The 56,748-nt window shown below is 71.1% G+C and carries 49 protein-coding genes and 1 pseudogene; 24 read left to right on the top strand and 26 right to left on the bottom strand.

Annotated features, from left to right (window positions below):
* The first annotated feature begins 337 nt into the window (after positions 1-337).
* The gene (locus tag AB0I83_RS21195; protein ID WP_363305714.1) at positions 338-3,334 is read left to right on the top strand and encodes a bifunctional [glutamine synthetase] adenylyltransferase/[glutamine synthetase]-adenylyl-L-tyrosine phosphorylase; all 2,997 of its coding nucleotides are present in this window, start codon (positions 338-340) and stop codon (positions 3,332-3,334) included.
* 18 nt (positions 3,335-3,352) lie between these two features.
* Here the strand turns inward: AB0I83_RS21195 and AB0I83_RS21190 are convergent, their stop codons facing one another.
* Positions 3,353-4,312: a phosphatase PAP2 family protein gene (locus AB0I83_RS21190; protein ID WP_363305713.1), complete on the bottom strand. Its 960-nt coding sequence runs from the start codon at positions 4,310-4,312 to the stop codon at positions 3,353-3,355.
* A 76-nt stretch (positions 4,313-4,388) separates the two neighbouring features.
* Entirely contained in the window at positions 4,389-5,432 is a 1,044-nt protein-coding gene (locus AB0I83_RS21185) for a LacI family DNA-binding transcriptional regulator (RefSeq protein WP_356840255.1), read from the bottom strand.
* Between the two features lie 358 nt (positions 5,433-5,790).
* Between AB0I83_RS21185 and AB0I83_RS21180 the strand changes: the two genes are divergently transcribed.
* The 5 genes from AB0I83_RS21180 (at position 5,791) to AB0I83_RS21160 (ending at position 11,801) form a co-directional block, all read left to right on the top strand.
* Positions 5,791-7,062 (top strand): extracellular solute-binding protein, encoded by a 1,272-nt coding sequence (locus AB0I83_RS21180; protein WP_363305712.1) that lies wholly within the window; start codon positions 5,791-5,793, stop codon positions 7,060-7,062.
* Positions 7,063-7,083: 21 nt separating this feature from the next.
* Positions 7,084-8,103 (top strand): sugar ABC transporter permease, encoded by a 1,020-nt coding sequence (locus AB0I83_RS21175; protein ID WP_356533127.1) that lies wholly within the window; start codon positions 7,084-7,086, stop codon positions 8,101-8,103.
* Between the two features lie 47 nt (positions 8,104-8,150).
* Positions 8,151-8,978 carry a sugar ABC transporter permease gene (locus AB0I83_RS21170; protein ID WP_356533333.1) on the top strand — a complete coding sequence of 276 codons (828 nt, stop codon included), beginning with the start codon at positions 8,151-8,153 and terminating at the stop codon, positions 8,976-8,978.
* Between the two features lie 97 nt (positions 8,979-9,075).
* Positions 9,076-10,758: a glycoside hydrolase family 13 protein gene (locus AB0I83_RS21165; protein ID WP_363305711.1), complete on the top strand. Its 1,683-nt coding sequence runs from the start codon at positions 9,076-9,078 to the stop codon at positions 10,756-10,758.
* Positions 10,743-11,801: a LacI family DNA-binding transcriptional regulator gene (locus tag AB0I83_RS21160; RefSeq protein ID WP_363305710.1), complete on the top strand. Its 1,059-nt coding sequence runs from the start codon at positions 10,743-10,745 to the stop codon at positions 11,799-11,801. Before AB0I83_RS21165 ends, AB0I83_RS21160 begins: the two co-directional genes overlap by 16 nt.
* A 150-nt stretch (positions 11,802-11,951) precedes the next feature.
* On the opposite strand, the gene AB0I83_RS21155 is transcribed toward AB0I83_RS21160, so the two are convergent.
* The 3 genes from AB0I83_RS21155 to AB0I83_RS21145 all read right to left on the bottom strand — a co-directional run bounded on the left by AB0I83_RS21155 (position 11,952) and on the right by AB0I83_RS21145 (position 14,923).
* Positions 11,952-12,716, bottom strand: a complete 765-nt coding sequence (locus AB0I83_RS21155) for a MerR family transcriptional regulator (protein ID WP_356840427.1) — start codon at positions 12,714-12,716, stop codon at positions 11,952-11,954.
* A 372-nt stretch (positions 12,717-13,088) separates the two neighbouring features.
* Positions 13,089-13,982 (bottom strand): virginiamycin B lyase, encoded by an 894-nt coding sequence (locus tag AB0I83_RS21150; protein WP_363305806.1) that lies wholly within the window; start codon positions 13,980-13,982, stop codon positions 13,089-13,091.
* Between the two features lie 32 nt (positions 13,983-14,014).
* The gene (locus AB0I83_RS21145; protein WP_363305709.1) at positions 14,015-14,923 is read right to left on the bottom strand and encodes an alpha/beta hydrolase; all 909 of its coding nucleotides are present in this window, start codon (positions 14,921-14,923) and stop codon (positions 14,015-14,017) included.
* A 228-nt stretch (positions 14,924-15,151) separates the two neighbouring features.
* Here AB0I83_RS21145 and AB0I83_RS21140 point away from each other — a divergent pair, with 228 nt between their 5' ends.
* Positions 15,152-15,463 (top strand): hypothetical protein, encoded by a 312-nt coding sequence (locus AB0I83_RS21140; protein ID WP_363305708.1) that lies wholly within the window; start codon positions 15,152-15,154, stop codon positions 15,461-15,463.
* Positions 15,464-15,479: 16 nt separating this feature from the next.
* Here AB0I83_RS21140 and AB0I83_RS21135 read toward each other — a convergent pair whose 3' ends face one another.
* The 3 genes from AB0I83_RS21135 to AB0I83_RS21125 are packed head-to-tail and all read right to left on the bottom strand — an operon-like array spanning position 15,480 to position 16,983.
* Positions 15,480-15,890, bottom strand: coding sequence for a hypothetical protein (locus AB0I83_RS21135; protein WP_356533119.1), 411 nt, complete (start codon positions 15,888-15,890; stop codon positions 15,480-15,482).
* On the bottom strand, positions 15,887-16,108 hold the full coding sequence (locus tag AB0I83_RS21130) for a DUF397 domain-containing protein (RefSeq protein WP_356840247.1): 222 nt from the start codon (positions 16,106-16,108) through the stop codon (positions 15,887-15,889). The genes AB0I83_RS21135 and AB0I83_RS21130 overlap by 4 nt, the downstream gene beginning before the upstream one ends.
* Positions 16,105-16,983: a helix-turn-helix transcriptional regulator gene (locus AB0I83_RS21125; protein ID WP_363305707.1), complete on the bottom strand. Its 879-nt coding sequence runs from the start codon at positions 16,981-16,983 to the stop codon at positions 16,105-16,107. The genes AB0I83_RS21130 and AB0I83_RS21125 overlap by 4 nt, the downstream gene beginning before the upstream one ends.
* Positions 16,984-17,146: 163 nt before the next feature.
* On the opposite strand from AB0I83_RS21125, the gene AB0I83_RS21120 reads away from it, so the two are divergent.
* From AB0I83_RS21120 to AB0I83_RS21105, 4 genes and pseudogenes are all read left to right on the top strand, one after another.
* On the top strand, positions 17,147-17,584 hold the full coding sequence (locus AB0I83_RS21120) for an ATP-binding protein (protein WP_363305706.1): 438 nt from the start codon (positions 17,147-17,149) through the stop codon (positions 17,582-17,584).
* Positions 17,585-17,865: 281 nt separating this feature from the next.
* A pseudogene (locus AB0I83_RS21115) lies at positions 17,866-18,171 on the top strand (helix-turn-helix domain-containing protein); the annotation flags it as partial.
* Positions 18,172-18,294: 123 nt separating this feature from the next.
* Positions 18,295-19,182, top strand: a complete 888-nt coding sequence (locus AB0I83_RS21110; protein WP_363305705.1) for a hypothetical protein — start codon at positions 18,295-18,297, stop codon at positions 19,180-19,182.
* Positions 19,183-19,255: 73 nt separating this feature from the next.
* Positions 19,256-19,525 carry a hypothetical protein gene (locus AB0I83_RS21105; protein ID WP_363305704.1) on the top strand — a complete coding sequence of 90 codons (270 nt, stop codon included), beginning with the start codon at positions 19,256-19,258 and terminating at the stop codon, positions 19,523-19,525.
* 66 nt (positions 19,526-19,591) lie between these two features.
* Here AB0I83_RS21105 and AB0I83_RS21100 read toward each other — a convergent pair whose 3' ends face one another.
* Positions 19,592-20,182: a cysteine hydrolase family protein gene (locus AB0I83_RS21100; RefSeq protein ID WP_356533110.1), complete on the bottom strand. Its 591-nt coding sequence runs from the start codon at positions 20,180-20,182 to the stop codon at positions 19,592-19,594.
* A 144-nt stretch (positions 20,183-20,326) separates the two neighbouring features.
* Between AB0I83_RS21100 and AB0I83_RS21095 the strand changes: the two genes are divergently transcribed.
* The 4 genes from AB0I83_RS21095 (at position 20,327) to AB0I83_RS21080 (ending at position 29,513) form a co-directional block, all read left to right on the top strand.
* Complete coding sequence (locus AB0I83_RS21095; RefSeq protein WP_356533109.1) at positions 20,327-21,319, top strand: DJ-1/PfpI family protein; 993 nt, start codon at positions 20,327-20,329, stop codon at positions 21,317-21,319.
* A 466-nt stretch (positions 21,320-21,785) separates the two neighbouring features.
* Entirely contained in the window at positions 21,786-23,510 is a 1,725-nt protein-coding gene (locus tag AB0I83_RS21090; protein ID WP_363305703.1) for a carbohydrate-binding module family 20 domain-containing protein, read from the top strand.
* 95 nt (positions 23,511-23,605) lie between these two features.
* The gene (pulA, locus tag AB0I83_RS21085) at positions 23,606-28,912 is read left to right on the top strand and encodes a pullulanase-type alpha-1,6-glucosidase (protein WP_363305702.1); all 5,307 of its coding nucleotides are present in this window, start codon (positions 23,606-23,608) and stop codon (positions 28,910-28,912) included.
* 250 nt (positions 28,913-29,162) lie between these two features.
* Entirely contained in the window at positions 29,163-29,513 is a 351-nt protein-coding gene (locus tag AB0I83_RS21080; RefSeq protein WP_363305701.1) for a 5-carboxymethyl-2-hydroxymuconate Delta-isomerase, read from the top strand.
* Here the strand turns inward: AB0I83_RS21080 and AB0I83_RS21075 are convergent, their stop codons facing one another.
* Together AB0I83_RS21075 and AB0I83_RS21070 are read right to left on the bottom strand one after the other, a co-directional pair.
* The gene (locus AB0I83_RS21075) at positions 29,514-30,236 is read right to left on the bottom strand and encodes a TetR/AcrR family transcriptional regulator (RefSeq protein WP_356533105.1); all 723 of its coding nucleotides are present in this window, start codon (positions 30,234-30,236) and stop codon (positions 29,514-29,516) included.
* A 77-nt stretch (positions 30,237-30,313) separates the two neighbouring features.
* On the bottom strand, positions 30,314-32,239 hold the full coding sequence (locus AB0I83_RS21070) for a hypothetical protein (RefSeq protein WP_363305700.1): 1,926 nt from the start codon (positions 32,237-32,239) through the stop codon (positions 30,314-30,316).
* Between the two features lie 109 nt (positions 32,240-32,348).
* Between AB0I83_RS21070 and AB0I83_RS21065 the strand changes: the two genes are divergently transcribed.
* Positions 32,349-32,825: a hypothetical protein gene (locus AB0I83_RS21065; protein WP_363305699.1), complete on the top strand. Its 477-nt coding sequence runs from the start codon at positions 32,349-32,351 to the stop codon at positions 32,823-32,825.
* A 108-nt stretch (positions 32,826-32,933) separates the two neighbouring features.
* On the opposite strand, the gene AB0I83_RS21060 is transcribed toward AB0I83_RS21065, so the two are convergent.
* The 5 genes from AB0I83_RS21060 to glnII form a co-directional block, all read right to left on the bottom strand.
* Positions 32,934-34,454, bottom strand: coding sequence for a DUF1996 domain-containing protein (locus AB0I83_RS21060; RefSeq protein ID WP_363305698.1), 1,521 nt, complete (start codon positions 34,452-34,454; stop codon positions 32,934-32,936).
* A gap of 131 nt (positions 34,455-34,585) precedes the next feature.
* Entirely contained in the window at positions 34,586-35,233 is a 648-nt protein-coding gene (locus AB0I83_RS21055; RefSeq protein ID WP_363305697.1) for a response regulator transcription factor, read from the bottom strand.
* A complete protein-coding gene (locus AB0I83_RS21050) occupies positions 35,218-36,486 on the bottom strand; it encodes a sensor domain-containing protein (protein WP_363305696.1) in 1,269 nt (422 codons plus the stop codon). The genes AB0I83_RS21055 and AB0I83_RS21050 overlap by 16 nt, the downstream gene beginning before the upstream one ends.
* 216 nt (positions 36,487-36,702) lie before the next feature.
* Positions 36,703-37,326, bottom strand: coding sequence for a winged helix-turn-helix domain-containing protein (locus tag AB0I83_RS21045; protein ID WP_363305695.1), 624 nt, complete (start codon positions 37,324-37,326; stop codon positions 36,703-36,705).
* Positions 37,327-37,707: 381 nt separating this feature from the next.
* Entirely contained in the window at positions 37,708-38,742 is a 1,035-nt protein-coding gene (gene glnII, locus AB0I83_RS21040) for a glutamine synthetase (RefSeq protein WP_356840225.1), read from the bottom strand.
* A 218-nt stretch (positions 38,743-38,960) separates the two neighbouring features.
* Here glnII and AB0I83_RS21035 point away from each other — a divergent pair, with 218 nt between their 5' ends.
* Positions 38,961-39,890, top strand: a complete 930-nt coding sequence (locus AB0I83_RS21035; protein WP_363305694.1) for a Gfo/Idh/MocA family oxidoreductase — start codon at positions 38,961-38,963, stop codon at positions 39,888-39,890.
* A gap of 51 nt (positions 39,891-39,941) precedes the next feature.
* On the opposite strand, the gene AB0I83_RS21030 is transcribed toward AB0I83_RS21035, so the two are convergent.
* Entirely contained in the window at positions 39,942-40,301 is a 360-nt protein-coding gene (locus AB0I83_RS21030) for an arsenate reductase family protein (RefSeq protein ID WP_356840222.1), read from the bottom strand.
* A 119-nt stretch (positions 40,302-40,420) separates the two neighbouring features.
* Here AB0I83_RS21030 and AB0I83_RS21025 point away from each other — a divergent pair, with 119 nt between their 5' ends.
* The 4 genes from AB0I83_RS21025 (at position 40,421) to AB0I83_RS21010 (ending at position 44,541) form a co-directional block, all read left to right on the top strand.
* A complete protein-coding gene (locus tag AB0I83_RS21025) occupies positions 40,421-40,690 on the top strand; it encodes a hypothetical protein (protein WP_356533089.1) in 270 nt (89 codons plus the stop codon).
* A 211-nt stretch (positions 40,691-40,901) separates the two neighbouring features.
* A complete protein-coding gene (locus AB0I83_RS21020; RefSeq protein ID WP_356533088.1) occupies positions 40,902-41,771 on the top strand; it encodes an arpA protein in 870 nt (289 codons plus the stop codon).
* Between the two features lie 92 nt (positions 41,772-41,863).
* Complete coding sequence (locus tag AB0I83_RS21015) at positions 41,864-42,670, top strand: class I SAM-dependent methyltransferase (protein WP_356533087.1); 807 nt, start codon at positions 41,864-41,866, stop codon at positions 42,668-42,670.
* A 59-nt stretch (positions 42,671-42,729) separates the two neighbouring features.
* A complete protein-coding gene (locus AB0I83_RS21010; RefSeq protein WP_363305693.1) occupies positions 42,730-44,541 on the top strand; it encodes a choline/carnitine O-acyltransferase in 1,812 nt (603 codons plus the stop codon).
* A gap of 97 nt (positions 44,542-44,638) precedes the next feature.
* Here AB0I83_RS21010 and glnA read toward each other — a convergent pair whose 3' ends face one another.
* Positions 44,639-46,048, bottom strand: coding sequence for a type I glutamate--ammonia ligase (gene glnA / locus AB0I83_RS21005; RefSeq protein ID WP_356844378.1), 1,410 nt, complete (start codon positions 46,046-46,048; stop codon positions 44,639-44,641).
* Between the two features lie 222 nt (positions 46,049-46,270).
* Here glnA and AB0I83_RS21000 point away from each other — a divergent pair, with 222 nt between their 5' ends.
* Complete coding sequence (locus AB0I83_RS21000) at positions 46,271-46,738, top strand: RDD family protein (protein ID WP_363305692.1); 468 nt, start codon at positions 46,271-46,273, stop codon at positions 46,736-46,738.
* A gap of 174 nt (positions 46,739-46,912) precedes the next feature.
* Here AB0I83_RS21000 and AB0I83_RS20995 read toward each other — a convergent pair whose 3' ends face one another.
* The 4 genes from AB0I83_RS20995 to lipB form a co-directional block, all read right to left on the bottom strand.
* Positions 46,913-47,620 carry a DUF4191 domain-containing protein gene (locus tag AB0I83_RS20995; protein WP_356538165.1) on the bottom strand — a complete coding sequence of 236 codons (708 nt, stop codon included), beginning with the start codon at positions 47,618-47,620 and terminating at the stop codon, positions 46,913-46,915.
* A 30-nt stretch (positions 47,621-47,650) separates the two neighbouring features.
* The gene (locus AB0I83_RS20990) at positions 47,651-47,851 is read right to left on the bottom strand and encodes a hypothetical protein (protein ID WP_363305691.1); all 201 of its coding nucleotides are present in this window, start codon (positions 47,849-47,851) and stop codon (positions 47,651-47,653) included.
* A gap of 270 nt (positions 47,852-48,121) precedes the next feature.
* Positions 48,122-49,090, bottom strand: coding sequence for a lipoyl synthase (gene lipA, locus AB0I83_RS20985; protein ID WP_356538161.1), 969 nt, complete (start codon positions 49,088-49,090; stop codon positions 48,122-48,124).
* A gap of 134 nt (positions 49,091-49,224) precedes the next feature.
* Entirely contained in the window at positions 49,225-50,037 is an 813-nt protein-coding gene (gene lipB / locus AB0I83_RS20980; RefSeq protein WP_363305690.1) for a lipoyl(octanoyl) transferase LipB, read from the bottom strand.
* Positions 50,038-50,351: 314 nt separating this feature from the next.
* Between lipB and AB0I83_RS20975 the strand changes: the two genes are divergently transcribed.
* Positions 50,352-51,920 carry a regulator gene (locus tag AB0I83_RS20975; RefSeq protein WP_363305689.1) on the top strand — a complete coding sequence of 523 codons (1,569 nt, stop codon included), beginning with the start codon at positions 50,352-50,354 and terminating at the stop codon, positions 51,918-51,920.
* 7 nt (positions 51,921-51,927) lie between these two features.
* Here the strand turns inward: AB0I83_RS20975 and AB0I83_RS20970 are convergent, their stop codons facing one another.
* Both AB0I83_RS20970 and AB0I83_RS20965 read right to left on the bottom strand, forming a co-directional pair.
* Positions 51,928-53,241: an FAD-dependent oxidoreductase gene (locus AB0I83_RS20970; RefSeq protein ID WP_363305688.1), complete on the bottom strand. Its 1,314-nt coding sequence runs from the start codon at positions 53,239-53,241 to the stop codon at positions 51,928-51,930.
* Positions 53,242-53,433: 192 nt separating this feature from the next.
* Entirely contained in the window at positions 53,434-54,333 is a 900-nt protein-coding gene (locus AB0I83_RS20965; RefSeq protein WP_356538154.1) for a TIGR01777 family oxidoreductase, read from the bottom strand.
* Between the two features lie 76 nt (positions 54,334-54,409).
* On the opposite strand from AB0I83_RS20965, the gene AB0I83_RS20960 reads away from it, so the two are divergent.
* Positions 54,410-54,934 (top strand): GNAT family N-acetyltransferase, encoded by a 525-nt coding sequence (locus tag AB0I83_RS20960; RefSeq protein WP_356844325.1) that lies wholly within the window; start codon positions 54,410-54,412, stop codon positions 54,932-54,934.
* A gap of 72 nt (positions 54,935-55,006) precedes the next feature.
* Here AB0I83_RS20960 and AB0I83_RS20955 read toward each other — a convergent pair whose 3' ends face one another.
* Both AB0I83_RS20955 and AB0I83_RS20950 read right to left on the bottom strand, forming a co-directional pair.
* Positions 55,007-55,528, bottom strand: coding sequence for a DUF4240 domain-containing protein (locus AB0I83_RS20955; RefSeq protein WP_363305805.1), 522 nt, complete (start codon positions 55,526-55,528; stop codon positions 55,007-55,009).
* Between the two features lie 83 nt (positions 55,529-55,611).
* Complete coding sequence (locus AB0I83_RS20950; RefSeq protein ID WP_356538151.1) at positions 55,612-56,580, bottom strand: WYL domain-containing protein; 969 nt, start codon at positions 56,578-56,580, stop codon at positions 55,612-55,614.
* Between the last annotated feature and the right edge of the window lie 168 nt (positions 56,581-56,748).

Here is a 56,748-nt window from a genome sequence, read left to right as displayed (position 1 = left end):
GCCCGGGTCCGTCCCGCCGAACCCGCCCGCTCACGGTGCGGTGCGAGGCGTCACGGGAAAGGCCCGGGGGTGTACGGCTGCCGAAAGCTCCCTCCCGATCGGCCGGGACACCTTCCGAATCGGCTTCCTGGACGGCTCCGGGGCACCTTCCGGATCGGCCTCCTGGGCGGCTCCGGGACGGCTTCCGAGGCGGCTTTCCGGGCCGTGCGCGCCCGGCCCCGGCATACCCGACGCCCGGGCCGGGTAAGCGCGGACTCCGCCCCCTCTCCGGATCCACCGGCACAGGGCTAGGCTCGAAGGGCGGACAAGTGTGTGGGCGGCTGGCAGGAGAACACGGATGACGACGGTGCCGGGACGCAGGAGCAGTACGTTCACCAGACTGCTGCGGCACGGTTTCACCGATCCGTCCGCCGCAGAGCGGCTGCTGGATCTGCCCGAGCTCTCGTCCGTGCGGTCCGATCCGGTCCTCTTCGAAGCCCTCGGGGCGACCGCCGACCCCGACCTGGCCCTGAACAGCCTGGTACGGCTCGTGGAGGCCGAGGAGACCGACGAGCGGCAGATCCTCCTGGACACTCTCGTCACCGCCAAGCCGCTGCGGGACAGGCTGCTGGGCGCGCTCGGCGCGTCCGAGGCGCTGGGCGACCACCTGGCACGGCATCCGCGCGACTGGCAGGCGCTCGTCACCTACGAGGCCACCGACCTGCACCCCGGTGTCCCCGAGTTCGAGGACATGCTCGTCGACGCCGTCGATCCGGATTCCCTGCGGATCGCGTACCGGAGGTCGCTGCTCTCGATAGCCGCCCGGGACGTGTGCGGAACCACCGACGTCGCCCAGGTCGCCGCCGAGCTGGCGGACCTCGCCACGGCCACCCTGCGGGCGGCGCTCGCCATCGCCCGCGCCGCCGCCCCCGCCGACGCGGCGCAGTGCCGGCTGGCGGTCATCGCGATGGGCAAGTGCGGCGGACACGAGCTGAACTACGTGTCCGACGTCGACGTGATCTTCGTGGGCGAACCCGTCGACTCCGCCGGGGAGAACGGCGCCATGCAGGCCGCCACAAGGCTCGCCGCCCACATGATGCGGATCTGCTCCGACACCACCGTCGAGGGCACCATCTGGCCCGTGGACGCCAACCTCCGCCCCGAGGGCCGCAACGGCCCCCTGGTGCGGACCCTGTCCTCGCACCTCGCCTACTACCAGCGCTGGGCCAAGACCTGGGAGTTCCAGGCCCTGCTGAAGGCCCGGCCGGTGGCCGGTGACCCCGAGCTGGGCGCGGAGTACGTCGACGCGGTGTCGCCGCTCGTGTGGCACGCCGCGGACCGGGAGAACTTCGTCGCCGACGTGCAGAAGATGCGCCGCCGCGTCATCGACAACATCCCCGTCGACCGAGTCGACCGTGAGCTCAAGCTCGGCCCCGGCGGCCTCCGGGACGTCGAGTTCGCCGTGCAGCTGCTCCAGCTCGTCCACGGCCGCAGCGACAGCACCCTGCACTCGGGATCCACCCTGGAGGCCCTGCGTGCCCTCGCCGACGGCGGGTACGTCGGCAGGGCCGACGCCGCTCAGCTCGACGAGGCCTACCGGTTCCTGCGGGCCATGGAGCACCGGATCCAGCTCTACCGCCTGCGCCGCACGCACCTCGTCCCCGAGGACCAGGCCGACCTGCGCAGGCTCGGACGCTCCCTCGGGCTGCGCACGGACCCGGTCGCCGAGCTCAACAGGGCGTGGCGCAGGCACGCGTCCGTGGTCCGCCGGCTGCACGAGAAGCTCTTCTACCGGCCCCTCCTGGACGCGGTCGCCCAGCTCGCACCCGGCGAGAGCAGGCTCAGCCCGAAGGCCGCCCGCGTACGGCTCGAAGCCCTCGGGTACGCCGACCCGGCCGCGGCACTGCGGCACCTGGAGGCGCTGTCCTCCGGGGTGTCCCGCAAGGCCGCGATCCAGCGCACCCTGCTGCCCGTGCTGCTCGGCTGGTTCGCGGACTCCGCCGACCCGGACGCGGGACTCCTGGGCTTCCGGCAGGTCTCCGACGCGCTCGGCAAGACGCCCTGGTACCTCCGCCTGCTCCGGGACGAGGGCGCCGCGGCCGAGAACCTCGCCCGGGTCCTGTCCGCCGGCCGGCTCGCCCCCGACCTGCTGATGCGCGCCCCCGAGGCCGTCGCCATCCTCGGCGCCCCCGAAGGTCTCCGGCCGCGGAGCCGGGAACACCTGGAGCAGGAGGTGCTGGCAGCCGTCGGCCGCGCGCCCGGCGCCGAGGCCGCGGTCGCCGTGGCACGCGGGGTGCGGCGGCGGGAGCTGTTCCGCACGACGGCCGCCGACCTCATCAGCTCGTACGGCACCGAGGACAACCCGGCCGAACCCGATCCCGGCGCCCTGGTCGACCGGGTCGGTGCCGCCGTCACCGGCCTGAACGCCGCCACGCTCTCCGGCGCCCTGCGCGCCGCGGTCCGCGCCCGGTGGGGGGACACCCTGCCGACCAGGTTCGCCGTCATCGGCATGGGCCGCTTCGGCGGCCACGAGCTGGGCTACGGCTCCGACGCGGACGTCCTCTTCGTGCACCGGCCGCGGGAGGGCGTCAGTGACGAGGAGGCCACCCGGGCCGCCAACACCGTGATCACGGAGATGCGCAGGCTGCTGGAGCTGCCGACCGCCGATCCGCCGCTGCTCATCGACGCCGACCTGCGCCCGGAGGGCAAGACGGGCCCCCTGGTGCGCACCCTGAAGTCGTACGAGGCGTACTACCGGCGCTGGTCGCTGGTCTGGGAGAGCCAGGCGCTGCTCCGCGCCGAGCCCATGGCCGGAGACGAGGAGCTCGGCCGTGCCTTCGTCGAGCTGATCGACCCGCTCCGCTACCCGGTCGAGGGGCTGGGGGACGACGCCGTACGCGAGATCCGCCGGCTCAAGGCGCGGATGGAGTCCGAACGGATGCCGCGCGGGGCCGATCCGACGCTCCACACCAAGCTGGGGCGCGGCGGGCTGAGCGACGTCGAGTGGACGGTGCAGCTCATGCAGATGCAGCACGGCTGGGCGGAACCGGGCCTGCGGACCACGCGCACGCGGCAGGCGCTGGCCGCGGCGTGCGCGGCGGGTCTGATCCCGGCGGAGGAGGCGCAGACGCTGGACGAGGCGTGGGTCCTGGCCACGCGGGTGCGCAACGCGGTGATGCTGGTGCGGGGGCGTCCGGGCGACACCTTCCCCTCGAACCCGCGCGAACTGTCCGCGATGGGCCGTTACCTGGGGTACGAGACCGGGCACGTCGGGGACATGCTGGACGACTACCGGCGGATCACCAGGCGGGCCAGGGCCGTGGTGGAGGAGCGGTTCTACGGAGCCGCGGTCTGAGCCCGGGTAGGTGTTCGCTCAGGCCCGCTCGGCGGCCTTCGTGGGACGGGCCACGGGGCGCTTGCCCGGGGGCTCGGGATTCCGGCGCAGGGCGCGCAGGCGTCCGACGCGGGCCGCCACCCGTTTCGGGAGGCGGTGCGGGAGCGTGCCGTACCAGGCGTACGAGACGGCCACGCCGAACGTCAGGCACACCATGCCGCCGACGGCGTCCATCCAGAAGTGGTTCGCCGTCGCCACGATCACGACCAGTGTGGCCACGGGGTAGAGCAGTCCCAGGATCCTGGCCCACGGCGCGGACGCCAGGGCGCAGATGGTCAGGCCGCACCACAGGGACCAGCCGATGTGCATGGACGGCATCGCCGCGTACTGGTTCGACATGTGCTTGAAGTTGCCCGAGGCCATCGAGCCCCAGGTCTGGTGCAGCATCACGGTGTCGATGAACCCCCCGCCGTTCATCAGCCTGGGAGGGGCCAGCGGGAAGAGGTAGTAGCCGAGCAGCGCCACCGCCGTCGTCGCGAAGAGGACGAGGCGGGTGGCCGCGTAACGGCCCGGATGGCGGCGGAACAGCCAGACGAGCACACCGATGGTCACGACGAAGTGCAGCGTCGCGTAGTAGTAGTTCATCGAGACGATGAGCCATGTCACCGAGTTGACGGCCTGGTTGACCGTCTCCTCGAAGGCGAGCCCCACGCCGTGTTCGAGGGACCAGATCCAGTCGGCGTTGCGCAGGGCCGCGGCCTTCTGCTCGGGCACGGCGTTGCGCACCAGCGAGTACACCCAGTAACTGACCGCGATGAGCAGGATTTCGAACCAGAGGCGCGGGCGGCGCGGGGAGCGCAGTGCCCGGAGCGAGGGACGGGTACGCGTGCGCGACAGGCTGATCGCCCTCGTGGAACCGGACTCCGCCACTCCGTCCGTGACGGGTGACGGGGGTGCCGCCGTGCGGTCTTCCTGTGTGGTCACGTGCCAATCACCCATAGGTGCAGAGTCTGCCAGATACGTCCCCCTCCGCCCGATGATCCTCCGATCGGGTTCCGGCCGCACATCCAGTGCGTCACGTGCGGGGCCGGCCCGCCGGTGAGGGGCCGGGGCCCGATGCCGTTGAACCGCGTACGACCAGTTCGGGCATGAACACGAACTCGCTGTGCGGAGCGGGCGTGCCGCCGATCTCCTCCAGCAGCGTGCGCACGGCGGCCTGACCCATCGCTGTCACCGGCTGACGGATCGTGGTCAGCGGCGGATCGGTGAACGCTATGAGGGGGGAGTCGTCGTAGCCGACCACCGAGAGGTCCCGGGGGACCTCCTTCGAGAGCCGCCGGGCCGCCCGGATCGCGCCGAGGGCCATCATGTCGCTCGCGCACACCACCGCGGTGCAGCCGCGCTCCATCAGCGCCGAGGCAGCCGCCTGGCCGCCCTCCAGCGTGTACAGGGAGTGCTGGACCAGCTCCTCCACGGCGTCGGCCGTGAGGTCCAGTTGCTCCCGCATCGTGGCGTGGAAACCCTCCATCTTGCGCAGCACCGGCACGAAGCGCCTGGGCCCGACCGCCAGACCGATGCGCTGATGTCCCAGGGCCACCAGGTGCGTCACCGCGAGCCGCATCGCGGCCCGGTCGTCGGGGGAGATGAACGGCGCCTGCACCTTGGGGGAGAAGCCGTTGACCAGGACGAAAGGCACGCCCTGGGCCCGCAGTTGCTCGTAGCGCTGCATGTCGGCCGAGGTGTCGGCGTGCAGTCCGGAGACGAAGATGATGCCCGAGACCCCCCGGTCGACGAGCATCTCGGTGAGCTCGTCCTCGGTGGAGCCGCCGGGGGTCTGGGTCGCCAGCACCGGGGTGTAGCCCTGCCTGGTCAGCGCCTGGCCGATCACCTGGGCCAGCGCCGGGAAGATCGGGTTCTCCAGCTCGGGCGTGATCAGGCCGACCAGGCCCGCGCTGCGCCGGCGCAGTCGCACGGGGCGTTCGTAGCCGAGGACGTCGAGCGCCGCGAGGACGGATTCGCGGGTGGTCGCCGCTACACCGGGCTTGCCGTTCAGAACGCGGCTGACCGTCGCTTCGCTGACCCCCGCCTGAGTTGCGATATCGGCAAGCCTTGCGGTCATGAGGGGACTGTACCGGGCGCGTGTCGGATTGCCCACCATGCGCTGAATTCAGGCAGTCCGACCCGGTGGGCCTCGCTCGGCGGGTTCCCCGCAGCAACATCTTGCAAGACTTTGCGGACGGCGATCCCGGGTCGCGATGTGATCGTCGTACCGCCTGGCACAAGGGCCTGGCCAGGCATGAACAGGGGTAAGCGGGTTCCGTCAAGAGGCTTGACGGCAACCTTGAGGACACGCCAATGTAACGATCACCGGTGCTTGCAGAAATCTTCCGCAAAGTCTTTCGGACGTCTTTCATCCTTGTTACGTTCACGTCGACCCGGCGCCGCGACGGAGCGGTACGGCAGTTGAAGGAGTTCAGATGCGACGTGGCATAACGGCCACCGCCCTGGTCGCGGCCCTGGCGCTCGCGGCGACCGCCTGCGGCAGCGACGACGAGTCCGGCGGCGGCAAGAGCTCGGGCGAGCTCTCCGGCACGGTGACGTGGTGGGACACCTCGACCGTCGGCAGTGAGGACAAGGTCTTCAAGAAGATCGCCGAGGGTTTCGAGAAGAAGCACCCGAAGGTCGACGTCAAGTACGTCAACGTCCCCTTCGGTGAGGCGCAGAACAAGTTCAAGAACGCCGCTCAGGCCGGCGCCGGCGCACCCGACGTCATCCGCTCCGAAGTCGCCTGGACCCCCGAGTTCGCCGACCTCGGCTACCTCGCCCCGCTCGACGGCACCACCGCGCTGAAGGACCAGGACGACTTCCTCGACCAGGCGGCCGCGTCCACGAAGTACAAGGACAAGACCTACGCCGTTCCGCAGGTCATCGACTCCATGGGCATCTTCTACAACAAGAAGATCTTCGCGGACGCCGGTGTCGAGGTCCCGAAGAACATCGCGGACCTCAAGACCGTGTCGAAGACGATCAAGGCGAAGACCGGCAAGACCGGTCTCTACCTCCGCGGCGACGACGCGTATTGGTTCCTCTCCTTCCTCTACGGCGAGGGCGGCGACCTGGTCGACGCCTCCTCCAAGTCCGTCACGGTGGACAAGCCCGAGGGCGTCAAGGCCTTCGCGACCGTCAAGGACCTCGTCGACTCCGGCGCCGCGAAGACCGACGCCACCGACGGCTGGGAGAACATGCAGTCGTCGTTCAAGGACGGCAAGGTCGCGATGATGATCAACGGCCCGTGGGCCGTCGCCGACACCCTGACCGGCAAGGAGTTCACCGACAAGGCGAACCTCGGCATCTCCCCGGTGCCCGCCGGCACGGCCGGACAGGGCGCCCCGCAGGGCGGCCACAACCTCGCCGTCTACGCGGGCTCCAAGAACCTCGACGCCTCCTACGCCTTCGTCGAGTACATGACCTCGGTGGAGTCCCAGGCGAAGACCGCCGGTGAGCTGAACCTGCTCCCGACCCGCACCTCCGTGTACTCCGAGCAGGAGGCCGTGGACAGCGAGATCGTGCAGTTCTTCAAGCCCGTCGTCGAGACCGCAGTCGAGCGCCCCTGGATCCCGGAGACCGGCAGCCTCTTCGCGCCGCTCGTCACCGAGTACACCAAGGTGCTCACCGGTCAGACCACGCCGGAGAAGGCCGCCTCGACGACCGGCGACTCCTACCGCAAGCTCCTCAAGGGCTGGAAGTAACCCAGGAAGGCAGGCCGGCTGATGGCTGTCCACACCAGCCAGTCGGTGGCGAAGGCCGCGGGCGACGACGTCGCCCGCGGCCGGAGCCGCGGTACTGGTCGTAACCCCGCCCCGCCGAGCAGGTTCCGGCGGGCCATGTCGGTCCACTGGTACGCCTGGACCATGGTCGCCCCGGTGGTGGTCGTGATCGGCGTCATCATCGGATACCCGCTGGTCCGCGGTATCTACCTGTCGCTGACCGACGCCAACGAGCGCAACGTCGCACGGTCCATCGGCGTCAACGAACTGCCCGCCACCTACGAGTTCGTGGGCGTCGACAACTACGTCGACGCGCTGACGGGTACCCAGTTCCTCGGCACACTCGGCTGGACGCTGGTGTGGACGGTCTCCTGCGTGGGCATCACGTTCTGCCTCGGCATGGGCCTCGCCAACATCCTCAACCGCCGTATCGCCGGACGCTCCGCCTACCGCATGGCCCTGATCCTGCCCTGGGCCATCCCCGGCTTCGTCTCGGTGTTCGCCTGGCGCTTCCTCTACAACGAGGACCGCGGCCTGCTCAACAAGGTCCTCGGCGGCGCCGGGATCGACGGCATACCCTGGCTCAACGACCCCACCTGGGCCAAGCTCTCGGTCATCGCCGTCAACGTCTGGCTCGGCGTGCCGTTCATGATGGTCGCCCTGCTCGGCGGGCTGCAGTCGATCCCCTCGGAGCACTACGAGGCCGCGGAGATGGACGGCGCCACCGCCTGGCAGCGCTTCCGGCACATCACGCTTCCCGGACTGCGCCCGGTGTCCACCACGGTGATCCTGCTCTCCACCATCTGGACCTTCAACATGTTCCCGGTGATCTTCCTGCTGACCCGCGGCGGACCCGGTGAGGCCACGCAGATCCTGGTCACCCAGGCGTACAAATTCTCCTTCGAGATCAGCCCGCGCGACTTCGCGCAGTCCTCCACCTGGGGCGTGCTGATCCTCGTACTCCTGATGCTCTTCGCCATGGTGTACCGGCGAGTGCTCCGCACGCAGGGAGACAACTGGTGACCACCGTCACGGCACACTCCGGCCGGCCCACGGCCCGCAAGACCCGGATGCGCGGCGACCGTTCGCCCGCCGCCTCCGTGGTCCTGCACCTCACCCTGATCATCGCCTCGGTGATCGCGGTCTTCCCGGTCCTGTGGGTCCTGCTGACCTCGCTGAAGCCCGCCAAGTTCGCGACGACGACGGACTTCTTCAAGGAGACGACGTATCAGAACTACACGAACCTGCTCAGGGACACCGAGTTCCTCAGCTGGTTCGGCAACTCGGTGATCGTCGCCGGACTCTCCACCGTCATCGGCGTCTTCGTCTCCGCCACCACCGGATACGCCGTCAGCCGCTTCCGCTTCCCCGGCAAGCGCGGTCTGATGTGGACGCTGCTGATCACCCAGATGTTCCCGGTCGCCGTGCTGATCGTGCCGATCTACAACATCATGTCGACCATCGGCCTGCTCAACCAGCCCGCCGGACTCGTCATCACCTACCTCACCATCTCGGTGCCGTTCTGCGCCTGGATGATGAAGGGGTTCTTCGACACGATCCCGCACGAGATCGACGAGTCGGGCCAGGTCGACGGACTCACCCCGTTCGGCACGTTCTGGCGGCTCATACTCCCGCTCGCCAAGCCCGGCCTCGCCGTCACCGCCTTCTACTCCTTCATCACCGCCTGGGGCGAGGTGGCGTACGCCTCCGCCTTCATGGTCGGCGACGAGAACCTCACGCTCGCCGGCGGACTCCAGAAGTTCGTCAACCAGTACGGCGCCCAGTGGGGCCCGATGACCGCGGCGTCCGTGCTCATCGCCATCCCGGCCGCGCTGGTCTTCCTCTTCGCGCAGAAGCACCTCGTCACCGGCATGTCCGCCGGAGCCGTCAAGGGCTGACGCACCCAGTCCGCACGACCGCACGCAACGTCACGGCGGCGCCGGATCCCCGACCCGGTCCCGGCGCCGCCCCCCACCCAGACACCCCAGGGACGACATGACCCAGCACCTCGCTGCCCCCTCCACCGGCACGTCCGACGACGCCCCGGGCCACCGCACCGGCTGGTGGCAGGACGCGGTGATCTACCAGGTCTACCCACGGAGCTTCGCCGACGGCGACGGCGACGGCATGGGCGACCTCGCGGGCGTCACCGCACGGCTCCCGTACCTCAGGGACCTCGGTGTCGACGCCGTCTGGCTCAGCCCCTTCTACGCCTCGCCGCAGGCCGACGCCGGCTACGACGTCGCCGACTACCGGGCGATCGACCCGATGTTCGGCACGCTCCTCGACGCCGACGAGCTGATCCGCGAGGCCCACGGCGTGGGCCTGCGCATCATCGTCGACCTGGTGCCCAACCACTCCTCCGACCAGCACGAGTGGTTCAAGCGCGCCCTCGCCGAGGGGCCCGGGTCCGCGCTGCGGGAGCGCTACCACTTCCGTCCCGGCAAGGGCACCGACGGCGAACTCCCGCCCAACGACTGGGAGTCCATCTTCGGCGGTCCCGCCTGGACCCGGACCACCGACCCGGACGGCACGCCCGGCGAGTGGTACCTCCACCTGTTCGCGCCCGAGCAGCCCGACTTCAACTGGGAACACCCCGCCGTCGCGGACGAGTTCCGCTCGATCCTGCGCTTCTGGCTCGACATGGGCGTCGACGGTTTCCGCGTCGACGTCGCCCACGGCCTCGTCAAGGCGGAGGGCCTGCCCGATCTCGGCTCGCACGACAAGCTGAAGCTGCTGGGCAGCGCCGACGACGGCCTGCCCTTCTTCGACCAGGACGGTGTGCACGAGATCTACCGCAGCTGGCGCACCATCCTCGACGAGTACCCGGGCGACCGCATCGCCGTCGCCGAGGCGTGGACCCCGACCGTCGAGCGCACCGCCAACTACGTGCGCCCCGACGAGATGCACCAGGCCTTCAACTTCCAGTACCTCTCGACCGCCTGGGACGCCGCCGAGCTCCGCAAGGTCATCGACTCCTCGCTCGACGCGATGCGCCCGGTGGGCGCCCCCACCACCTGGGTGCTGTCCAACCACGACGTCACCCGGCACACCACCCGCTTCGCCAACCCGCCGGGCCTGGGCACCCAGATCCGCACCCCCGGAGACCGCGAGCTCGGTCTGCGCAGGGCCCGCGCGGCCACCCTGCTGATGCTGGCGCTGCCCGGCTCCGCCTACGTCTACCAGGGCGAGGAGCTCGGCCTCCCGGACGTCACCGACCTGCCCGACGAGGCCCGCCAGGACCCGTCCTACTTCCGCGCCGAGGGCCAGGACGGCTTCCGCGACGGATGCCGGGTGCCGATCCCGTGGACCCGCGAGGGCAGCTCCTACGGCTTCGGAAGCGGCGGCAGCTGGCTGCCCCAGCCCGAGAGTTGGGGCGCGCTCTCCGTCGAGGCGCAGAGCGGCAAGGAGGGCTCCACGCTGGAGCTGTACCGCGCCGCGATCGCCGCCCGCCGCGAGCACCCGGGCCTCGGCGCCGGCACGGACGTCGAGTGGCTGCACGCCCCCGAGGGTGTGCTCGCCCTGAGCCGTCCCGGCTTCGTCTGCACCGTCAACACCACGGGCGCACCGGTGCGGATCGCCGCCCCCGGCGCCCTGCTGCTGGCCAGCGGCCCGCTGTCCGTGGACGGCGACACCGTCGACCTGCCCGCCGACACCACGGTGTGGTGGACGGTGTGACCGTCCCCGCACCCAGGACCGGACCGGCGCTGCGGCTCTCCGACATCGCCGGCCAGGCCGCCGTCAGCGAGGCCACTGTCAGCCGGGTCCTGAACGGGAAGCCGGGCGTCGCGGACACCACGCGTCAGCGGGTGCTCGCGGCGCTCGACATCCTCGGCTACGAACGCCCCGTGCGGCTGCGGCAGCGCAGCGCCGGACTGATCGGGCTGGTGACGCCCGAGCTCACCAACCCGATCTTCCCGGCCTTCGCGCAGTCCGTGGAGCAGGTGCTCGCGGGGCACGGCTACACGCCCGTGCTCTGCACCCAGCTCCCCGGCGGCGCCACCGAGGACGAGCTGGTCGAACAGCTCGTCGAGCGTGGCGTCGGCGGGATCGTCTTCCTGTCAGGACTGCACGCCGACACCTCGGCCGACCCGGCGAGGTACGCCGCGCTGACCGACCGGGGCGTGCCCTTCGTCCTGATCAACGGCTACAACGAGCGCATCAGCGCTCCGTTCGTGTCCCCCGACGACCAGGCCGCCGTACGCATGGCCGTCGGCCACCTCGCCGAACTCGGGCACCGGCGGATCGGCCTGGCGATCGGGCCGCAGCGCTACGTACCGTCCCGGCGCAAGCGCGACGGCTTCGTCGACGCGGCCGTCACCGTGCTCGGCATGGACCGGGAGGAGGCCGAACTCCTGGTCTGCTCCACGCTGTTCGGTGTCGAGGGCGGCCAGGTCGCGGCCGGCGCCCTCCTCGACCAGGGCTGCACCGGCATCGTCTGCGGCAGCGACCTGATGGCACTCGGCGTGGTCCGGGCAGCACGGGGGAGGGGCCTCGACGTCCCGCGTGACGTCTCCGTCGTCGGCTTCGACGACTCGCAGCTGATCGCCTTCACCGACCCGCCGCTGACGACCGTGCGCCAGCCGGTCCAGGCGATGGCCTCGGCCGCGGTGGGGGCCCTGCTGGAGGAGATCGCCGGGAGCCCCGTACAGCGCACCGAGTACGTGTTCCAGCCGGAGCTGGTGGTGCGGGGCTCCACGGCGGCGGTGCCCGGCGCCTGAACGGGCCGGGGAGCACCTGGTGATGGGGGCGGGGAGGGAGCCCGGGCCCGCGCCGGACGGGCACCCCACGTGGAGTGCCTACCGGGAGGCGATGGGAGTGCCCTCCGGCCGTGCTCATGGCCCGCCGCACGGCCCTCAGGACGCGTGCAGTCAGCTCAGCCGTGCATCGGCGTACACGGTCATCGCGTCGCGCTGGTAGACGGCGAGGCCTTCGGCGATCCTGTCGAAGTTTGCCCGCATCCGAGGGTCGTCGACATAGGTCTGGCCCACTCCCTTGTACGCGGCGGCCGTCGGGGTCCAGAACCGGCGGATCTGCTGGTAGTTGGCGTCCACCTCGGCCTGTACCGCGGGGTCGGAGACCGGCGTGTCGGCCACCATGAACTCCGCCATGCGGATCATCTGCGCCGTCACCTCACGCTGCCAGCGCTCCGCTTCCTCGGAGGTCATCGCATCGGCTGCCTGCCGGGACTGCTCCCACGCCTGCGGCCACCGCTCCCGTACCTCGGCCTCGGCCTCGGAGGGGGCCTGGAACCCCTCGAACAGGTTCTCCGGCTTGTTGATCTTCGTCATCTTCCCGTTGTCCCTACCTTCTTCCAGTTCGGCGATGGTGCGGCCGACCGTACAGGCCAGCGTCTCGAGCCGGTCCCGTTCCGCGAGCAGCCGCTGGTGGTGCTCACGAAGCACGGCCACCTGGTCGAGCCGGCTGTCCAGGACCGCCTGGATCTCGCGCAGCCCCAGGCCCAGCTCCCGCATCAGCAGGATCTGCTGCAACCGCAGCAGATCGGCCTCCTCGTAGTAGCGGTGCCCGTTGCTCCCGATCCATGCGGGCCGCAGCAGGTCGATCTCGTCGTAGTGCCGCAGCGTCCGCGATGTCACCTTGGACATCCTCGCCACCTCCGCGATCGACCAGGCCATGACCGGTGCCTCCCTCGCCGGGCCGGTCTCTCCGGCCACACACATGACCGTAGAAGTTGCCGCAACGGAAAGCGCAAGCCCGAGGCCCCATCGGGCGGGCATCAGGGCCTGACCCGTCGGACAGGCCCTTGAAGTCCGTACTGAGCGCGCTCTCGGACCCGTAGGCGACGTTGCGCGCGATGGCTGAGACGGGCTGTGTTCCTTCGCGAAGGTCGCGTGAGGCCAGTTCGACCCGCCAGCGCGTCAAGTGGTCGAGAGGCGGCGTGGAGAAAGCATGAACCTGTGCAGGTGCAGCACGTCGATCGGGCCGCGCCAGCGTCTGGTGTGACGCGACACCGACACACGGCTGACCTGGGTGGTTCTCGTCCCGGGCTACGGTTCCAACCGCGCGACCCCTCCCGTCTCAAGGGCCACCCACAGAGCGCCGTCGGAACCTATGGTGATGCCGTGCGGCTCGGACGACGGTGACGGCAGGCTGTACTCGGCGATCTCGCCGCTATCGGTGATGTGGCCAATGCGGTTGGCTCCCCATTCGGTGAACCAGCAGTCCCCGGTGGACGCTGCGACGATGGCGTGGGGTTTGGCCGTGCGGTCGGGGAGCGGGAACTCCGCGATCCCGCCATCCACCGAGATCCTGCCGATCTGGCCCGCTGCGATCTCGACGAACCACAAGGCGGCGCCGTCACTGGTGATGCCCACGGGTGCGGCGCTGGGGGTGGGGAGTGGGTATATGGCGATATCCCCATGGACAGTGATGCGGCCGATTGCGTTCGCCTGGTTGAGGGTGAACCACAGGGCGCCATCAGGGCCTGCGGTGATTGCCGAGGGATAGGCGCCCGTACGGGGAAGGACGAACTCTGTGATCTCTCCCTTGCAGGTGATGCGGCCGATACGGTCGGTGTTCATCTCCGTGAACCACACCGCACCGTCTGGACCGGCAGTGATGCCGAAGGGTCCGCTGTCCGGCGTCGGAGTGGGGAAGGACTCCCTTTCGCCGTCGGCGGTGACGCGGCCGATCCGGTGGTCCTGGGACCGGGTGAACCACATTGCTCCGTCGGGCCCGGGAGTAATGACCGTAGGGCGACACTCAGACGAGTCCAGGGGGTATTCGTTGAGTTCGCCGTCGAGGGTGAGACGCGCGATGCGGCCACTGTGCGCGAGGGTGAGCCACAGCGCACCGTCAGGTCCGGCCGCGATGCCGTAAGGCCCCGCACCCTTGTCCGCCACGGAGATCTCCCTGGTGGCCGGGGCATCAGAATGGTGCACAGCAACTCCTTGCAGGGGTGGTGGGGTGAGGATCAATCGACATTCCTGGTCGATGTCGCAGCTCGGTCTCGGACCAGGTTGAGAATGATCGCAGCGAGGTCAGCAGGCCGGGTCATGGGGACGTTGTGGTTCGAGCTGATGTCGATCAGCCGGCGGCCAGGGACGGCATCGACGACAGCACGCACCTCGTCGCGCCGGGAGGCGTAAAAGCCATCCTCGGCCAGCACGATCGTCATCGGACAGGTGACGCGGGCGTACACATCGACGGCTGGGAAGACTTCTGCGTCGGGCTCCACAGCAGTGACAGTCGCGACCTCCTCGATGGCGGGCCGCCGTACCCACCAGTGGCCGCAGCGCATGAAGGAGCGCCGCGTAACCTCCTCGACAAGTCCGGGCCGTGCTCCGGCGTTGAGCCAGTCGCCTCCGGCCTCGCGCACGCACTGCTCGACATAGGCGTGCATCTGGTCGTCATCGGCTTTCCAGCCGTAGCGGAACATCGTCCGTAAGCGGTCCGCCGCCTCGGTGGTCCGCACGTCAGCATGCTCGGCGATTGACGCGTTACGGTCATCGAGCACTAGGCCGTCCACGATGCAGAGGGCGGCCGGTTCCACAAGTCCACAGGCAGTGGCGGCCGTCACCGCGTACCCGCCGGTTGAATGGCCGACCAGCACGGTGCGGTCCCAGGCCAGCGCGGTGACGACGCTACCGATGTCTCGCCAGTACTGCTCGGGATTGGTGGAGTCGAGCCGGGTCTGCCCATGGCCACGCAGGTCGAGGGCAATCGGATGGCACTCGCTCACCAGATGGGACGCCACATCCGTCCAGGCCGCAGCGTTGTGTCCGCTGCCGTGGACAAGCAGCACGCCCTCACCGTGACCGCCGAAGTCCACACCGGACAGGACCCCGTCCACGACGGGGAGTTCGATCTCTGTTCCGGTCACCACCGGACCCTGCCTGCGAGAAGACAGCCAGTGCAACTGCTTTTCTCACAGGGAGCCAGGGAGGGGTGAGGATTCATTGAGACCGGGCCGGGGAGCGCGGGCAACGCAACTGTCGCAGTAAATAACGGATTTACTGCGGCAGGGCTGGCAGGGCGGGACAGATGTGACGATCGAACCGGTGACCGATCCGGGAGTGGTGGCGCGCTTCGGCTGCCGCGCGCCCGGGTGGTGCCCCTGTCCTCCGCTCCTGCGTCGTACACCGCGGCGGCCGAGCGCTACCTCACCGGCGCGGGCGTCGCGAAGTCCTCCGCCCGGATCTACCGGATCTTGCTGACGACGTGGGGGTGGACGCTCGCCGGCGAGGCGGCACCGACCGGCCCGGCCCGCCGGGGCGCGAAGCCGCCCGGTTTCCCCGTCGCTGCAATCGACGACCCGGCGCTTCCGGAGGTGCTGGCCGAGCTGGCGGCGGCGCGTGCGGACGAAATGGACGCCGACACCGTCAACCGGGAGCTGTCCATCGCCCGCAAGGTGATCGGCTGACAAGCGCCGCTTGCGATCAGGCCCGACCAGGCGATGGCACGACCACGACCTGCACGTCGTCCTCGTAGACGACCCGACCAGGATCTGCGGAACGCACCGTCAGGCAATCGACGCCGTGGGCGGCCAGGATCTCCAGATAGCCGGGAACCCGTCCGAGGAGATGCGCGGCTGACGGCTTGAACCACGCTGCCGCGCCCGGGTTGATCTCGTCGTCGTAGACGGTGGGGTCGACCGTCGAAGGGTCGGTGTACGCGGCGTCGTACCAGCTGTTGTTGCTGCGACGGAACGACTCCTGCTCGTCCGAGAGCCTTCCCTCGCGCGCCAGGTTGTTGACGAGCCCGAAAACCCCGGTGAACCATCCCCGCGTGTTCGGGTGTGGCGACTGGAACCTTACGTACGGGGCGGCTTCGCTCTCGTCGGCGGTCACCCCTCCTGCCAGCCCTCGGAGGCGTACGTCACGAAGGCTTCCCATGTGGCGGAGGCGAACCCGAGGCGGGGGCCGGGCAGAGCTTTGGAGTCGCGGACGTGCACGGTGTCGGCTGCCGTTGCGACTTCGACGCAGTCGTTGCCGTCGCTGCTGTCGCTGAAACTGCTCTTGAACCACTCCAACTCGGAAGATTCCCCTGCAGAGTTCTTGTGGATCATGTCTCTCCCAGAACTTGCTCGATGAATGCGAGGGACTCCTCTGGCGAGAGGGCCCGAGCCCGGATGATGCCATACCTCAGTTCGAGGATCCGGAGCTGCTTCGGGTCGGAGACAGGCCGGCCGGCGAACTCGTTGTCAGTACGCCCTACGGCTGAGCCATCTCCGAACTTCAGCACCTGGATCCGCCCGCCCGTGCCTGGGTGATCTCCCCGGCACGTTGGCATCACCTGGATCTCGACGTTCCGCAACTGGGCCACCTCCAGAAGACGGTTGAGTTGCTGGCGCAACACCATTGTCCCTCCGACAGGGCGGCGCAGGGTGACCTCTTCTTGGACAAAGCTGAACTCCGGTGCCGGGTCCCGCGCGAAGACGGAGCGTCGAGCCATGCGGGCGTCCACCATGCGCTCCAGGTCTTCGTCGGAGTAGGCGGGCCGACGTGTCGCGAGCAGCGCCCGTGTGTACGCCTCGGTTTGCAAGAGCCCATGGAGGTTGTGGTTGCCGTACGCCGCGAGCTCGACGGCTTTCGCCTCCAACTTCGCCAGGTCCCGTACCTTCTTCGGGTACCGCGCCTCCGCCAGCTCGCGCTTCATCAGAGCGAGCTTTCCGCCCGCGCCCAGCACTTCGTCCGCTCGGTCCAGGAACTCCGGCCGGGGGATGCGTCGCCCGCCCTCGACCTTGTAGACCAGGTCCTCCCCGTAGCCGATCGCGGCCCCGAACTCGCCCGCCCGCATGCCCGCCGCCTCCCGCCAGGCCTTGATCTGGCGGCCCACCACCGCGACCACCGCAACCCCCGACTCGTCCTCGGGATCGACGTCCCAGCCGGGCTCGTCCGCCCCGTCGTCCCTGCGAGCCGTACCGACCTCATCCACGCTCATCCGTGCCCCACTTCCGACGCGCTTGCCGTTCTCGCACAACCCCCGTCGTCCCCCGTGAGTCACCCCGGACAGCCGGGACAGCACTGGACAAGGCCGGGACAGTCACCGTACGTAAGCGGCTGATTGCTTCTCACGGTACGCAGGCGGGGCCACGCTGAGTGACGTGACCCAAGAAATCACCCGAACCGAACATTCCGCTCCCGCCCGGCAGTTCACCGTGCTGCTTTCCCCCACCCGCCGGGGTGCGCGGCTCGCCCGCCTGCTCACCACGGCGCATCTGAGCCACTGGGGGCTCCCCACGGAGTCGGCCGCGCACATCGTCGCCGAGCTGGCGACCAACGCCACCGTTCACGGCCGCGTACCGGGCAGGGACTTCCGGCTGAGCCTCACGGTCCTGCGCGAGGCGCTCCTCCGTATCGAAGTGACCGACGCCCGGGGCGAACGGGTTCCTCCCGCACCCAGGTCCGCCGATCTGCCCCGGGACGAAGCCGAGTCGGGGCGCGGCCTGCCGATCGTCGGGGCGCTCGCGGACCGCTGGGGCGTCGACGTCGGGCCCGCCCCGCGCAAGACGGTCTGGGCCGAACTCGACCTCGCACCGTGACCGCTGCCACCGGGGCGCGGGGTTCCGGGACCCGGTGGGCTGCGAAGTGGCAGCCCTCGATGTCCAAATCCTTCAAGGGCGTGGGGAAATCACCCCTCCCACCCCAAGTTGCCGCAAGTCCTGCTTCGTCACTCACTCGGGTGACATCGGGCAACTCAGCTGGATTAGGCATGGGTTGCCGTGCATATGCTCGCCTCGACCACCACGGACATGAGACGGCCCCCGACGAGACACCAATCTCGATCGAGGGCCTGACCACCGAGGAAGCAAGGACCTTCCCGATGGGTACCCAGCAGATTAGCGCGCTCCCGTGCGCCAAGCCCGTTGTATCCGGCGTGATCCACCGCAATGTCCTTCACACCGCGGGCTTCACCGTCATCGGCAACCACCTCGCCCAGCACCGCGGCCTCTCCCTCGTCGCCATCGGGCTCGCCGCGCACATCCAGTCACTGCCTGCCGGAGCCGGCATCGGTATCAAGCGCCTCGCCGAACGCTTCCCGGGGAGCGAGACCCGGATCGCCGCAGCCCTAAGGGAGTTGGAAGCGGCCGGTTACCTGCACCGCAGCCATGTAAGGCCCGCCGACGGCGGATCGTGACACGCACGGTCTCGTCCAACCAGTCGGCGGCGCGAACGCCCTCGCGGGACCCCGGCCACTGCCGGGACTGCCGCACCCACCTGTCCGCAGCCGCCTGATCCCGAACGGAAACCCATGGTCAGCGCACCGCACGAAGCGATGCACCGCATCTTTCAGAAGGACCCGGGCCTGTTCTCCCGGCTCCCTGACGTCCTCGGGCTCGAACTTCCGCCCCTCGCGTCGGCAGAGCCCCTGACCGTCGACCTCACCGAGAACGAGCCGCTCGAACGACGCGTCGACACCCTCCTGCGGATCGAGACGCAGAACGACGGGCCCTTCCTCCTCATCGTCGAAGCCCAGGGCAAGAAGGACCCCGGCAAAACAGCCAGCTGGCCCTACTACGTCACGTACCTCAACAACAAGTACCGGCTCCCCGTGCTGCTTCTCGTGATCTGTCAGGACCACGCGACCGCCGCATGGGCGGCCAGGCCCCTCACCATCGGCTTGCCCCAGTGGTCGACCGTCACCACGCGTCCCCTGGTGGCGGGCCCCCACAACATGCCCGTCATCACGAACGTGGCCGAGGCCCGCAAGGACCTCGGGCTCGCCACACTCTCGGCGATTACACACGCAGACAATCCGGACGTCGATGCGATACTGAAGACGATGTCGGTCGCCCTGCGCGACACACCGGAATCGATCGCCGAACCCTTCGTCGAACTCATCGCACAAGGCCTGGGCAATCGCCCCGCCGCACAACAGTGGAGGAACCTGGTGGCCGTGGATCTCTCCTTCTACACCTCGCCGCTTTCCGAAGGAATCAGGGACGAGGCGCGCGCCCAGAGGGGCGCCGCAGACGTCCTGCTCGTCCTCGACGCACGCGGCATCGCGATCAGCGAACGGACTCGCGAGAAAATCATGGCCTGCACCGATTCGGAACTTCTCAGCCAGTGGTTGGTTCGCGCAGCCCTTGCCGCCACAGGTGACGAGATCTTCGGGGAGACGCCCTCCGCCGATCGGTAGCTTCGTTCCGATGCCGGTCGCCGTTCGCGACGTATGGGCATCGGCCCCGTCCGCACGACAGTGGAGAAACCTGGTGGCCGACCTCTCCTTCTACATCTCGCCCCTCTCCGAGGAGATCCGGGAGGAGGGCCGCGCTCAGGGCCGCGCCCAAGGCCGCGCCCAAGGCCGCGCCCAGGCTCGCGGCGAGAACATCCTGATCCTCCTCGACGCGCGCGGCATCGACGTCACCGATGCCGTCCGCGAAAAGATCAGCGCCTGCATCGACCTTGAAGTGTCGCGTGAATGGCTGATCCGCGCCGTCCATGCCGCCACCGCCGAGGAGATCTTCGGCCCCACGCGGTGACAGCGGCCCGGCGGGCGGCGGTGGTGGTGGCGCTGGTGCCGAGCGGGACGGGGACGGGCTGCTCGGTCAGGCGAGGTCCGTCTGTGACGGAACGACGACCCCGTACAGGTCGGCGACGGTGGCGAGGGCGCTGTAGTGCACCTGGTGGGCGTCCAGCTCGGTGCCGGCGACCGGCAGGGCACGGGTGGCGCAGGCGTCGGCCACGACCGTGGGGCGATTGCCGCGCAGGAAGGCGCCCTGGGCGGTGAAGGCCACGCACATGTGCGTCATGAATCCGGCGACGACCAGGTCGCTGTGGCCCGCGGCGTCGACGTGCTGGTCCAGGTCCGTGCCGACGAAGGAGTCCGGTGCCTGCTTGACCACGACGGGCTCACCCTCGACCGGGGCGACGGCGGGGTGGATCCGGCCGATCTCGGCCCGGATGTCGTACGGGGTGCCCTCGCCGCCGTCGTTGACGACGTGGATGACCTTCGTGCCCTCCTGGCGGGCACGGGCCAGCAGCCGGGCTGCGGCGTCGAGGGCGGACTGCCAGCCGTCCAGTTCCATCACACCGGTCGTGTAGGTGTTCTGGTAGTCGATGAGGACCAGGGTCGACTCCGCGAGTGTCGCGGGGGTGTCGTCGAGGCCGTTGAGCCGGCGCAGTGTTGTTCTCGGCATGGGAACCGCCTGGGGATCGTGTCGGAGAAGGCAGCCCACCGGTTCGGTGACCTGCACCTATGACGCTACGACCCACCACGGGGTGTCGGCAATGTCATCTAACATGCAGATACCGACATCGACGCCGCCGATCGCAGGAGCCCCATGCGCACCGTCAGACGACTGATCGTGATCGTTCTCTTCGACGGGGTCGACCTGCTCGATGTCACGGGGCCGCCGGAGGTGTTCTCCCTCGCACAACGTGAGACGGACGAAGCGGCCGGATACGACGTGGTCCTCGCCGCCGAGACCATGGATCCGGTCACCACCGGCGCCGGGGTGCGGGTCCTCCCCGACACCACCTTCGACGATCTGTCCGAGAAGGGCATCGACACCCTGATCGTGCCCGGTGCGGTCGAGGTCGACAGCCTTCGCCGCGTGCGCGCGCTCACCGACCCGCGCGTGGTGGTGCGGGTGAGGCAGCTGGCGGAGCGCACCCGCAGGGTCACCTCCGTCTGCGTCGGAGCACACGTCCTGGCAGCAGCGGGACTCCTCGACGGCAGACGCGCGACCACCCACTGGTCGACCGCGCAGCAGCTCGCCACCGACCACCCGGCGATCGAGGTCGACGCCGATCCGATCTTCATCCGCGAGGGCGACGTGTGGACCGGCGCGGGAATCAGCGCGTGCCTGGACCTGTCGCTCGCCCTCGTCGCCGACGATCTCGGCGAAACCGTCGCACTCCGCGTCGCCCGGCAACTCGTGATGTACCTGAAGCGGCCGAGCGGTCAGAGCCAGTTCAGCGTTCCCCTGGAGCGGGTGTCCTCGACGCGGCGGATCGAGGACCTGCGCCACCACATCAGCCGGAACATCGGCGAACCGCTGACCCTCGCGGACCTCGCCGCGCACGCCCACATCAGCGACCGGCAGCTCACCCGGATCTTCAAGACCGAGCTCGGCACGACCCCGCACGCCTACGTCGAATCGGCCCGCGTCGAGGTGGCGCGCAGTCAGCTCGAATCCACCGACGCCACCCTCGAACGCGTCGCGTCCACGTGCGGGTTCGGGTCCGTCGACACCCTCGTCCGGGCGTTCCGCCGCAGCCTCGACACGACACCGACCGAGTACCGGCGCAGGTTCCGGACCAGCCGGGACTGAGTGGATGGTTCACCCCGGCGCGTCCAGGCCGCAACGCCGTCCAGGCCCGCAACGCGTCCAGGCCCGCCACGCACAGGAGAGGCCCCGGAGTCGGCCCGGGTCGGGCCTGCGGGGAAGCGACGCCGGGACCTCTCCTCGGTGTGACCGGCCCGGCCGGACGGGCGCGTGGGGCCCGGCGTGCCGGACCCCCGGCCGGCCGGGCCGGAGTCGGGATGAACTTAACAGTCCCGCAATATCTTGCGTAAGTCCTTGCAGGAAGAAATCTCCAGGATTTCGGGGATGTGAGCACGATGTGATCGCGACGTGTCCAGGGGGTTGACCGGGGCAGGTCGGGCTCGTACGGTCTGCCGCACATGGGGTTTTGCATCCTTGCTGCAAGAACCTTCATGAGCCTTGAGGGCACGGCGCGTTGCCATGTGAGGCTGCTCCGCCATCCCCGCACTTCCCCCACCGCAGGAGGAACGTCATGGCACGCAGACCCTTGTCCGGCGCGCTCGCCCTCACCATGGGCGCCGCTGTCCTGGCCATCCCCACCGGGCTCGGCGCCGCCGGCGCCGCCCAGGCCGCACCGCCGGGTGGGAAGGACGTCACCGCGGTGATGTTCGAGTGGAAGTTCGCCTCCGTGGCCAAGGCCTGCACGGACAGCCTCGGGCCCGCCGGGTACGGCTTCGTCCAGGTCTCGCCGCCCCAGGAGCACATCCAGGGCGGACAGTGGTGGACCTCCTACCAGCCCGTCAGCTACAAGATCGCCGGCCGTCTCGGTGACCGTACGGCCTTCGCGAACATGGTCAGCACCTGCCACGGCGCGGGCGTCAAGGTCATCGCCGACTCGGTCATCAACCACATGTCCGCCGGTTCGGGCACCGGCACGGGCGGCTCCTCGTACTCCAAGTACGACTATCCGGGCACCTACTCGGTCAGCGACATGAACGACTGCCAGTCGCAGATCAGCAACTACGGCGACCGCGCCAACGTCCAGAACTGCGAACTGGTGGGCCTGGCGGACCTGGACACCGGCGAGGAGTACGTACGCGGCCGGATAGCCGGCTACCTCAACGACCTGCTCTCCCTCGGCGTCGACGGATTCCGCATCGACGCCGCCAAGCACATGCCTGCCGGAGACCTCGCGAACATCAAGTCCCGGCTCAGCAACTCCGGCGTGTACTGGAAGCACGAGGCGATCTACGGCGCGGGCGAGGCCGTCTCGCCCTCCGAGTACCTGGGCAGCGGTGACGTCCAGGAGTTCCGCTACGGCCGCAGCCTCAAGCAGGTCTTCAACAACGAGAACCTCGCCAACCTCAAGAACTTCGGTGAGGGCTGGGGCTTCATGGAGTCCGGGAAGTCGGCGGTCTTCGTCGACAACCACGACACCGAGCGCGGTGGCGACACGCTGAACTACAAGGACGGCGCCAAGTACACCCTGGCGAACGTCTTCATGCTCGCGTACCCCTACGGTTCGCCGGACGTCCACTCGGGCTACGAGTGGTCCGACAAGGACGCCGGCCCGCCCAACGGCGGTCAGGTGAACGCCTGTTACAGCGACGGTTGGAAGTGCCAGCACGCCTGGCGCGAGATCTCCTCCATGGTCGGCTTCCGCAACGCCGCCCGTGGCCAGGCCGTCTCCAACTGGTGGGACAACGGGGGCGACCAGATCGCCTTCGGCCGCGGCTCCAAGGCGTACGTCGCGATCAACTACGAGGGCTCCTCGCTGACCCGGACCTTCCAGACGTCGCTGCCCGCCGGCGACTACTGCGACGTCCAGTCCGGCAGGGGCGTCACCGTCAACGGCTCGGGACAGTTCACCGCCACCCTGGGCTCCGGCACCGCAGTCGCCCTGCACTCCGGCGCCCGCAGCTGCACCGGTGGCGGCACCACCCCCGACCCCGGCACCGGCCAGTCCGGCGCCTCCTTCGGCGTCAACGCCACCACCCAGCCCGGTCAGAACATCTACGTCACCGGCAACCAGGCCGCCCTCGGCAACTGGGCCCCCGGCAGCGCGCTGAAGCTCGACCCGGCGGCGTACCCCGTCTGGAAGCTCGACGTCAGCCTGCCCGCAGGTACGGCGTTCGAGTACAAGTACCTCCGCAAGGACGCCGCGGGCAACGTCACCTGGGAGAGCGGCGCCAACCGCACCGCCACCGTGCCGTCCTCCGGCAAGGCCGCACTGACCGCCGACGTCTGGCGCAGCTGACCATCCACCCAACGGGCCGGGGACGCGAGGGTGAGCGTCCCCGGCCCGCGCCGCTCCACCCCGTCAGATCCCCGAAAGCCGAGGAGTACCCGCCCGTGTCCCGAACCACCCTCCGGCGGGGAGCCGTCGCCGCACTGTGCGCGGCGCTGCTCCCCGTCATGCCGGCGGCCACCGCCTCCGCCGCGCCCAGACCCCCGGCCCCGCCCTCGGACGCGAAACTCGCGAAGGAGCCGGCCAGGCACGACCTGACCCGCGAGCAGTTCTACTTCGTGCTGCCCGACCGGTTCGCCGACGGTGACGCCTCCAACGACCGCGGCGGGCTGACCGGCTCCCGGCTGGAGACCGGCTACGACCTCACGGACAAGGGCTTCTACCAGGGCGGCGACCTGAAGGGCCTCACCCAGCGGCTCGACTACATCAAGGGCCTCGGCACCACCGCCATCTGGCTCGCCCCGATCTTCAAGAACCGGCCGGTCCAGGGAACGGGTGACAACGCCTCGGCGGGTTACCACGGTTACTGGATAACCGACTTCACCCAGGTCGACCCGCACTTCGGGACCAACGCCGACCTCACGAAGCTGATCGACAAGGCCCACGGCAAGGGCATGAAGGTCTTCTTCGACGTCATCACCAACCACACCGCCGACACGGTCGACTACGCCGAGAAGAAGTACGGCTACAAGCCCAAGGGCGCCTTCCCCTACCTCGACGAGGACGGCCGTCCGTTCGACGACAGCCGCGGAATGGCGGAGGTGGACGCCGACTCCTTCCCGTACACCCCGCGGAACACCGGGAAGAAGGTCCCGGCCTGGCTGAACGACGCCACGATGTACCACAACCGGGGCGACTCGACCTACGCGGGCGAGTCCACCGAGTACGGCGACTTCTCCGGCCTCGACGACCTGTGGACCGAGCGTCCCGAGGTCGTCTCCGGCATGGAGAAGATCTACGAGAAGTGGGTCCGCGACTTCGACATCGACGGCTTCCGCATCGACACCGTCAAGCACGTCGACATGGACTTCTGGACCGAGTGGGCGACCGCCCTGGACGACTACGCGGCGAAGCGCGGCCGCGACGACTTCTTCATGTTCGGCGAGGTCTACTCCGCCGACACCGCGATCACCTCGCCGTACGTCACCCGGGGCAGGCTCGACGCGACGCTCGACTTCCCCTTCCAGGAAGCGGCCAGGCAGTACGCCTCCCAGGGAGCCCCGGCCTCGAAGCTCGCCGCCGTGTACGCGGACGACTACCGCTACACCACCGGCAGGGCCAACGCCTACGAGCAGGTGACCTTCCTCGGCAACCACGACATGGGCCGGATCGGCACCTTCCTCAAGCAGGACAACCCGAAGGCCTCCGACGCCGAACTCCTCGACAGGGCACGCCTCGCCGAGGAGCTGATGTTCCTCGGCCGCGGCAACCCCGTCGTCTACTACGGCGACGAGCAGGGCTACACCGGGGCGGGCGGCGACAAGGACGCACGCCAGACGCTCTTCGCCTCGAAGACCGCCGACTACCTCGACGACGACCAACTGGGCACCGACCGTACGCACGCCTCCGACGCGTACGACACCGGCCACCCGCTGTACCGGTCCATAGCGGCCCTCTCCGAGCTCACCCGGGAGCACCCGGCCCTGCGCGACGGCACCCAGACCGAGCGCTACTCCGAGGGCTCCGTCCACGCCTTCTCGCGTACGGACAGCAGGAAGCCGTACGAGTACGTCGTCGCCTCCAACAACTCCACGGAGGCGAGGACGGTCGAGCTGCCCACCGAGTCGGCGGGCATGAACTTCCGTACGCTGTACGGAGGTTCCGGAACGGTTCGCAGCGCCGCCGACAAGACCGTCAAGGTCACCGTGCCCGCGCTCTCCAGCATCGTGCTCCGTGCCGACAAGCAGCTCGGCACCCCTGCCACCAAGCCCTCCCTGACGCTGAAGGCCCCGGCCGCCGGAGCCACCGGCACCGTCGAGATCAGCGCCGACGTGGACGGCGGAGACCTGAACCGCGTCGTGTTCGCCGCGCAGACCGGCAACGGCAGGTGGATCACCCTCGGCTCCGCCGACCACGCCCCGTACAAGGTCACCCAGCACCTCGACGCCTCCGTGAAGGCCGGGACCGCGCTGCGCTACAAGGCGGTCGTCGTCGACCGCGCCGGACGCACCTCGGGCGCCCTCGCCTCGACGACCGCGGGCCAGGCGCCGCCGGCACCGAAGCCCGTCGCCGTCGACCGGGACCAGGCCGTCGTCCACTACAAGCGCGCGGACGGCGACTACGAGGGCTGGCAGCTGAAGTCCGGTGACAGGAGCGCCGACTTCGTCGGGCGGGACGCCTACGGCGCCTTCGCCTGGATCGACCTCGACGAGGGCGCCTCCTCGGTTCCCTACACGGTCGAGAAGAACGGCACGGCCGACGGGCCCGAGCGCACCGTCGACCTCGCCAGGACCGGCCAGGTCTGGATCGAGCAGGGCAAGGACGAGCAGACCGCCGAGGCCCCCGCGACCCCGCCGCAGGACACCTCCAAGGCCGTCCTGCACTACCACCGCGCCGACGGCGACTACGACGGCTGGGGACTGCACACCTGGACCGGGGCCGCCGCGCCCACGGACTGGGCCAAGCCCCTGGAGCCGTCGAAGACCGACGCCTACGGCGTGACCTTCGAGGTCCCGCTCGCCGACGGTGCCACCTCGCTCAGCTACATCCTCCACAAGGGCGACGAGAAGGACCTCCCGAGCGACCAGTCCCTGGACACCGCCTCGTACGGGCACGAGGTCTGGATGCTCGGCGGGAAGCCCGGCTACCTGCTCCCGCAGGCCGGCGGGGCGCCCACGCCCGACCTCACCAAGGCCGAGGCGCAGTGGATCGACGCGGACACCGTCGTCTGGAAGGTGAAGGCCACCGACGCCACCAGCCAGCAGCTCGTGTACGCGAAGAACGGCGGGATCTCCGTCGTCGACGGCGCGCTCTCCGACGAGGGGCAGTGGCTCCGGCTCGGTGCCACCGGACTCACCGACGCGCAGAAGGCGAAGTACCCGCACCTCAAGGACTATCCGGCGTTCACCGTCGACACCCGCGACCGGGACCGGGTCCGCGAGTCCCTGCGCGGCCAGCTGATCGCCACCCAGCGCGCCGCCAACGGCGCCCTGCTCGCCGCCACCGGAGTCCAGACCGCCGGAGTCCTGGACGAGCTGTACGGGAAGGCCGCGAGCACCGCCGCCCTCGGCCCCGTCTTCGGCAAGGGCGGCCCGACGCTCTCCGTCTGGGCGCCCACCGCCCGCACGGTCTCGCTCGAACTCGACGGGAGGACCGTCCCGATGCGGCGTGACGAGCGCACCGGCGTCTGGTCGGTCACGGGCAAGAAGTCCTGGACGGGCAAGCCCTACCGCTACGCCGTCCAGGTCTGGGCGCCCACCGTCCAGAAAGTGGTCACCAACAAGGTCACCGACCCCTACTCCACCGCCCTGACCGCCGACTCCGCCCGCAGCCTCGTCGTCGACCTCGACGACCCGAAGCTCGCGCCGCGCGGCTGGTCCGCGCTGAGGAAGCCCGCCGCCGTCCCGCTCCGCGACGCCCGGATCCAGGAGCTGCACGTCCGCGACTTCTCGATCACGGACTCCACGTCGAAGCACCCCGGCGAGTACCTCGCCTTCACCGACACCCGCTCCGACGGCATGAAGCACCTCGAGGAGCTCGCGGACTCCGGCACCAGCTACGTGCACCTGCTGCCCGTCTTCGACATCGGGACGATCCCGGAGAAGAAGTCCGACCAGCGGCAGCCTGCCTGCGACCTGTCCGTCTACGCCCCCGACTCCGAGGAGCAGCAGGCCTGCGTCACCAAGGCCGCCGCGAAGGACGGCTTCAACTGGGGCTACGACCCGCTGCACTACACGGTGCCCGAGGGCTCCTACGCCTCCGACCCCGAAGGCACCGAGCGCACCGTCGAGTTCCGGCGCATGGTCCAGGGGCTCAACGGCGCCGGGCTGCGGACCGTCATGGACGTCGTCTACAACCACACCGTCGCCTCCGGCCAGGACGACAAGTCCGTCCTCGACAGGATCGTGCCCGGCTACTACCAGCGGCTCCTGGAGGACGGCACCGTCGCCACCTCGACGTGCTGCGCCAACACCGCCCCCGAGAACGCCATGATGGGCAAGCTCGTCGTGGACTCGGTCGTCACCTGGGCCAAGGAGTACAAGGTCGACGGCTTCCGCTTCGACCTGATGGGACACCACCCCAAGGCCAACATCCTCGCCGTCCGCAAGGCGCTGGACGGGCTGACCGTCGCCAGGGACGGCGTCGACGGGAAGAAGATCATCCTCTACGGCGAGGGCTGGAACTTCGGCGAGATCGCCGACGACGCGCGCTTCGTCCAGGCCACCCAGAAGAACATGGCCGGAACCGGCATCGCCACGTTCTCCGACCGGGCCCGCGACGCCGTGCGCGGCGGCGGCCCCTTCGACGAGGACCCCAGGGTCCAGGGCTTCGCCTCCGGCCTCTACACCGACCCCAACACCTCACCCGCCAACGGCACCGAGGCCGAGCAGAAGGCCCGCCTCCTCCACTACCAGGACCTGATCAAGGTCGGCCTCACCGGCAACCTCGCCGACTACACCTTCACCGACACCCAGGGACGTGACGTCAAGGGCTCGGCCGTCGACTACAACGGGGCCCCCGCCGGATACGCGGCGGCCCCCGGCGACGCGCTCGCCTACGCCGACGCCCACGACAACGAGACCCTCTACGACGCACTCGCCTTCAAGCTCCCCGCCGACACCCCGGCCGCCGACCGGGCCCGTATGCAGGTCCTGGCGATGGCGACGGCGGCACTCTCCCAGGGGCCGGCGCTCTCCCAGGCCGGCACCGACCTGCTGCGCTCCAAGTCGCTGGACCGCAACTCCTACGACAGCGGCGACTGGTTCAACGCGCTGCACTGGGACTGCCGCAAGGGCAACGGCTTCGGCCGGGGGCTGCCCCCCGCAGCCGACAACGAGGACAAGTGGTCCTACGGGAAGCCGCTGCTGACCTCCGCCGCGCTCACCCCCGGATGCGCGCAGATCACGGGCGCGTCGGCCGCGTACCAGGACCTGCTCACCATCCGCACCACCGAGGAGGACTTCGGCCTCGCCACCGCCGGTCAGGTCCAGGACACCCTGTCCTTCCCGCTCTCCGGCAAGGAGGAGACGCCCGGGGTGATCACGATGCGCCTGGGCAAGCTGGTCGTCGTCATGAACGCCACCCCCGGCACGCAGCGCCAAGGCGTCCCCGGGCTGGCCGGAAAGGCGTACGCCCTGCACCCCGTCCAGGCGGCGGGCGCTGACGGCACCGTCAAGAAGTCCTCGTACGACGGGAAGTCGGGCAGCTTCACCGTGCCGGGGCGCACGGTCGCCGTGTTCTCCGCGCGCTGACACCCCGCACCGGCCGGTCCCGGCTCCGTCGCCCCCAGGGGGCCGGAGCCCGGGGCCGGCCGTTGGTGTGCCCGGGGTCGCATCATGACCGGCGGTACGTGGATCCGGCGGTACGGGGGGCCCCGGCCGCGTCGGCGCCGTACGCACAGGGTCCGGGCGGCCACGGGTCGGGACCGGCTTGTGCGGCGGCGCCGATCCGGGAAGGGTGAGGCCGGACAGCCCCACCGCACCCCGCATCCAGGAGCGCTCGATGCCCCAGATCACCGTCGACTACTCGGCCGAGCTCGACGACACCTTCGACCGGCGTGGCTTCGCCCTCGCCCTCCACCCGCTCGTCGCCGAGACCGTCACCACGAAGATCCCCAGCTGCAAGACCCGCTTCCGCCGCGTCGAGGAGTCGGTCGTCGGGGACGCCCCGACCGGCGACGCGATCGTGCACGTCGGCATCGCGCTGCTGGCCGGACGTACCCCCGAGACCAAGGGCAAGCTGACGGAGGCGATCCTGGAACTCCTGGCCGGACACCTGAAGCCCGCCGACGGCCTGGTCGTCCACACCTCGGCCGAGACCAGGGACCTCGACCCGTCCTACGCCAAGCGGTAGTCAGGCCCGCCGCTGCGGCGGCACCACGGGTGCGGCGGGCGCCAGCGCCGCGAGCCGCGAGAGCAGCTCGTCGAACGGGCCGTCCGCCGGCTCCTGAGCGAAGACCCGCAGCATGATCCCGGCCATCTCCTGGTCGTACGCCGCGCTCACCGACGCCAGCGCCGCGAAGTCGTGCACCAGCTGCAACTCCAGCTCCGCGCGCGGAACACGCTTCCCGTCCAGCCAGAGCAGCGCCGTCGACTCCGCCAGCGACACCCACGACCGCACGACGAGCTCCAGCCGAGCGGGCGGGGACGGCACCCCGAGATGCGCGACGATCTGCTCGTACGCTGCCTGCCGGACCCCGTCGACGAGCGCGTCGGCGGTGGACGAACCACGCGCCGGACCACCCCGCATCAACGCGGCGAACCCCGGCCCGTGCTCCTCGACGAAGTCGAAGAACCGGTGCATCACCCGGACCAGCCTCGCCCCCAGCGGTCCTTCGTGCGCCTCCAGGAAGAGGCCGGCCAGCTCGTCGGCCGCCCGCTTCAGCGCCGCCTCGTACAGGCTCCGCTTCCCGGGGAAGTAGTGGTAGACGAGCGGCCGCGAGATACCGGCCGCCGTCGCGATCTCGTCGATCGACACGTCGTCCGGCGAGCGGCGGCTGAACAACTCCAGCGCGACGCCGATCAACTGAGCCCTGCGCTCGTCGACGCCCATCCTGCGCCGCACACCGGTCGTCATGCAGGACAGCCTAACCGGGGTGGGCCCGCACCGATCCGGCGCCACCACCAGGCAGTTCCCGATCCGGCCGGCCGCGTTCAGCGCAGGGCGCCCACCCGGCTGCCGTCCGCCAGCAGCCCCGCCAGCCGCGCCCGGTCGCCCTCCTCGGCCGGCAGCGCCAGCAGCCGCCCGTCCGCCCGGCCCGCCACACCGCCGGACGCGGTCAGTGACGCGAACTGCCGTGAGCCCGCCGCCAGTACGTACCACCGGCCGCCGTCCGACTTCCACAGCACGCCGGCCAGCACCCGTGGTCTCCGCTTCCCGCAGTCGGGCGAGTCCTCGGCGCGCGCGGCGACCGCTCCCGGGGCGTCGGCGCCGCCCGACAGCTCCGGCGGCGCCTGGAACTGCGCCAGCACCCTGCTGCCCGTACCCCGCCAGGTGTCCGCCCTGGTGCAGAACCACCGTGCGGAGCCTTCGCCCTCGGGCAGCCGCTGCTCGGCGTACGCCCAGGAGTTCACCGTCCGGACCCCGTGCGACCGCACGGCCGGCAGCAGACAGGCGGTACGCGCCCAGCTCTCCCGCTCCACCCGGCCCGACACGTCGTGCGGGGCGGACGGCGGGCCGGAGGTGAGGCGCACCGGAGTGAGTTCGCCGAGATCAGTCATCAGCCTCGCCGCCGTGCCGTCCCGGAGCTCCAGCGCCTGCCAGGACCGGCAGTCGGCCCGGCCCCCCTCCCGCGTCCCCGGCACCCTCATCGGCGCCGTGACCCCTTGCCGGTCCAGCGGCAGCGACCGGGCCGGGACGTACGGGGCGAGCAGGTCCCGTACGCCTGTCCCGCGCACCCAGGGCGCGGTCAGATAGCGCACCCGGTCGCCCCGGCGCTGCACCACCAGCGCGCCGGCCGCCACCGAGTCGGCGCCGTCCACCCGGGCGAAGTCCAGCGCCGCGCCCCCGGCCGGATCCGCGTTGCGCGGTTCGGCGTAGCGCACGACACGCAGACCGTCGTGGAACAGCACCACGGCCGCCGTGCCGACCTCGCCCGCGTACAACAGCTGCGGGGGGCCCATCGGCGGGCCGTCCGGCGTCCCCGGTGTCGCCGACGACACCACCGCCGGGCCTGGCCGCGCCCACGCGGCGAGGGCGCGGCGCAGCAGTCGGCTGTCCCCGGTCCGGTCCCCGCGCGTCGGCCAGACGGTGAAGTCGGTACGCTCCGAGCCCCGCCAGAGACCCGGCGCCACCCGGCGCAACGCGCCCGGTTCCAGGGCCTGCTGGGCGGAGTGGTGCCGGGAGTAGAGCGGCGCGGACGCGGCGCTCGGGCCACCCAGGCCGTCCCCCGGCACCAGCAGCAGCGTCCCGCAGACCAGCGCCGCGCCGAGCCCCGCCAGGAGCGCCCGCCCGCGCCGGCCCCGCCGGGCCGCGTCGGTCGGCCTGACCTGGAGGGAGCAGGGGTCGAACTCGGGTGAGGCCAGCAGGGTGTACGGCGCCGTGAGCGCGTCGGCCTCCAGCAGCGCGGCGCGCGGGTCCGCCACGCCCGCCGCCTCGAGCACCCGGCAGACCTCGGCGTCGTCGAGCCCTTCGAGCCCCCGCAGCACATGGGCGGCCCGGCAGGGCCCCGACACCAGCGCCAGCGCCTGTTCCAGGGCGAGTTCGTCCGCCCCGCAGGAGTGCGGGAAGAGCCGCAGCCCCCACACCTGCGGGACCAGCGGTGGGAACTGCGCCCGCCGCGGCAGGGCGAACCGCAGCAGCGGCAGCCCGGCCTCCAGCGCGGAACGCACCAGCCGCAGGCGTACGTGCGCGTAGGCGTGCCCCGGATCCTTGCCCTGTCCGGCGGCCAGGGACCGCTGGGCGAGCCAGTGGGCCGACAGCACCCGCCGGTTGCGGCCGAGCGAGGGGGCCAGCACCAGATAGGCGACCCGGACCAGCCGGGCGTAGTGCTCGGCGGGCGCGGCCTCGCACCGCTCCACGGCTGCCTGTTCCGCGAACGGGCGGCCGGCGGGCGGCGGTACTGCTCGCAGTGGGGGCATGTTCAGCAGAACGAGCGAATGGTGCGATGGTCACTCCGGCCAGCTCGCCCCTGAGGCGGGTTGCGCGGTTTCCCCGCGTCGGGAGTGACCACCGGGGCACGATGGCCGGATGGCGCAGCAGCAGGAGTGGCGACGAGTACGGGCCCGCCGGGCCGCCGCGGCCGTGCTGGCGGGGTTCGCCCTGCTCACCGCGTGCGGCGGGGGAGCGGACGGTGACGACGGGCCCACGGTACCGCCGACCGCGAGCGGGACGCTGGAGCAGATCGCGTCGAAGGCGCACTGCGAGCCGAACGTGCAGACGGACGCCGAGGAGCTGCGGCAGGCCAACTGCAATACCGGCGACGGACGTTACGTACTGGCCACCTTCGCCACCGATCGCGGCCAGCGGGAGTGGATCAACGAGGCCAAGGCCTACGGCGGTTCGTACCTGGTCGGCCGGAAGTGGGTGGCCGTCGGTGATCCTGAGGTGGTCGCGGCGCTGCGCGGCCGGCTCGGGGGGACGGTGGAGACCGCCTCGCCGCACCACTCGGGGAAGAGCGGCAGTGGGGGGAGCGAGGGCGGGCACTCCGGTCACCACGGGAGCTGACCGCGCAGGTTCGGGGGCCGGCCGTCGGGGGCCGGCCGGGGCCGCAGTCCTGATCAGGCGGGCTCGCGGCCCGGTCCGGACGGGACCCCGGCAGCCGGGGTCACCGCCTCAGCGGCACCTGCGTCCGCCGTTGACGCAGCTCACCACCCTCTTCATCAGCTTGTCGTCGAAGACGTTGATGAAGTCACCATGATCGGTGACGGGCTTGTGCAGCTGCTCGGGGAAGGAGTCGACGGCGAAGCCAGGACCCGGCGGAACGTCGTACACGATGCGCTGCACGAGCTGCGGCACGGCCTTGAAGCCGCTGGGGCAACGCCCGTCGTCCTGCGCGAACGCCACATGGGTGCGGTGGTTGGCGCTGTCGGTGTTCCGCCCGTCCCAACAGCTCTGGAAGGCGAACGACCGTACGACCTGGCTGCCTTCGGGGCAGATCGGGTACTTGTCCTCGAGCTGCCTGTCCTCGAACCCGGTGCAGCTCCAGGAGGCGTTGGCGTTGGCGTCGCCGTTGGTGAACGCCTTGGCGTCCCCGGTGATGATCCGCAGGAACCGCGGCATGGCCGTGACCTTCCCGGCGGGCGAGCCGACGAACTTCAGCGTGACCTGGGACGGGGTCTGGATCTCCCCGGTGTTCTGGTCCCTGCCGCCGCCGTCCGCGTCCGCGTCGTTCTCGTCCTGCCCGTTCTGCACGCGGAGCACGGGCCAGTAGTACGTGGACCGGTCGCCCTGGTTCCGGCAGGTCGTCCCGCCGCCGGCCAGATCGTCGTCCCCGGCGAAGGCGTCGGTGGCCTGGTTCCCGACGTAGTCGTGCATGTGGTGGGCGCCGTTGCTCACGCCCGGGGCGGCGATGACGTTGTCGGGATTGAACTTGCCGTTCTCGTTGCGGCCGCAGTCGGTGGTGAACGTGCCGCGCGAGGCTCCCCGGCGGGTGCGGGGCCGGTCGACGTTCGGCTGCACGGACTGGATGTCGACGAAGTCGGAGGCCTCGGGGCCGTTGCCCTGCTGCCCCTGGCCGCCGTCGCCTTCCTGACCGCCGTCCCGGCCCTGGTCGGCGCCGTCGTCCTGACCGCCGTCGCCCTGCCCGTCGCCCTGGCCGCCGTTCCCCTCTTGGCCGCTGTCGCCCTGGCCGCCGTTCCCGCCCTCTCCGCCGTCCTCGTCGTCCGCGCGCAGGCTGCACCCGGCGAGCCCGTCCAGCCCCTGCGGCCGGTCACCCGCCGCCCGCTCCACGGCGGTCCCGATGCGGTCGAGGCTGGCCGCCCGCTTGCTCGACAACGGCCCGAGCACCGCGTTCCCGGCCAGGTCCGGATCCCGGGAGATCTGCTCCCTGCGGTCCGCGAACTGCCGGTACGCGTCGGTGATCTGCGTGTCCATGGCCGCCAGTTCGCGATCGACCTCCGGCCGCGCCTGGTCCGGTACGTCGGGCAGGGAGATCCCCGCGTCGGGGCAGTCGATCGTGGACATCCGGCGAGCCGCGTCCTGGAACCGTCCCGGTGGCGCACCGGACGCCCCTTCCCCCGCACTCGCGTAGAAGTTCACGGCGACCAGCCCACCCCCACCCAGAATCAGCGCGACCGAGGCGACGATCGCCCGGTTGGCCGGCGTCGAGCGTTTCCTGCGCGATGTGCGTCCCATGGAACTCCTCCGCTTCGGGGCTTCGAGTCAGAAGCGCGACGTTCCATACGGACGGTGCGCCCCGCCCGTTCAGACCGGAGGAGAACTCGTGGGGCGCGCGGTGCGGCGGGTGACCGGTCCGCCCGCGGCGGTCAGCCCCGGTCGAGGTAGGCGAGCACCGCCAGCACGCGGCGGTTGTCGTCGTCCGACACCGGCAGGCCGAGCTTCGCGAAGATGTTCGAGGTGTGCTTGGCCACCGCGCGCTCCGTGACCACCAGCTGTGCCGCGATCGCCACGTTGGAACGCCCCTGCGCCATCAGCCCCATGACCTCGCGCTCCCGCGGTGTCAGCCCGCCCATCGGCTCGTCGGCGGAACGCCGGGACAGCAGCTGCGAGATCACCTGCGGGTCCATCGCCGTACCGCCGGCGGCGACCCTGCGGACGGCGTCGATGAACTGGTCCGCGTCGAACACCCGGTCCTTCAGCAGGTAGCCGATGCCGCCGGCGCCGTCGGCGAGCAACTCCCGGGCGTACAACTGCTCCACGTGCTGCGACAGCACCAGCACCGGAAGCCCGGGCCTGTCGCGGCGGGCGGCCAGCGCGCACTGCAGGCCCTCGTCCGTGTGGGACGGCGGGAGCCGGACGTCGACGACGGCGACGTCCGGCTTCAGGTCGGCCAGTGCCCTGGTCAGTTCGGGCCCGGTCCCGACCGCCGCCGCGATCTCGAAGTCGTACGCCTCCAGCATGCGCACGAGGCCGTCGCGGAGCAGGAAGAGATCTTCGGCTAGGACAACGCGCAAGGGATCTCCATGGTCACCATGGTGGGACCGCCCACAGGGCTGCTGACGGCCAGTACGCCGTCGAATGTACCCAGTCGGCGTTCGATCCCGCTCAGTCCCGAACCGCCCCCGGCCGCCGCACCGCCCCTGCCGTTGTCCGTGACCGAGATCCGCAGCATGCCCTCGGCGTGGTGCACGTCCACCCATACGCGGTCGGCACCCGAGTGCTTCACCGCGTTCGTCAGCGCCTCGCTGACCGCGAAGTACGCCGCCGACTCGACCGGGGCTCCGGCGCGGCCGTCCAGTTCCACCGTCACCTCGGACCCGACCGGCATCCGCAGGGCGAGCGCCTTCACCGCGTCCCCGAGCCCCCGCTCGGCGAGCACCGGCGGATGGATGCCCCGGACGAGGTCGCGCAGCTCCGTCAGCGCCTCGGCGGAGGACGCGCGCGCCGTCGCCAGCAGCTTCCTGGCCTGCGCGGGGTCCTTCTCGATGAGCGCCTCCACGGTGCCGAGGTTCATGCCCATGGCGACCAGCCGGGCCTGCGCCCCGTCGTGCAGGTCCCGCTCGATGCGCCGGAGTTCGGACGCGGCCGTGTCCACGGCCTCGTGCCGGGTTTCGGTGAGCCGGTCGATGCGCTGCGCGAGCTCCCCCTGGGTGGGTGCGAGCACGGAGCGGGCGAGCAGGAAGTGGGCCCGCAGCAGGGGCCCGGTCGCCCACAGGCCGACGTGGAAGACGGCGACGCCGAGTGCGGCGGCGGCCAGACCGGTCAGCTGACTGCTGACCGGCACGAATCCGTACCAGTACGGGCTGTCCTGGAACACCCGCCACAGCCCCGCGGCCAGCACGAGCCCCTCCAGCGGGTAGACCATCAGCGCGAAGGAGAGGGCCAGCAGCACGTATCCCGCCGTCATGTCGAGCAGCAGCCACCGGAGGTCCCGCCAGGTGGCCGGGTCCTTCAGCAGCAGCGTGGTCCGCTCGACCTGGCCCGTGAACCCGGTGCGCAGATCCTTCGGGAACGGCCGGTACGGCACCGGGATACGGACGTCGGACCAGGTCGCCGCGAGCAGTCGGCGCCGGTTCGCGTGGCTGCGCACCGCACGTACGACCCACGGTGTGGTGACCAGCCCCACCCCCAGCGGGACGAAGGCGATGGAGAGGACCGCCAGCACGAAGAGCGTGACCGAGCCCGCGACGCTCGCGAAGGAGAGGACGAACGCCCGGCCCGCGGCCGCCAGAGCGGTCCTCGTCCGGCTCCGTGCGGACTGCAACATGGTGTCTCCCCTCGCCGGGCCCCACGTCGGATCCCGTTCGACGCCAAGTCTCGCCTGTGCGCACGGTGTTCCGTCAGCCGTCCCGCCACCCGCCGGGGGGTGTACCTGGCACCACCCTCCCGATGCGGTGCCGTGGTCCGTGAACCGTCCCGCGAACGAGGGGAGGCCCAGGAGGGGACCAGCGACCCCGGGGCCTCCCGCCGCGCCGGTGCGCGATCAGGGCGTGTACTTGTAGCCGACGCGCCGCACGGTCTGGATCGACCGGCGGTGCTCGGCGCCCAGCTTGCGGCGCAGCCGGGCGACATGGACGTCGACGGTGCGTCCGTCGCCCACGTGCCCGTAGCCCCAGACCGTGGTCACCAACTGGTCGCGGGTGTGCACCCGGTGCGGATGCGCCACCAGGTGCGCGAGCAGCTCGAACTCGAGGTACGTGAGGTCGAGCGTGACTCCGTCCACGGCGGCGGTGCGCCGGGTGGAGTCGATCCGGACGGGGCCGCTCGCGGGACCGTCCGCCGGCTCCGGCGCGAGCTCCCGGTGCCGGGCGGCCGCCACGGCACCGGCCAGAGCAGGCTGCTGGTCGGCGGGGACGAGCACCAGGTAACCGACCATCGGAGGACGGCCGGGCAGCGCCGGCAGCGTGTGCTGGGGCGCGGGCAGCCAGGTGGCGCCCGGCGGCAGCAGGCCGGCCACTTCAGCGAACTCGGCGACCTCGTCACGGTCGACGGCACGCAGCCGGGGGCGGCTGGGGGACAGGGTGTTGCGGGAGGTGGTGGCCGCAGCGGGCACCGCGGACGCCGCTGTGGCGGCGGACGCGGTGGAGAAGGTACGGGTGTTCGCCATGAGGGTCAGCTCTTTCGCGCGAGGAGTCGTCGAGGACGTACGTCGTGCGCGCGGGCCGAAGGCCGGTGTGAGGCGGCTTTAGAGGGCCTGCGCGTTCCACGCGCGGCAACACACCCGGTCGAAGTCATGGTGCTGACGGGAGGGCCAGAACGGCTCGAGGTCGCTGCGACCCGACGCGGTGTGCTGGAAGCTGGCCATGTCCCCATTGAAGCAGAGATCACGGTCGCGCAGCAGAGGTCTCTCACCCGTCGATACGGACCTTCGGGTCATGCTCCCCACCATTCCCTCCCGTACCGTCCGTACCACCGTCACCGCGCGGGCCGGGCATGCCGAAGGGGCGTCCGCCAGGCGGACGCCCCTTCGGTGCGGAGAGGGTGGGGATCAGACCTGGCCGGCCTTCTCCAGCGCGGTGCAGCAGGTGTCGACGATCAGCCGCGTGACGACGTACGGGTCGACGTTGGCGTTCGGGCGGCGGTCCTCGATGTAGCCCTTGCGGTCCTGCTCGACCTGCCACGGGATGCGGACCGAGGCGCCGCGGTCGGAGACGCCGTAGCTGTACTCGTTCCACGGGGCGGTCTCGTGCAGGCCGGTCAGCCGGTCGTCGATGCCCGCGCCGTAGTGCTTGACGTGGTCCATCGGCTTGGAGCCCTCGCCGAGCGACTCGCAGGCGGTGATGATCGGCTCGTAGCCCTCGCGCATGGCCTTGGTGGAGAAGTTGGTGTGCGCGCCTGCGCCGTTCCAGTCGCCCTTGACCGGCTTCGGGTCCAGCGTCGCGGAGACGTCGAAGTCCTCGGCGGTGCGGTAGAGCAGCCAGCGGGCGATCCACAGGTGGTCGGAGACCTCCAGCGGCGAGACCGGGCCGACCTGGAACTCCCACTGGCCGGGCATGACCTCGGCGTTGATGCCGGAGATGGCGAGACCCGCCTTGAGGCAGTTGTCCAGGTGCTTCTCGACGATGTCGCGGCCGAAGATCTCGTCGGAGCCCACACCGCAGTAGTAGCCGCCCTGAGCGGCCGGGAAGCCGCCCTCGGGGAAGCCGAGCGGGCGGTGCCCGTCGAAGAAGGTGTACTCCTGCTCGATGCCGAAGATCGGCTCCTGGGCCGCGAACTGCTCGGCCGTGGGACGCAGCGAGGCGCGCGTGTTGGACTCGTGCGGAGTCATGTCGATGTTGAAGACCTCGCACAGGACGAGGACGTCGTCGCCGCCCCGGATCGGGTCCGGACACGAGAAGACCGGCTTCAGCACCCGGTCGGAGGCGTGGCCCTCGGCCTGGTTCGTGCTCGAACCGTCGAAGCCCCAGATGGGCAGATCCGCCGCGTCCTGGGAGGGGCTCCCGGGCATGATCTTCGTCTTGGAGCGAAGCTTGGCGGTCGGCTCGGTGCCGTCGATCCAGATGTACTCAGCCTTGAACGTCACGGACGCCATCCTTTGCGGGTGCTGCGGTCTATGGTGCGCAGCTTCGCAAGCCGCGATTTCCCGACCGTTGCCCGGATGTGAACCCCGCGTTACCGGGGTTTCCCCGAGGTGTCGGACGGCAGGCCTCCTCCGCCTTGAAGCCCCAGCGGAGCCGTCTCACCCCCCGGCGTACTGGATACGGTCCGCGCCGGGCGGCCCCGTCCGGGCACACTTGCCGCATGACCACACTTCCCGCCCCGGGCGGACCGCTGCGGATCGGCCTCGTCGGCGCGGGCCCCTGGGCCCGCATGACCCACGCCCCCGCCCTCGCCTCCCACCCCGGCGCGGTGCTGAGCGGCGTCTGGGGCCGCCGCCCCGAAGCGGCGGAGGCCCTGGCCGCGGCCCACGGGACCGAGGCGTACACCGGGGACACGGGCTTCGACGCACTCCTGGCCGGGAGCGACGCGGTCGCCTTCGCCGTGCCGCCGGACGTCCAGGCACCCCTGGCCGCGCGTGCCGCCGACGCCGGACGGCACCTGCTGCTGGACAAGCCGGTCGCCACCACGGTGGCGGGCGCGCGCGAGGTCGCCGAGGCGGCCGAGCGGGCCCGGGTCGCCTCCGTGGTCTTCTGCACGCTGCGCTTCGCCGGGGGCACCGCCGGATGGATCGACGAACAGGCTGCGGCCGGAGGGTGGTTCACGGCCCGAGCCACGTGGATCGGCGCGCTGTTCGCCCCGGGCGCGGGCAGCGAGTTCGGTGCCTCGCCCTGGCGCCGCGAGAAGGGGGGCCTGTGGGACGTGGGCCCGCACGCGCTCTCCGTCCTGGTCCCGGTCCTGGGCGATGTGACGGAGGTGACCGCCGCCCGCGGGCCCGCCGACGCCACGCACCTGCTCCTGCGGCACACCTCGGGCGCGTCGAGCACGGTGACGCTCGCGCTGGACGCACCGTCGGGCGCGGCGGGCACCGAGGTCGAGTTCCGGGGCGAGGCGGGGGTGTCCGGCCTGCCCGCGGGGGACGGTGACGCGCGGGACGCGTTCCGGGCCGCCGTGGACGCGCTGGCCGAAGCGGCGCGTACGGGAGTCGCTCACCCCTGCGACGTACGGTTCGGGCTGCGGCTCACCGAGGTGCTCGCTCAGGCCGAGGCGCGGCTGGGGCCGGTGGACGCCTGACCGCGAACCGGTCGGCGGTGGGCCGTCCGGGGCCCGGGCGCCGCGTGCGGCTCACCGCCCCAGCGCGTCCCGCACCGCCTCGTCCGTCCGCGCCACCACGGCGCTCCCGTCCCGCGCGGTGATGATCGGGCGCTGGATCAGCTTCGGATGGCCGGCCAGCGCCGTGATCCACCGTTCGCGCGAACCGGCCTCCCTCGGCCACTCCTTCACACCGAGCTCCGCGGCCTCGGGCTCCCCGGTCCGGGTGATGTCCCACGGCTCCAGCCCGAGGCGGCCGAGCACGTCCCGGATCTCCTCGGTGGTGGGCACGTCCTCCAGGTAGCGGCGGACGGTGTACTCGGCGCCCTCGGCGTCGAGCAGACCCACCGCGCTGCGGCACTTGGAACAGGCGGGATTGATCCAGATCTCCATGGTGCCCAGGTTACCTGAGTGACCTCCGAAACCCCCTCTGACCAGGGGCTGTTGTCGGTGGGAGGCAGTAGAATGGAGGGAGTTCGTGAGGGTTCCACCACCGTGCCAGGAGGTTGCCGATGGCCGTCGCCACAGTCACGACCGAGCCGCTCCACAAGCCGCTGCGGAAGAAGCCGCTCCCCGCGGGCCGGCCCCGCGAGTGGTACGTCTCCCACAACCGCCGCCTGAAGGCCATGCGCTTGGCGATCGCCCTGCTCGACACCGGGGTGTACCAGCCGTCGAGCGCCGACAACGACCGGATACGCGCGGCCGCCGGCCGCCTCGCCATCCACCCGCCGTCCGACACCACCTGCCGCATGGTCCGTGCCCTGATCCGCTACGGCCGCTGACCCGGCCGCCCGCGCCCCCGGAAGGACGGGGGCACGGGTCCGGACACCTTCGAGGACCTCCGCACCCGGGCCCGTCCGACCCGGCCCGGCCCACCGGCATTCCACGCGCTGTTCGGAAGTGCGACGTGTCACAGACAACACGGCGACCCTGTGGGAACTTCAACTCTGCTACTCCTCAGTTGAGTTACCGACGCGCGCGTGGAGAGGTCGAATGAGCACTCTGCAAGCCATCACGCTCGACCAGGTGGTCGACACGGACCGCTACCCCCTGTCGGACCCGGAGAGCACCGAAGGCCGCGCCGTGGTGGCGCGGGCGCGGAGCGAACTGGCCTCGGTCGGCTGCACCGTACTCCCCGACTTCATCCGGCCCTCGCTCCACGAGGTCCTTCGGCGGGAGTGCGCCGCCATCGCCCCACAGGCGTACTTCGACGTGGAGACGGTGAACGTCTACAACATCGACGTGGACGCGGACCTGCCCCAGGACCACCCCGGCCGGCGGACCTTCGAGCGCGGCAACGCGTTCGTCGCCCGTGACCGGGTCCCCGCGGACTCCCTCATCAGCAGGCTCTACGCCGACGAACTCTTCCAGCGCTTCGTCGCCGACTGCTTCGCCCTGCCCCGCCTGCACGAGCTCGCCGACCCGCTCTCCGGGCTCGTACTCAACGTCGTACGGCCGGGGATGGAGCACCCCTGGCACTTCGACACCAACGAGTACACGGTCAGCATGCTCACCCAGGAGGCACAGGAGGGCGGTGACTTCGAGTACTGCCCGAACATCAGGTCCGCCGAGGACGAGCACTTCGACGACGTCCGCGACGTCCTGGACGGCCGCGGCGGGCGGCTCGTCGAGCGCCTGCCGCTGCGGCCCGGCGACCTGCAGCTGTTCAAGGGCCGCTACTCGCTCCACCGGGTCAGCCCCGTCCGGGGCGAGCACGCGCGCCACAGCGCGATCTTCGCCTACAGCGAGCGCCCCGGCGTCATCGGGAGCGTGGCGCGCACCAGACAGCTCTTCGGCCGGGTGCTGCCCGAGCACCGGGTCGCGGAGGGCCGTGCCGTGCGGGGCGACCGACTGCTGGACTGAGGGCTCGTGGGGAAGCGACCCCTCGCTTCCCCGCGAGCCCTCGGCGAACGGTTCCAGACCAGGGCCCAGCCACCCCACCAAGGAGAAGCCCCGTGCGTTTCGACGCGACCGGAAAAGTCTCGCTGGACCACATCTACACCGCGCCCGACCCGCGGACGTACTTCCAGGAACTGCGCCCCCTCGGCTACTGCGTACCCCAACTGGCCAAGCCCCACTTCGAGGAGTTCGTCAAGGAGTACCGGGAGACGGAGCGGGTCGCCGCGCCCCGGGTCCTCGACATCGGCTGCTCGTACGGGATCAACGCCGCCCTGCTGAAGTACGACCTCACGATGGACGAGCTGTACGCGCGCTACGACGGCACCGGCCCCTCCTCCCGCGCCGGGCTGGTGGCGCGCGACCGGGAGTTGTCCCGCGCCCGCACACCCGCGCACGGCCTGCGCTTCACCGGCCTGGACGCCTCCACCAGCGCCCTGGCCTACGCGCGCGACGCCGGGTACCTCGACGACGCCGTCCACGCCGACCTGGAGACGGACGACCCCACCCCGGAGCAGCGTGCCAGGCTCGCGGGCACGGACCTGGTGATCTCGACCGGCTGCATCGGCTACGTCACCGAACGCACCCTCGTCCGCGTCGTGGAGGCCCAGGACGGCCGCCTCCCCTGGATGGCGCACTTCGTCCTGCGGATGTTCCCGTTCGAGCCCGTCGGGGAGGCCCTGGCGGAGCTGGGCTACCGCACGGTCCGCGTCGACGGGGTGTTCAGGCAGCGGCGGTTCGCCGACGCCGGGGAACAGCGACGCGTCCTGGACAACATGGCCGCGGCCGAGGTCGACGCGAGCGGGCTGGAGGAGGATGGCTGGCTCTACGCTCAGCTCCACCTCTCCAGACCGCAGCACCGGTAGCGTCCCCGCCCCCGGCCCCCAGACCCCGATCCGCACCACTCACCGAGAAGAGAGCCGCATTGAACGTCAGTCAGGAAGCCGCAGCAGGAGCGACCTTCGCCCGGGAGAGCACCCTGCCGCGCGTGCCGCTGCCCACACTCGAGGCGAGCTGCGAGAGGTTCCTCGCCTGGTGCACCCCCTTGCTGACCGAGGAGGAGCGGGCGGCGACGGAGGCCGAGGTCGCGGCCTTCCTGCGGCCCGGCGGCCCCGGCCGGACCCTGCACGCCGCCCTGGAGGAGTACGACGCCACCGAAGGGGTGCACAGCTGGCTCGACACCTTCTGGCCGTACCGCTACCTCGGCCGCCGGGACCGCATCGCGCTCAACGCCAACTTCTTCTTCCTCTTCCAGGACACCGGTGAGGGGCAGCTCGACCGGGCGGCAGGACTCGTCGCCGGAGCGCTCCACTACAAGCGGCGGCTCGACGAGGGACTCGTGGCGCCGGTCGAGCAGCGCGGGGTCCCGCAGTCGATGGTGCAGAACACCTACCTGTTCTCCACGACGCGCATCCCCGGAGTGCCGCTGGACACCGTGCGCGCACCGTACAGCGAGCAGGAGCCCGGACCCTCAACCGCCCGGCACATCGTGGTGTTCTTCCGGGGCACCATGTTCCGGCTCGACGTGATCGGCCCCGACGGCGTCCCGCACAGCCTCGACGAGATCGAGGCCGGGCTGCGCGCCGTCACCAAGGCCGACATCCACACGCCCGAGGAGGACCGGGCGGGCCACCTCACGACGATGGCACGGGCCGAGTGGGCGGCCACCCGGCAGACGCTGCTCGCAGGCGGACCCGGCAACGCCCGGACGCTGGACGACATCGAGACCGCCCTGTTCTGCGTGTGCCTGGAGGACTTCGCACCCGGCAGCACCCAGGCCACCTGCGACGAACTGCTGCACGGCGACCGGGGCAACCGGTGGTTCGACAAGGCCGTCTCCTTCGTCGTCTACGCCGACGGACAGGCGGGCATCAACGTCGAGCACTGCGAGCTGGACGGGACGACCATCCTCAGCTTCACCGACGCCCTGCTCGGCACCCCGGCCGCCGAGCACTCCCTCGGCTCCGGCGCACGCTCCCAGGGCGAGCCGGTCCCGCGCCCGCTCACCCTGGAGCTGGACGAGCCGCTGAGGGCCCGGGTCCGCGCCGCCGCCGAGGAGTTCGCCGCGTACGGGGCCGCCACCGCCACCAGCACCGTGTCGTTCGAGGACTTCGGCAGCACGGCCGCCAAGGCGCTCGGGGTGTCCCCGGACGCCTTCGTCCAGGCCGCGTACCAGCTGGCCCATCAGCGCGCCAAGGGCCACCTGGGGGCGACGTACGAGTCGATCGCCACCCGGCAGTACCGCCACGGCCGCACCGAGGCGATGCGCGTCGTGACCCCCGAGATGCCGGCTTTCGTCGCGGCGATGGACGACCCGGCAGCCGGCCGTGACGCCCGCCGCGCCGCCTTCCGCGCGGCGGCGGCGGCCCACGTCGCACGGGCCAGGGAATGCCAGGCCGGAGAAGCGCCCGAGCAGCACCTCTGGGAGCTCGAACTGATCCAGCGCCGCCGGGGCGATGAGCTCGGTGTGGACGGACAACCCGCCCTGTACCGCTCGCCGGGCTGGCTGACCATGCGGGACGACTACCTCAGCACGAGCTCGGCGCCGTCCGAGAACATCCAGTACTTCGGCTTCGGCTCCACGAGCAGCAAGTGCATCGGGGTCGCCTACGTCCTGCTGCCGGAGCGCTTCAACCTCTACCTGAGCACCCCGCGGCCGGTGGCCGACCAGATGCACGCCTTCGCCGACCGGCTCCGCGAGGCGGTCGCCGAGCTGCGGGAACTGCTCGCGGACTGACCCGCGCGGCCCGGCCCGGCACGACGAAGGGCCGCCGCCCCGGTGATCCGGGGCGGCGGCCCTTGACGCTGCCGGGGAGCTCGGGCTCCCGGAACGCCTAGAGGTCGAAGTACAGCTCGAACTCGTGCGGGTGCGGCCGCAGCTGGATCGGGGCGATCTCGTTCGTGCGCTTGTAGTCGATCCACGTCTCGATCAGGTCGGGCGTGAAGACTCCGCCGGCCTGGAGGTACTCGTGGTCGGCCTCCAGCGCGTCGAGGACGGCCGGGAGCGAGGTCGGGACCTGCTGGACGCCCGCGTGCTCCTCGGGAGCCAGCTCGTAGAGGTCCTTGTCGATCGGCTCCGGCGGCTCGATCTTGTTCTTGACGCCGTCCAGGCCGGCCATCAGCAGGGCCGAGAACGCCAGGTACGGGTTCGAGGACGGGTCGGGGGCGCGGAACTCGACGCGCTTCGCCTTCGGGTTGGAGCCCGTGATCGGGATACGCATCGCGGCGGAGCGGTTTCGCTGCGAGTACACCATGTTGACCGGGGCCTCGAAGCCGGGGACCAGGCGGTGGTAGGAGTTCACCGTCGGGTTGGTGAAGGCCAGCAGCGACGGGGCGTGCTTCAGGATGCCGCCGATGTAGTAGCGCGCCATGTCCGACAGGCCGGCGTAACCCTGCTCGTCGTAGAAGAGCGGCGTGCCGCCCTGCCACAGCGATTGGTGCACGTGCATGCCCGAACCGTTGTCACCGAAGATCGGCTTCGGCATGAAGGTCGCGGTCTTGCCGTTGCGCCAGGCGACGTTCTTCACGATGTACTTGAAGAGCATCAGGTCGTCGGCCGCGGCGAGCAGCGTGTTGAACTTGTAGTTGATCTCCGCCTGGCCGGCGGTGCCGACCTCGTGGTGCTGGCGCTCGACCTGGAGGCCGTTCTTGTCCAGCTCGATGGAGATCTCGGCACGCAGGTCGGCGAAGTGGTCGACCGGCGGGGTCGGGAAGTACCCGCCCTTGTAGCGGACCTTGTAGCCACGGTTGTTCTCCACCGCACCGGTGTTCCAGGCGCCGGCCTCGGAGTCGATGTGGTAGAAGCTCTCGTTCGCCGACGTCTGGAAGCGGACGTTGTCGAAGACGTAGAACTCGGCCTCGGGGCCGAAGTAGGCGGTGTCGGCGACACCCGTGGAGGCGAGGTAGGCCTCCGCCTTCTTGGCCACGTTCCGCGGGTCACGGCTGTACTGCTCGCCGGTGATCGGGTCGTGGATGAAGAAGTTGATGTTCACGGTCTTGTCGCGGCGGAACGGGTCGACACGAGCCGTCGACAGGTCCGCGCGGAGCGCCATGTCCGACTCGTGGATGGCCTGGAAGCCGCGGATCGACGAGCCGTCGAATGCCAGTTCCTCGGCCGGGTCGAAGGACGCCGCGGGGATCGTGAAGTGCTGCATCACACCCGGCAGGTCGCAGAACCGGACATCGACGAACTTGACGTCGTTGTCGGAGATGTACTTCTGGACTTCGTCGGCGTTCTGGAACATCCAACTCCTCCTACTCCCGACCCGGGAAAGGGCGGGGTTGCAGCTCGTCTGTGTGGCCAGTGCGGTGGCACACGCTGGACCCGACCTTAGGCAGAAGGGATTTCTCCAGCATGACCCATTTGTTTCGCACAAGTTAACCAGCCCGCTTGCGGGCGGCACCTCGGCGACGTGTTCCGTGCCCCGCCCGGCCAGGTGCAAACGTGTGCGCAGTACCGTGGACGCGTGGACAACAGGCAAGCAATCGGATCGTGGCTCTCGGGGCCGCGCGCGGCGGCCGAGGAGATGGGCGCCGACTTCGGTCACCGGGGCGAGCACCTCGGTCTGCCCCGGGAGGGCCCGGGGTCCATCGCCCCGCTGGGCCGACGCTTCGGGGCCCTCTTCATCGACTGGACCGTGTGCATGGTGATCGCATACGGGCTGCTCGCTCGCGGTGACCAGCAGGCGGCGGGGAACTGGGCGCTCGGCGTCTTCCTCGTCATGAGCCTGCTCACGGTCGGAACCGTCGGTTCCACACCGGGCAAGCGGATCATGGGCCTGCGGGTCGTCGCCGAGGACGGCGGGCGGCTCGGCACCGTACGGGTGGTCCTGCGGAGCGTGCTGCTCCTCCTGGTGATCCCGGCCATCGTCTGGGACCGCGACAGCCGCGGCCTGCACGACCGGCTGTCCCGCGCCGTCCAGGTCCGTATCTGAACCGTCCGCATCCCGGACACCTCCAGTCCACGGAACCGGGGACGTCCGGCGCGCGGTACGGGGCGCGTCCGGCCCCTGGAACCCGTGGGCACGCGGAAGCCGGACGCGTACGACGAGAAGGGCGGCCCCGGACGAGATCTCGTCCGGGGCCGCCCTTCGTCCGTTCCCGCGGTGTCAGCGCATCTTTCCGCCGCGCGGCATCCGCATGCCCTTCGGCATCGGACCCTTCGGCAGCGGCATGTTGCTCATGAGGTCGCCCATCGCGCGCAGCCGGTCGTTCGTCGCCGTCACCTGCGGGCCGGTGAGGATCCGCGGGAGCTTCAGCATCTTGGTGCGCACCTTCTTCAGCGGCACCTGGCCCTCGCCGTCGCCGACGATGATGTCGTGGACGGGTACGTCGACGACGATGCGCGCCATCCGCCTCTTCTCGGCCGCCAGCAGGCTCTTCACCCGGTTCGGGTTGCCCTCGGCCACCAGCACGATGCCCGCCTTGCCGACGGCCCGGTGGACGACGTCCTGGCTGCGGTTCATCGCGACCGCCGGGGTCGTGGTCCAGCCACGGCCCACCCGGTCCAGCACCGCCGCGGCGGCGCCCGGCTGCCCCTCCATCTGCCCGAAGGCCGCGCGCTCGGCACGGCGTCCGAAGATGATCGCCATCGCGAGGAGGGCCAGTACGAAGCCCAGGATGCCCGCGTAGACCGGGTGACCGATCAGGAAGCCGATGGCGAGGAGGACACCGAAGGTGATGATTCCCACACCCGCGACGACGAGACCCACCTTGGGGTCCGACCGCCTGGTCATCTTGTAGGTCAGGACGATCTGCTTGAGCCGTCCCGCGTTCTCGGCGCTGTCCGCGCCGTCAGTGTTTGCCTTCCTCGCCATGTACGGAAGTTTACGTGGCGCGGGAGCGACCTAGGAACGGTGGGCGGCCACAGCGCTCAGCACGTGCTCCGCCTCGACCCGGTCCTGGGCCCTGCGGCGGTCCTCCAGGACCGCCGTCCAGGCGTTGCGGCGGGCGGTGCGCTGGCCGCTGCTCATCAGCAGCGACTCGACCGCGCGGAGCGCGGTGGTGACGGTCGGGATGGCGTTGGCTCGAACCGGTGCGGCGTGCATCTTGGGTGTTCCCCCTCGTAGCGGATGCGCGCGTGCGGCGCGCACTGGGTAGCGGGAAGCAATGACAGCGCTGGCTGCTGGAGCCACCGCGTATGTACCTAGGGTCACTGCTCGGTGTTACCAGTGCATGACCGGTCGGTCAAACACCAATGAAACTCTGATTTCGGCGCCGCGCACGCCGACGCGGCCCATACGGGCCCCGGACCTGCGGGGGACGTACGGGCCGCGTCGTCGCGGCTGTGACTGTTCAGTGATCGCTTGTGCGCCGACTCACACGGCCGGCGTGACCGCCGCGGCCGCACCGCGGCGCTCGACCGCCTGCTGGAAGAGGCGTCCGGCGCGGTACGACGAGCGCACCAGCGGTCCCGACATGACACCGGAGTAGCCGATCGCGTCGGCCTCGTCCTTGAGCTCCACGAACTCGTGCGGCTTCACCCAGCGCTCGACCGGGTGGTGCCGCACGGAGGGGCGGAGGTACTGCGTAATCGTGATGAGCTCGCAACCCGCGTCGTACAGGTCCTGGAGCGCCTCGCTGACCTCCTCGCGGGTCTCGCCCATGCCGAGGATCAGGTTGGACTTCGTCACCAGGCCGGCCTCGCGGGCCTTCGTGATGACCTCCAGGGAGCGCTCGTAACGGAAGCCGGGGCGGATGCGCTTGAAGATCCGCGGCACCGTCTCGACGTTGTGCGCGAGCACCTCGGGGCGCGAGGAGAAGACCTCGGCCAGCTGCTCGGGCTCCGCGTTGAAGTCGGGGATCAGCAGCTCGACCTTGGTCGCGCCGGTCTCCCGCTCCGCCGTCAGCGCGTGGATCTGGCGCACGGTCTCCGCGTACAGCCAGGCGCCGCCGTCCTCCAGGTCGTCGCGGGCGACGCCGGTGATCGTGGCGTAGTTCAGGTCCATCTTGACCACGGACTCGCCCACCCGGCGGGGCTCGTCGAGGTCCAGGGCCTGCGGCTTCCCGGTGTCGATCTGGCAGAAGTCGCAGCGCCTCGTGCACTGGTCCCCGCCGATGAGGAAGGTGGCCTCGCGGTCCTCCCAGCATTCGAAGATGTTGGGACAGCCGGCCTCCTGGCACACCGTGTGCAGACCCTCGCTCTTCACGAGTTTCTGCAGCTGGTTGTACTCGGGGCCCATCTTCGCCCGGGTCTTGATCCACTCGGGCTTGCGCTCGATGGGGGTCTGACTGTTCCGGACCTCGAGGCGCAGCATCTTGCGCCCGTCGGGTGCGACAGCGGACACTCCGGCACTCCCCTTAGCTCTCACTGCATTGGAATCTTCGGCGAACACCAGGGTACGCCCGTAGTTAGAACGGTCTTACGTCTGCCCAACCTGTGGCCGACAGGCCCTATTCCCACCGGGCCCCTGCGGGCGCCTCAGACGGGTGTGACGGCGGCCCCGGGAGCGGCGACCGCGCGGGGCGCCGGTTCGGCGTTCTCCAGCACGTCCCGCAGGTGCCTCTCCGCGACCGGGAGCACGTCGTCGATCGTGACCTCGCTGCCCAGTTCGTAACTGAGCGAGGTGACACCCGCGTCCCGGATGCCGCACGGCACGATCCGGTCGAACGAGGTGTTGTCCGGATTCACGTTGAGCGAGAAGCCGTGCATGGTCACCCCCTTGGCGACGCGGATGCCGATCGCGGCGAGCTTGCGGTCCTCGCGGCGCTGGCCGGCGTTGGACGGCGCGTACTGCGGACCGTTGAGCCGGGCGTCGAACTCCTCGTCGTGCAGCCGCGGGTCGAAGTCCAGGGAGAGCCCGCCGAGCGCCGGGCGGTCCTCGACCGGGTCGCCGAGCACCCAGACACCGCTCCGGCCCTCGACCCGGCTGGTCTCCACACCGAACTCGGCGGCCGTGCGGATGAGGGCGTCCTCGAGGCGGCGTACGTGGGCGACCACGTCCACCGGGCGGGGCAGCTTCAGGATCGGGTAGCCGATGAGCTGCCCGGGGCCGTGCCAGGTGATCTTCCCGCCCCGGTCCACGTCGATGACGGGCGTGCCGTCCAACGGGCGCTCGCTCTCCGTGGTGCGCCGTCCCGCCGTGTAGACGGACGGGTGCTCGAGGAGCAGGCAGGTGTCGGGGACGGTGTCCTCGAACCGTGCGGCGTGCACCTCGCGCTGCTTCTGCCAGGCCTCCTGGTAGTCGACGGCCTTCTCGCCGAAGCCCAGACGGACGAACCGCAGCTCACTCACTCGGGTGCCTCCCTACTCGCGGTGCCGCCGGGCCGGGGGGTCTCCCCGGAGCCACGTCACCATGCACTGATGTGCGCCCCCAGCCACTGTACGACCGCTCCGGCCGGGGGAGTCCGGCAGGCCGCCCGCGGCCGATTACGTCAGCGATCCGGGCAATCCTCACACGATCGGATGAACGTGGAGCGAAGGGCGCCGGGAAGACCGCGGGGGCGGCTAAATTCGCGCCGTTCCATAACGGGCTTGCCCGCTCCCAGCCGTGGGGGAGCCCGGGAGGGCTGCCCGCCCGGCCTCGAAGGCAGGAGACCTTTCAGCTGATGTCGGAACGACCGCCCCAGCGCACCCCGAACCGACGCCTCGCCGCTCTCATCGCGGAAGCCGGCTTCTCCCATGCCGGACTGGCCCGCCGGGTGGACCAGCTCGGCCTCGAACACGGGCTCGACCTGCGATACGACAAGACCTCGGTGACCCGCTGGCTGCGCGGCCAGCAGCCCCGGGGCACCACCCCCGCGCTGATCGCCGAGGTGTTCACCCGGCGTCTGGGACGCAGGCTGTCCGCGCAGGACCTGGGCCTGGACGCGTGCGCGCCGGTCTACGCCGGTCTGGAGTTCGCGGCCACGCCCGCCGAGGCCGTCGACATCGTCAGCGGACTGTGGCGCAAGGACTCGGGCAGCCATGCCGAGCTGCGCAGGATCGCCTTCACGCCGGCCGGACTGGTCGTCCCCAGCAGGGACTGGCTGATCGGCCGCGCCGACGAGTGGGTCGGCCGGGGCGAGGAGCGGGCCGCCGGTGCGGGCGGCCTGCCCGCGCCGCGCGGGGCAGCCGAGTCCAACGGCGCGCGGGCCCCGCACGGACTGCGACAGGCGAACGTGACCGGAACCCCGCAGTCACCCGGAGGCCGCGGCCCCGGTTCCTCCCGGCCGCCCACACCGCCGCCGCCCCTCGGCGTCCCGCGCCAGCGGCAGACCGAGCGCGGCACGGGCCAGCGGGTCGGCAGCGGTGACGTCGCCGCGCTCCGCTCCGTCGGCGAGCTCTTCCGGACGCTGGACAACGCCTACGGCGGCGGCCACGCCCGGCAGGCCCTCGTCCGCTACCTGGAGCACGAGGCCGAGCCCATGCTCCGCGGGAGCTACGGCGAGGCCATGGGCAGGCGGCTGTTCTCGGCTGCCGCCGACCTCACCAGGCTGGCGGGCTGGACCTCGTACGACATCGCCGCGCACGGACTCGCCCAGCGCTACTTCGTCCAGGCCCTGCGGCTCGCCCAGGCCGCCGGCGACCGGGCGTACGGCGCCTTCGTCCTGATCACGATGAGCCGGCAGGCGGTCTACCTCGGGCACGGCAGGGAAGCCATCCAGCTCGCCCGGGTCGCCCAGCAGGGCATCGGCTCCTCCGCGCCGCAGATCGTCATGGCCCTGCTGCACGCCGTCGAGGCACGTGGCCACGGCGTCCTGGGTGAGACCAGGGCCTGCGTCGCCGCGCTCGTACGGGCGGAACGCGCACTGCAGAGCTCCCGGCCGGGGGACGACGTGCCGCACTGGGCGCGCTTCTTCGACGAGGCCCAGCTCGCCGACGAGTTCGGACACTGCCACCGCGATCTGCAGCAGTACCGGGTGGCCGCGCAGCACGCCGAGAAGTCCCTGCAGCTGAGGGCGCCGGCGTTCGCCCGGAGCAGGCTGTTCTGCCGCGTGGTGCTCGCCTCCGCGCGGCTCGGGCTGGGCGAGCTGGACCAGGCCTGCCTGCTGGGCGCCGAGGCGGCCCAGCAGGCGGCGGAGATGCGGTCGGCGCGCGCGACGGAGTACGTACGGGACTTCGAGCGGCGCCTGGAGCCGTACCGGGACGCCGTCGCCGTGCGGGGCTACCGCGACCGGGTCGCCGCGCTCGGCTGAGCCGCGTCTAGGCGGCCACGGGCAGTTCCGTCCCGTCCACGTGTCGTCGGCTCACCCCCAGGTCCGCCAGGATCGCCGAGGCCGCGCGCCTGCCCGAGTGCAGGGCGCCCTGCACGGTGCTCGTGTCGCGGTGGTCGCCGCAGACGTACAGCCCGTCGAGCACCCGGACCGGCCGCCGCGGATCGTGCGGCGGCGGCATCGCCGGGACCGCCTCCGGGTCGTGGTGTGCCGCCAGCAGCTCCCAGTCGCCGGTGGGAGTGCCGTACAGCACGGCGAGGTGGGCGCGGACCGTGCGGTCCAGGTCAGGTGGCGGCGGGCCGAGCACCGTCGAGGTGATCAGGGTCCGGCCGCGCGGCGCGCGCGAGGGGTCGACCTCGCTCATCACGGCCGTGTGCGCGACCGGACCCGACCGGTCCGCGTCCAGCAGCAGCCGCCCCCCGGTCGGCGGTGCCTGGGCCGCGGTGTGGTGCAGCACCGTCACCGGATGGAACTCCGGCGTCCGCAGGCCGGGCAGCAGCTCGGCCGCCGCTCCCGCACCGGTCGCCAGCAGCAGTGACCGGCAGCCGAGTTCGCCGTGCTCCTTGGTGCGTACGGAGGTGATGTCCGCCGCCGTCACGTGCACCCCGGTACGCACGGTCCCGGGCGGCAGGGCGGCGGCCAGCAGTTCGGGCAGTGCCGAGGAACCGCCCGAGGGCACGCAGAGCCGGCCGCGTGCGTAGTGGCGGAGGGTCAGTTCGGCGCAGCGGCTCGACGTGGTGAGTTCCGGATCGCCGAGCAGGGCCGAGAGCAGAGGCCGCAGGAAGCCGCCGACGACGCGTGGGGACAGGCCGCGTGCGGCCAGGGCGTCGAGCGCGGGACCGTCCGGCCGGGCCGCGATGCGCGACTCGGGTGTGGTGGCGAGCCTTGCCAGCCAGGCGCCGAGCCGGGCCTGTTCTATCGCCCCGCCCAGGGGCCCGCTGGGGGCGCTCGATCGGGAGCGCGCTGCGCGGAGTGCGCCCCTCGCGCTCCGTATGTCCCCGGCGCGGTAACGCCGTCCCCCGCTGTGGACGAGCACCCCGGGGGCGAAGTCCCGCAGCACCAGGCCGTCGAGCCCCGGTGCGGTGCTCAGCTCCGGATACGCGGAACTGAGCAGCGGGCCCAGATGGTCGAGCCGGAACCCGTCCACGTCATGAGTGGCCATCCGGCCGCCCACGTGCTCGGCGGCCTCCAGGACGCTGACGTCCACTCCTGCGCCGATCAGCTGGTGTGCCGCCGACAGGCCGGCTATCCCGGCCCCGATGATGACCACATCCGCGTGGTCTGCTGTGTGTGCGGTGAGCACGTGCCCCTCCCCGAGTCGGTGCGACTGGTGGGGGGCTAGTGCCCCCAACACGCCCCCGGAACGCCCGAGTTCGGGTCGAGGTTAGGCGGATGGCCGATACAGGTGCAGTCGCGCGGACCCAGTGCACCGGTGCACGGGGTCGCACCGCGGCCCCGGTCCGGCGCGGCGACGGACCGCCGCGACCGGGACCGGTCAGCGCAGCGCGGCGCGGATCGCGTCGTCGATGCCGGGGAAGGCGAACGTGAAGCCCGAGTCGAGAAGTTGGCCGGGCAGCACCCGCTGGCTGCCAAGGACGTCGTCGGAGAACTCCCCGAGCGCGAGCTTCAGCGCCGGCGCCGGTGCGGTGAACAGGGTCGGACGACGCAGCACCCGCCCCATCGCGGCCGTCACCTGGCCGTTGGTGACGGGGGAGGGACCGGTCAGGTTCACCGGACCGGAGAGCGTCCCGGTGTCCAGGATGTGCCGCAGGGCGGCGACGTGGTCGTGCAGCGCGATGAAGCTCCAGTACTGCCGCCCGTTTCCGAGCCGCCCGCCGAGTCCCGCCCGGAACAGCGGGAAGAGCCGGCCCCAGGCCCCGCCCTCCTTGGAGACGACCAGACCGGTCCTGGCGTGGACCGTGCGGACGCCCGCCTCCTCGGCCGGTGCCGTGGCCTCCTCCCACTCCACGCACACGGACGGCAGGAAGCCCTCGCCGGGCGGGGCGCTCTCGTCGACCGCCCGGTCCCCGGTGTCCCCGTAGAAGCCGATGGCGGACCCGGAGAGCAGCACCTTCGGCGGTGAGTCGAGGGAGGCGACGGCCTCGGCGACGGCCGCCGTGCCCAGCACCCGGCTGTCCCGGATCTCCCTCTTGTACGCGTCGGTCCACCGGTGGTCGCCGACCCCGGCGCCCGCGAGGTGGACGACCGCGTCACAGCCGACCAGGCCCGCCACGTCGACGTACTGGCGCTTCGGGTCCCACTCCACCTCGTCGCCGGTGGCGGCGGGGCGGCGCACCAGGCGCACCACCTCGTGCCCGTCCGCGCGGAGCGAGCGCACCAGCGCGGCTCCGATGAGTCCTGTCGATCCGGTGACGGCGATACGGGAACGAAGCATGGCATCCATCCTGCCCCATGGGTCACGGCCCATTCGGAAGGCCGGGCGCGGAAACCCGCGTGGCACAGTGGCGCCCATGGCCGCGCCGCAGATCCGCTCCCTACGCCCCGTCCGTTTCGCCGTCCCCGAGGACGAGGCGGAACTCGCGGAGCTCGACCGGGCCACATGGTCGCCCCTGCACGCCGTGCTGCCGAGGCCGCAGCCGCCGTACGCGCCGTTCCTCGACGACCGGAACAGGCCCGACGACTTCCTGGTCGCCGAGGCCGTCACCGACGACGGGGAACGCCTGGCCGGCTACCTCCGGCTGGGACGCCCGACCCCGCTCGCCTGCAACGCCCACGTACGCCAGATCCAGGGCCTCGCCGTCGCCGGGTGGGCGCGGCGCCACGGCATCGCACGAGCGCTCCTGCACGCCGCCTGCACCGAGGCGCGCAGACAGGGCGCCGGACGGCTCACGCTGCGCGTGCTGGGGCACAACAGCCCCGCGCGGGCGCTCTACGCGGCGGAGGGATTCACCGTCGAGGGCGTGCTGCCGGGGGAGTTCTTCCTGCACGGCCGTTACGTCGACGACGTCCTGATGGGCCGCTCGCTGACCGGCTGACCGGCTGACCGGGCTGACCGGCCGTCGGCCTCGCGGGCCGAGCGCGTGGAACCGTGCCGGAAGCCCGCGGCGTCAGGCCGGCCCGAAGCGCTCCCACAGCGCCGGGTACCGGTCCGCGAGCGCCGCGTCGTCGTCGAGGCCGAAGGGCGTGCCCTCCGGTTCCGCGGCCTGCGGGGGCAGTCCGAGGTCGGGGGAGACCACGCCGGTCAACTGCTCGTAGGCCTCGTCGGCGGCGTAGCCGAGATCCTCGCCGTCGCCGTCGAGCTCCTCGTCGAAGTCCTCCAGCAGTTCGGCCAGGCTGTCCGGATCGTGCATGGCGCCCTCGAAGACCTCCCGCCCCTGCGCGATCAGCCAGCAGCGGAAGAAGTCGAACGCGTCGTCGCCCGCCCCGCCGAGCAGCACGGCGGCCGCACCCCACAGGTCCCAGCGGTAGGCGCGGTTGTAGCGGGCCTCGAAGTGCCTGGCGAAGTCCAGCACGGAGTCGGGATCGAGCCGCGCCAACCGTTCGACGAGCAGGTCCGCGTGCTCCTCGGGGTCGCCGTCGGCGGCCTCGCGGGTGCTGTCGACGATCTCCCAGAACTCCGTCTCGTCCATCACGGGTCCAGCATCTGCCCCGACGGCGGGCGACGCACGCCCAGACACCGAAATGAAGCCTTCGGCTTCACTTCGGGGCCACTTCAGCGATAGAGGTCGCGCAGTCGTTCGGCCGTATCGGCAAAGCGTTCGCGCAGGGCGGCGGGAGCGAGCACCTCCACCTCGGGCCCGAGCGCGAGCAGCTGCTCGTACGCCACCTCGGCGGACTCGACCGGTAGGACGACCGTGCGCAGCCCGCCCGCGTCGGGACCGGCCGCACCCGCGAGCGCCTCCTCGGCGGCGGCCCGGTCCACGACGTGCGGCAGCCGCCTCACGCCGGCCTCCGACAGCCGCACGGTCACCTCCGTACGCAGGATCGACCGGGCGAACTGAGCCGCCCGGTCCGCCCAGAAGCGCGGCAGGTCGAAGTCCTCGTCCCGCACGAACCGGGTCTCCGAGACGGCGACGGCCGTGAACCGGTCGATCCGGTACACCCGGAAGTCCTCGTCCGCCCGGGCGCAGAGGTACCAGACCCCGGCCTTCAGCACGAGTCCGTACGGCGCGAGCTCCCGTTCCACCTCACCGGCCGATCCGCGGCGGTAGCGCGCACGGACCGGCCGGTCGTCCCACACGGCCTCCGCGACGGCGGGCAGCAGCTCGGGGGTGGCCGGCTCGTGGTACCAGCCGGGGGCGTCCAGGTGGAAGCGCTGGGCGGCGGTGCGTGAGGCGTCCCGGAGCGAGGGGAGCAGAGCCGCCGAGACCTTCAGCCGGGCGGCCGAGGCCGCGTCGTCCAGTCCCATCTCCCGCAGGGCGGAGGGCAGGCCCGACAGGAAGAGGGCCTCGGCCTCGTGACGGGCGAGCCCGGTGAGGCGCGTCCGGTAGCCGCCGACCAGGCGGTAGCCGCCGGCCCGGCCCCGGTCGGCGTACACCGGCACACCCGCCTCGGAGAGTGCCTGGGCGTCCCGGGTCACGGTGCGCTCCGACACCTCCAGTTCCCGGGCCAGTTCGGCGCCGGTCATGGCGGGGCGGGACTGCAGGAGCAGCACCATCTTGATGAGGCGGGCGGCACGCATGGAGCCCATTGTGGCGCGCGTGGCCACGCCGGCGAGGACGAGGGCCGGGGCGACCCGTGGGACGGCGGCGGGGGGGGGGGGCGGGGGGGCCCGGGGACCCCCCCCCCCCCGGCGCAACACACCACGAAAAGACCGCGCGGCCGGGACGGAGGAGGGCGGGGGAGGCCG

The sequence above is a fragment of the Streptomyces sp. NPDC049970 genome (assembly GCF_040660235.1).
GTDB lineage: Bacteria > Actinomycetota > Actinomycetes > Streptomycetales > Streptomycetaceae > Streptomyces.
This window is presented reverse-complemented; position numbering and strand designations above follow the sequence as displayed.

Excerpts from the sequence above, each read along its gene's own strand:
- AB0I83_RS21195 (WP_363305714.1), top strand. The coding sequence starts at position 338 with ATGACGACGGTGCCGGGACGCAGGAGCAGTACGTTCACCAGACTGCTG.
- AB0I83_RS21190 (WP_363305713.1), bottom strand. The coding sequence starts at position 4,312 with ATGGGTGATTGGCACGTGACCACACAGGAAGACCGCACGGCGGCACCC.
- AB0I83_RS21185 (WP_356840255.1), bottom strand. The coding sequence starts at position 5,432 with ATGACCGCAAGGCTTGCCGATATCGCAACTCAGGCGGGGGTCAGCGAA.
- AB0I83_RS21180 (WP_363305712.1), top strand. The coding sequence starts at position 5,791 with ATGCGACGTGGCATAACGGCCACCGCCCTGGTCGCGGCCCTGGCGCTC.
- AB0I83_RS21175 (WP_356533127.1), top strand. The coding sequence starts at position 7,084 with ATGGCTGTCCACACCAGCCAGTCGGTGGCGAAGGCCGCGGGCGACGAC.
- AB0I83_RS21170 (WP_356533333.1), top strand. The coding sequence starts at position 8,151 with ATGCGCGGCGACCGTTCGCCCGCCGCCTCCGTGGTCCTGCACCTCACC.
- AB0I83_RS21165 (WP_363305711.1), top strand. The coding sequence starts at position 9,076 with ATGACCCAGCACCTCGCTGCCCCCTCCACCGGCACGTCCGACGACGCC.
- AB0I83_RS21155 (WP_356840427.1), bottom strand. The coding sequence starts at position 12,716 with ATGGCCTGGTCGATCGCGGAGGTGGCGAGGATGTCCAAGGTGACATCG.
- AB0I83_RS21130 (WP_356840247.1), bottom strand. The coding sequence starts at position 16,108 with ATGATCCACAAGAACTCTGCAGGGGAATCTTCCGAGTTGGAGTGGTTC.
- AB0I83_RS21125 (WP_363305707.1), bottom strand. The coding sequence starts at position 16,983 with ATGAGCGTGGATGAGGTCGGTACGGCTCGCAGGGACGACGGGGCGGAC.
- AB0I83_RS21110 (WP_363305705.1), top strand. The coding sequence starts at position 18,295 with ATGGTCAGCGCACCGCACGAAGCGATGCACCGCATCTTTCAGAAGGAC.
- AB0I83_RS21100 (WP_356533110.1), bottom strand. The coding sequence starts at position 20,182 with ATGCCGAGAACAACACTGCGCCGGCTCAACGGCCTCGACGACACCCCC.
- AB0I83_RS21095 (WP_356533109.1), top strand. The coding sequence starts at position 20,327 with ATGCGCACCGTCAGACGACTGATCGTGATCGTTCTCTTCGACGGGGTC.
- AB0I83_RS21090 (WP_363305703.1), top strand. The coding sequence starts at position 21,786 with ATGGCACGCAGACCCTTGTCCGGCGCGCTCGCCCTCACCATGGGCGCC.
- AB0I83_RS21080 (WP_363305701.1), top strand. The coding sequence starts at position 29,163 with ATGCCCCAGATCACCGTCGACTACTCGGCCGAGCTCGACGACACCTTC.
- AB0I83_RS21075 (WP_356533105.1), bottom strand. The coding sequence starts at position 30,236 with ATGACGACCGGTGTGCGGCGCAGGATGGGCGTCGACGAGCGCAGGGCT.
- AB0I83_RS21070 (WP_363305700.1), bottom strand. The coding sequence starts at position 32,239 with ATGCCCCCACTGCGAGCAGTACCGCCGCCCGCCGGCCGCCCGTTCGCG.
- AB0I83_RS21065 (WP_363305699.1), top strand. The coding sequence starts at position 32,349 with ATGGCGCAGCAGCAGGAGTGGCGACGAGTACGGGCCCGCCGGGCCGCC.
- AB0I83_RS21060 (WP_363305698.1), bottom strand. The coding sequence starts at position 34,454 with ATGGGACGCACATCGCGCAGGAAACGCTCGACGCCGGCCAACCGGGCG.
- AB0I83_RS21050 (WP_363305696.1), bottom strand. The coding sequence starts at position 36,486 with ATGTTGCAGTCCGCACGGAGCCGGACGAGGACCGCTCTGGCGGCCGCG.
- AB0I83_RS21045 (WP_363305695.1), bottom strand. The coding sequence starts at position 37,326 with ATGGCGAACACCCGTACCTTCTCCACCGCGTCCGCCGCCACAGCGGCG.
- AB0I83_RS21035 (WP_363305694.1), top strand. The coding sequence starts at position 38,961 with ATGACCACACTTCCCGCCCCGGGCGGACCGCTGCGGATCGGCCTCGTC.
- AB0I83_RS21030 (WP_356840222.1), bottom strand. The coding sequence starts at position 40,301 with ATGGAGATCTGGATCAATCCCGCCTGTTCCAAGTGCCGCAGCGCGGTG.
- AB0I83_RS21025 (WP_356533089.1), top strand. The coding sequence starts at position 40,421 with ATGGCCGTCGCCACAGTCACGACCGAGCCGCTCCACAAGCCGCTGCGG.
- AB0I83_RS21020 (WP_356533088.1), top strand. The coding sequence starts at position 40,902 with ATGAGCACTCTGCAAGCCATCACGCTCGACCAGGTGGTCGACACGGAC.
- glnA (WP_356844378.1), bottom strand. The coding sequence starts at position 46,048 with ATGTTCCAGAACGCCGACGAAGTCCAGAAGTACATCTCCGACAACGAC.
- AB0I83_RS20995 (WP_356538165.1), bottom strand. The coding sequence starts at position 47,620 with ATGGCGAGGAAGGCAAACACTGACGGCGCGGACAGCGCCGAGAACGCG.
- AB0I83_RS20990 (WP_363305691.1), bottom strand. The coding sequence starts at position 47,851 with ATGCACGCCGCACCGGTTCGAGCCAACGCCATCCCGACCGTCACCACC.
- AB0I83_RS20975 (WP_363305689.1), top strand. The coding sequence starts at position 50,352 with ATGTCGGAACGACCGCCCCAGCGCACCCCGAACCGACGCCTCGCCGCT.
- AB0I83_RS20965 (WP_356538154.1), bottom strand. The coding sequence starts at position 54,333 with ATGCTTCGTTCCCGTATCGCCGTCACCGGATCGACAGGACTCATCGGA.
- AB0I83_RS20960 (WP_356844325.1), top strand. The coding sequence starts at position 54,410 with ATGGCCGCGCCGCAGATCCGCTCCCTACGCCCCGTCCGTTTCGCCGTC.
- AB0I83_RS20955 (WP_363305805.1), bottom strand. The coding sequence starts at position 55,528 with ATGGACGAGACGGAGTTCTGGGAGATCGTCGACAGCACCCGCGAGGCC.
- AB0I83_RS20950 (WP_356538151.1), bottom strand. The coding sequence starts at position 56,580 with ATGCGTGCCGCCCGCCTCATCAAGATGGTGCTGCTCCTGCAGTCCCGC.